At 48.0% G+C, this 55568-nt stretch carries 42 protein-coding genes (1 of these 42 only partly in view); 20 read left to right on the forward strand and 22 right to left on the reverse strand.

From position 1 onward, the window contains the following. The 4 genes in view from HMPREF1254_RS10270 to HMPREF1254_RS10285 are tightly spaced (at most 4 nt apart) and all read left to right on the forward strand, a layout consistent with a single transcriptional unit that may run on beyond the window. Positions 1-2001 carry the 3' portion of a calcium-translocating P-type ATPase, PMCA-type gene (locus HMPREF1254_RS10270; protein WP_023058552.1) on the forward strand. 642 nt of this gene lie to the left of the window's left edge, so only the last 2001 of its 2643 coding nucleotides appear in the window; its start codon lies off the left edge, out of view; the stop codon is at positions 1999-2001. Next, positions 1998-2609 carry an HAD family hydrolase gene (locus HMPREF1254_RS10275; RefSeq protein WP_023058531.1) on the forward strand — a complete coding sequence of 204 codons (612 nt, stop codon included), beginning with the start codon at positions 1998-2000 and terminating at the stop codon, positions 2607-2609. The genes HMPREF1254_RS10270 and HMPREF1254_RS10275 overlap by 4 nt, the downstream gene beginning before the upstream one ends. Before the next feature lie 4 nt (positions 2610-2613). Then, positions 2614-3564: a bifunctional riboflavin kinase/FAD synthetase gene (locus tag HMPREF1254_RS10280; RefSeq protein WP_036878622.1), complete on the forward strand. Its 951-nt coding sequence runs from the start codon at positions 2614-2616 to the stop codon at positions 3562-3564. Further along, positions 3561-4406 carry a CPBP family intramembrane glutamic endopeptidase gene (locus HMPREF1254_RS10285; protein WP_023058522.1) on the forward strand — a complete coding sequence of 282 codons (846 nt, stop codon included), beginning with the start codon at positions 3561-3563 and terminating at the stop codon, positions 4404-4406. The genes HMPREF1254_RS10280 and HMPREF1254_RS10285 overlap by 4 nt, the downstream gene beginning before the upstream one ends. A 184-nt stretch (positions 4407-4590) precedes the next feature. On the opposite strand, the gene HMPREF1254_RS10290 is transcribed toward HMPREF1254_RS10285, so the two are convergent. The 5 genes from HMPREF1254_RS10290 to topA all read right to left on the reverse strand — a co-directional run bounded on the left by HMPREF1254_RS10290 (position 4591) and on the right by topA (position 10560). Further along, complete coding sequence (locus tag HMPREF1254_RS10290) at positions 4591-5079, reverse strand: hypothetical protein (RefSeq protein ID WP_023058594.1); 489 nt, start codon at positions 5077-5079, stop codon at positions 4591-4593. Further along, on the reverse strand, positions 5069-5581 hold the full coding sequence (locus HMPREF1254_RS10295; protein WP_004347578.1) for an RNA polymerase sigma factor: 513 nt from the start codon (positions 5579-5581) through the stop codon (positions 5069-5071). Before HMPREF1254_RS10295 ends, HMPREF1254_RS10290 begins: the two co-directional genes overlap by 11 nt. A 189-nt stretch (positions 5582-5770) precedes the next feature. Further along, entirely contained in the window at positions 5771-7663 is a 1893-nt protein-coding gene (gene speA, locus HMPREF1254_RS10300; RefSeq protein WP_023058526.1) for a biosynthetic arginine decarboxylase, read from the reverse strand. 22 nt (positions 7664-7685) lie between these two features. Beyond that, positions 7686-8213: a shikimate kinase gene (locus HMPREF1254_RS10305; RefSeq protein ID WP_023058596.1), complete on the reverse strand. Its 528-nt coding sequence runs from the start codon at positions 8211-8213 to the stop codon at positions 7686-7688. A gap of 16 nt (positions 8214-8229) precedes the next feature. Further along, positions 8230-10560 (reverse strand): type I DNA topoisomerase, encoded by a 2331-nt coding sequence (gene topA / locus HMPREF1254_RS10310; protein WP_023058511.1) that lies wholly within the window; start codon positions 10558-10560, stop codon positions 8230-8232. A gap of 699 nt (positions 10561-11259) precedes the next feature. Here topA and HMPREF1254_RS10315 point away from each other — a divergent pair. Continuing rightward, positions 11260-12435, forward strand: coding sequence for a redoxin domain-containing protein (locus tag HMPREF1254_RS10315; RefSeq protein ID WP_408939363.1), 1176 nt, complete (start codon positions 11260-11262; stop codon positions 12433-12435). A gap of 105 nt (positions 12436-12540) precedes the next feature. Here the strand turns inward: HMPREF1254_RS10315 and HMPREF1254_RS10320 are convergent, their stop codons facing one another. Then, positions 12541-13365 carry an alpha/beta hydrolase gene (locus HMPREF1254_RS10320; protein ID WP_023058581.1) on the reverse strand — a complete coding sequence of 275 codons (825 nt, stop codon included), beginning with the start codon at positions 13363-13365 and terminating at the stop codon, positions 12541-12543. Between the two features lie 266 nt (positions 13366-13631). Here HMPREF1254_RS10320 and HMPREF1254_RS10325 point away from each other — a divergent pair, with 266 nt between their 5' ends. Both HMPREF1254_RS10325 and HMPREF1254_RS10330 read left to right on the forward strand, forming a co-directional pair. Next, positions 13632-14573, forward strand: coding sequence for a lysophospholipid acyltransferase family protein (locus HMPREF1254_RS10325; RefSeq protein WP_023058560.1), 942 nt, complete (start codon positions 13632-13634; stop codon positions 14571-14573). 116 nt (positions 14574-14689) lie between these two features. Beyond that, positions 14690-15493 carry a LicD family protein gene (locus HMPREF1254_RS10330; protein WP_231385849.1) on the forward strand — a complete coding sequence of 268 codons (804 nt, stop codon included), beginning with the start codon at positions 14690-14692 and terminating at the stop codon, positions 15491-15493. On the opposite strand, the gene HMPREF1254_RS10335 is transcribed toward HMPREF1254_RS10330, so the two are convergent. Beyond that, entirely contained in the window at positions 15480-16538 is a 1059-nt protein-coding gene (locus HMPREF1254_RS10335) for a CDP-glycerol glycerophosphotransferase family protein (RefSeq protein ID WP_036878630.1), read from the reverse strand. The genes HMPREF1254_RS10330 and HMPREF1254_RS10335 overlap by 14 nt on opposite strands. A gap of 136 nt (positions 16539-16674) precedes the next feature. Between HMPREF1254_RS10335 and HMPREF1254_RS10340 the strand changes: the two genes are divergently transcribed. The 3 genes from HMPREF1254_RS10340 (at position 16675) to HMPREF1254_RS10350 (ending at position 20222) form a co-directional block, all read left to right on the forward strand. Next, the gene (locus HMPREF1254_RS10340; RefSeq protein ID WP_023058536.1) at positions 16675-17748 is read left to right on the forward strand and encodes a pyridoxal-phosphate-dependent aminotransferase family protein; all 1074 of its coding nucleotides are present in this window, start codon (positions 16675-16677) and stop codon (positions 17746-17748) included. Between the two features lie 6 nt (positions 17749-17754). Further along, positions 17755-19098 (forward strand): adenylyltransferase/cytidyltransferase family protein, encoded by a 1344-nt coding sequence (locus HMPREF1254_RS12475; protein ID WP_023058574.1) that lies wholly within the window; start codon positions 17755-17757, stop codon positions 19096-19098. 110 nt (positions 19099-19208) lie between these two features. Then, on the forward strand, positions 19209-20222 hold the full coding sequence (locus HMPREF1254_RS10350; protein WP_023058557.1) for a glycosyl transferase family 90: 1014 nt from the start codon (positions 19209-19211) through the stop codon (positions 20220-20222). Here the strand turns inward: HMPREF1254_RS10350 and HMPREF1254_RS10355 are convergent, their stop codons facing one another. Both HMPREF1254_RS10355 and HMPREF1254_RS10360 read right to left on the reverse strand, forming a co-directional pair. Continuing rightward, positions 20223-22217, reverse strand: coding sequence for a ComEA family DNA-binding protein (locus tag HMPREF1254_RS10355; RefSeq protein WP_023058639.1), 1995 nt, complete (start codon positions 22215-22217; stop codon positions 20223-20225). Between the two features lie 126 nt (positions 22218-22343). Next, a complete protein-coding gene (locus HMPREF1254_RS10360) occupies positions 22344-24509 on the reverse strand; it encodes a glycoside hydrolase family 3 C-terminal domain-containing protein (protein WP_023058588.1) in 2166 nt (721 codons plus the stop codon). Positions 24510-24552: 43 nt separating this feature from the next. Here HMPREF1254_RS10360 and HMPREF1254_RS12100 point away from each other — a divergent pair, with 43 nt between their 5' ends. After that, a complete protein-coding gene (locus HMPREF1254_RS12100) occupies positions 24553-24753 on the forward strand; it encodes a hypothetical protein (RefSeq protein ID WP_036878580.1) in 201 nt (66 codons plus the stop codon). A 131-nt stretch (positions 24754-24884) separates the two neighbouring features. Here HMPREF1254_RS12100 and HMPREF1254_RS10365 read toward each other — a convergent pair whose 3' ends face one another. After that, positions 24885-25892, reverse strand: a complete 1008-nt coding sequence (locus HMPREF1254_RS10365; protein ID WP_023058544.1) for a 2-oxoacid:ferredoxin oxidoreductase subunit beta — start codon at positions 25890-25892, stop codon at positions 24885-24887. Next, positions 25889-27748 carry a 2-oxoacid:acceptor oxidoreductase subunit alpha gene (locus HMPREF1254_RS10370; RefSeq protein ID WP_023058602.1) on the reverse strand — a complete coding sequence of 620 codons (1860 nt, stop codon included), beginning with the start codon at positions 27746-27748 and terminating at the stop codon, positions 25889-25891. Before HMPREF1254_RS10370 ends, HMPREF1254_RS10365 begins: the two co-directional genes overlap by 4 nt. Positions 27749-27862: 114 nt before the next feature. Between HMPREF1254_RS10370 and HMPREF1254_RS10375 the strand changes: the two genes are divergently transcribed. Beyond that, positions 27863-28516, forward strand: coding sequence for a DUF4294 domain-containing protein (locus HMPREF1254_RS10375; RefSeq protein ID WP_408939364.1), 654 nt, complete (start codon positions 27863-27865; stop codon positions 28514-28516). Between the two features lie 165 nt (positions 28517-28681). On the opposite strand, the gene HMPREF1254_RS10380 is transcribed toward HMPREF1254_RS10375, so the two are convergent. The 6 genes from HMPREF1254_RS10380 to HMPREF1254_RS10405 all read right to left on the reverse strand — a co-directional run bounded on the left by HMPREF1254_RS10380 (position 28682) and on the right by HMPREF1254_RS10405 (position 34798). Further along, the gene (locus HMPREF1254_RS10380) at positions 28682-29707 is read right to left on the reverse strand and encodes a M28 family peptidase (RefSeq protein WP_023058529.1); all 1026 of its coding nucleotides are present in this window, start codon (positions 29705-29707) and stop codon (positions 28682-28684) included. Positions 29708-29749: 42 nt separating this feature from the next. Beyond that, positions 29750-31507: a membrane dipeptidase gene (locus HMPREF1254_RS10385; RefSeq protein ID WP_023058590.1), complete on the reverse strand. Its 1758-nt coding sequence runs from the start codon at positions 31505-31507 to the stop codon at positions 29750-29752. Then, complete coding sequence (locus HMPREF1254_RS10390) at positions 31504-31983, reverse strand: Lrp/AsnC family transcriptional regulator (RefSeq protein WP_023058524.1); 480 nt, start codon at positions 31981-31983, stop codon at positions 31504-31506. The genes HMPREF1254_RS10385 and HMPREF1254_RS10390 overlap by 4 nt, the downstream gene beginning before the upstream one ends. Before the next feature lie 289 nt (positions 31984-32272). Continuing rightward, positions 32273-33181, reverse strand: a complete 909-nt coding sequence (locus HMPREF1254_RS10395; protein WP_036878633.1) for an FKBP-type peptidyl-prolyl cis-trans isomerase — start codon at positions 33179-33181, stop codon at positions 32273-32275. A gap of 123 nt (positions 33182-33304) precedes the next feature. Continuing rightward, entirely contained in the window at positions 33305-34177 is an 873-nt protein-coding gene (locus HMPREF1254_RS10400) for an FKBP-type peptidyl-prolyl cis-trans isomerase (protein ID WP_023058508.1), read from the reverse strand. Between the two features lie 15 nt (positions 34178-34192). Then, positions 34193-34798, reverse strand: a complete 606-nt coding sequence (locus tag HMPREF1254_RS10405) for an FKBP-type peptidyl-prolyl cis-trans isomerase (RefSeq protein ID WP_023058613.1) — start codon at positions 34796-34798, stop codon at positions 34193-34195. A gap of 166 nt (positions 34799-34964) precedes the next feature. Here HMPREF1254_RS10405 and HMPREF1254_RS10410 point away from each other — a divergent pair, with 166 nt between their 5' ends. Further along, on the forward strand, positions 34965-35669 hold the full coding sequence (locus HMPREF1254_RS10410; RefSeq protein WP_023058632.1) for an SIR2 family NAD-dependent protein deacylase: 705 nt from the start codon (positions 34965-34967) through the stop codon (positions 35667-35669). An 87-nt stretch (positions 35670-35756) separates the two neighbouring features. Beyond that, entirely contained in the window at positions 35757-36110 is a 354-nt protein-coding gene (locus tag HMPREF1254_RS10415; RefSeq protein ID WP_023058635.1) for a DUF1893 domain-containing protein, read from the forward strand. Positions 36111-36288: 178 nt separating this feature from the next. Here HMPREF1254_RS10415 and HMPREF1254_RS10420 read toward each other — a convergent pair whose 3' ends face one another. Further along, positions 36289-38004: a Na/Pi cotransporter family protein gene (locus tag HMPREF1254_RS10420; protein ID WP_023058573.1), complete on the reverse strand. Its 1716-nt coding sequence runs from the start codon at positions 38002-38004 to the stop codon at positions 36289-36291. A gap of 97 nt (positions 38005-38101) precedes the next feature. On the opposite strand from HMPREF1254_RS10420, the gene HMPREF1254_RS10425 reads away from it, so the two are divergent. Together HMPREF1254_RS10425 and HMPREF1254_RS10430 are read left to right on the forward strand one after the other, a co-directional pair. Next, positions 38102-39763 carry a nucleoside kinase gene (locus HMPREF1254_RS10425; protein WP_023058609.1) on the forward strand — a complete coding sequence of 554 codons (1662 nt, stop codon included), beginning with the start codon at positions 38102-38104 and terminating at the stop codon, positions 39761-39763. A 289-nt stretch (positions 39764-40052) separates the two neighbouring features. Further along, positions 40053-41171: an MFS transporter gene (locus tag HMPREF1254_RS10430; protein ID WP_231385850.1), complete on the forward strand. Its 1119-nt coding sequence runs from the start codon at positions 40053-40055 to the stop codon at positions 41169-41171. A 69-nt stretch (positions 41172-41240) separates the two neighbouring features. On the opposite strand, the gene HMPREF1254_RS10435 is transcribed toward HMPREF1254_RS10430, so the two are convergent. Then, positions 41241-42488, reverse strand: a complete 1248-nt coding sequence (locus tag HMPREF1254_RS10435) for an amidohydrolase family protein (protein ID WP_036878587.1) — start codon at positions 42486-42488, stop codon at positions 41241-41243. Between the two features lie 307 nt (positions 42489-42795). Here HMPREF1254_RS10435 and HMPREF1254_RS10440 point away from each other — a divergent pair, with 307 nt between their 5' ends. Next, positions 42796-43737, forward strand: a complete 942-nt coding sequence (locus HMPREF1254_RS10440) for a YitT family protein (protein WP_023058589.1) — start codon at positions 42796-42798, stop codon at positions 43735-43737. Between the two features lie 197 nt (positions 43738-43934). Continuing rightward, on the forward strand, positions 43935-44588 hold the full coding sequence (rbr, locus tag HMPREF1254_RS10445) for a rubrerythrin (protein ID WP_023058523.1): 654 nt from the start codon (positions 43935-43937) through the stop codon (positions 44586-44588). Between the two features lie 257 nt (positions 44589-44845). Here the strand turns inward: rbr and eno are convergent, their stop codons facing one another. The 3 genes from eno to HMPREF1254_RS12105 all read right to left on the reverse strand — a co-directional run bounded on the left by eno (position 44846) and on the right by HMPREF1254_RS12105 (position 52747). Continuing rightward, positions 44846-46153, reverse strand: a complete 1308-nt coding sequence (eno, locus tag HMPREF1254_RS10450; RefSeq protein ID WP_023058555.1) for a phosphopyruvate hydratase — start codon at positions 46151-46153, stop codon at positions 44846-44848. 302 nt (positions 46154-46455) lie between these two features. Next, positions 46456-48870, reverse strand: a complete 2415-nt coding sequence (locus tag HMPREF1254_RS12535; protein ID WP_408939365.1) for a T9SS type A sorting domain-containing protein — start codon at positions 48868-48870, stop codon at positions 46456-46458. A 3700-nt stretch (positions 48871-52570) separates the two neighbouring features. Beyond that, positions 52571-52747, reverse strand: coding sequence for a hypothetical protein (locus HMPREF1254_RS12105; protein ID WP_023058579.1), 177 nt, complete (start codon positions 52745-52747; stop codon positions 52571-52573). Positions 52748-53248: 501 nt separating this feature from the next. Between HMPREF1254_RS12105 and HMPREF1254_RS10460 the strand changes: the two genes are divergently transcribed. After that, positions 53249-54097 carry a helix-turn-helix domain-containing protein gene (locus tag HMPREF1254_RS10460; RefSeq protein WP_036878641.1) on the forward strand — a complete coding sequence of 283 codons (849 nt, stop codon included), beginning with the start codon at positions 53249-53251 and terminating at the stop codon, positions 54095-54097. Between the two features lie 448 nt (positions 54098-54545). Further along, positions 54546-55235, forward strand: a complete 690-nt coding sequence (locus HMPREF1254_RS10465; protein ID WP_036878590.1) for a WG repeat-containing protein — start codon at positions 54546-54548, stop codon at positions 55233-55235. The last annotated feature ends 333 nt before the right edge of the window (positions 55236-55568 follow it).

A 55568-nucleotide genomic window follows, 5' to 3' on the forward strand; every position in this document is an offset into this window, starting at 1 on the left:
ACGGAGATTGGCAAGGTGGCTCGTAACTCGAGCGAGATAACGCATACCCAAACGCCTTTGGATACCCAATTAGCCAAATTGGCTAAACTCATCTCGGTAGTTGGGTCGGCAGTGGCTGTTGCTGCCTTCATCATCTTCCTCATACACGACATCCTTGTCAACGATGCGGTATGGCATGGCACTGATTATTTCAAGATGGCCGAGGTGGTGTTGCAGTATTTCATGATGGCTGTAACGCTGATTGTGATGGCCGTACCCGAAGGACTTCCCATGGCCGTAACCTTGAGTTTGGCGCTGAACATGCGCAGGATGTTGAAGAGCAACAACCTCGTTAGGAAGCTGCATGCGTGTGAAACGATGGGGGCAGTGACGGTAATCTGTACGGATAAAACGGGTACCTTGACGGAAAACAAGATGACGGTTATGGAGATGACAGGCTCTTTAGTCGTTACGGAGGTGTCTGAACACGATGCACTGGCTCAAGCTATTGCCCTCAATACAACGGCTGAGTTGGGAGAAGATGGCGCTGGAATTGGTAATCCAACGGAAATAGCTCTGCTGACATGGCTGCAAAAACATGGTGTTGACTATCAAACCATCCGTAACCAAGCCACAACGATTGCACAGTTGCCATTCTCAACAGAAAACAAATACATGGCAACCGTTGCAGAGATGGGCGGCAGGAAGTATCTCTTTGTTAAGGGAGCACCTGAGATTGTGATGAACTTCTGCACCTTGTCTGAGGCCGAGAAACAATCCTATCAGTCTACTTTGTTGGGCTATCAGCTCAAAGCCATGCGTACTTTGGCGTTTGCTTGCAAGCAACTTGAAGCGGATGCGCTATCCAATATCCAAATAAGGAATCACTTACAAAATCTCTCTTTGCAATGCGTTGCAGCGATTAGTGACCCTGTTCGCGTGGATGTTCCAAATGCTGTTAACCAATGTCAGCAAGCGGGTATCGAGGTGAAGGTAGTGACGGGAGATACGCAAGCCACCGCTATAGAGATAGCAAGGCAGATAGGTGTCTGGAATGATGATACGCCCAAGGAGGCTGCACTGACTGGTCCAGAGTGGAATGCACTGTCGGATGAAGAGGCATACGAGCGTGCTCATACCATCAAAGTGATGTCGCGTGCCCGTCCATCGGATAAACAACGACTCGTGGAAATGCTGCAAAAGCGCAAGGAAGTAGTGGCTGTGACGGGCGATGGAACCAATGATGCGCCCGCATTGCATTATGCTCATGTGGGTTTGTCATTAGGCTCGGGAACCAGTGTGGCCAAGGAAGCCAGCGACATGACGTTGCTCGACGACTCGTTTGGCTCTATCGCGCATGCCGTGATGTGGGGTCGTTCGTTGTATAAGAACATCCAACGTTTCCTGTTTTTCCAGCTCATTGTCAACATCACTGCACTACTTCTTGTTCTTGGAGGGGCTTTCATCGGTGTGGAGATGCCGCTTACGGTCACACAGATATTGTGGGTGAACCTCTTGATGGATACCTTTGCAGCCATGGCATTGGCCACTTTGCCTCCTTCGCGCGAGGTGATGAAAGACAAACCGCGTAAGGAAAACGAGTTCATTCTTAATAAAGAGATGCGACAAGATATTCTGTTTTGCGGCGTGACCTTCTTCATTCTGCTGTCTGCCATGCTTGTTTATTGCGAGCGTGATGGCTCGCAAGGCATCAGTATGCGTGAGTTGACCATCTTCTTCACAACCTTCGTGATGATTCAGTTGTGGAACTTGTTCAATGCAAAGACGCTCGGTTCTAACCATTCGGCATTCCGTTATCTATGGAAAGACAAGGGACTGCTACTCGTGTTGCTGTTGGTTATCTTGGGACAGTGGCTCATCGTGACCTTCGGAGGTAAGATGTTCCGCACCGTACCGCTGTCGCTCAGCGACTGGTTGGGCATCATTGGCTTTACTTCTGTCGTGCTTTGGGTGGGTGAACTATGGCGATGGACGAAACGATTAAGGGTAAGAAAGTCATGAAACAGAATGTCAAAAACATCATATTTGACCTGGGTTGCGTGCTTGTAGGGCTTGATAAACAGCGTTGCGTGCGTGCTTTTGAACAGATAGGGGCTGGGGACGTTGCCTCTTATGTTCGGGATCATCGCACGGCTGATTTGTTCTTTGACATTGAAACGGGCCGAATGACGACGGAAGAGTTTTGTGATGAGGTTCGCAGCATGAGCAGATGCAAGGCCGAGAATAAGGAAATTGTCTGGGCATGGAACCAACTTTTGGTGGGTATTCCTGATGAGAAGAAACAACGTTTGGTTGACTTGAAGAAGGAATATCGACTTTTCTTGTTGAGCAACACCAATGACATGCACTGGCAGAAATGTGTGAAAGATTTCTTTCCCTATCACAATTTGGGGGTAAACGATTATTTCGAAGACGTTTATCTGTCGTACAAGTTGCAGCTTGCGAAGCCCGATCGCAGGATTTTTGAGGCCGTGTTGATGCACTCACAGCTGCAAGCAGCAGAGACACTCTTTATTGATGACGTGAAAGAAAACTGTGAATCGGCCGCACAACTGGGTATCCAGGTGATGCACGAGACTACAGGTAACGATTGGTTAAATGCGTGGTAAGGATATGAAAACCATGATATTGGATGAGAAAACGGTTCTAACGAGCCCCTGTGTGGCAACCATTGGATTCTTCGATGGGGTGCATTTGGGGCATCAATTCTTGATACATCAGGTCGTGAAGACAGCTCGTGATGCGGGATTGTCGTCCATGGTCATCACGTTTGACAAGCATCCTCGCCAAGTGTTACACAGCCATTATGTCCCCGAACTGCTGACCACGATCGAGCAAAAGCTGCAACTGCTGTCAGCAACTGCTGTTGATCAGGTCGTGGTATTGCCCTTTACGCAAGAGATGGCGAGTATGACAGCCCAACAATTCATGGCCGATGTGCTCCAACGTCGGTTACAGGTACGAAAGTTGGTGATTGGTTATGATAATCGGTTTGGACACAATCGGGAAGAAGGATTTGACGATTATGTGCGCTATGGACGAGCATTAGGCATCGAGGTGATACGCAGTGAGGAGTTTTCTTTGGGCAAAGATGCCGTGCATGTGAGTTCTTCAGCCATTCGAAAATACATCCATGAGGGTTCAATGGAGCAGGTCAATCGCTGTTTGGCGCGTCCCTATGTGCTCACGGCTCATGTCGTTGATGGGTGTAAAGAGGGTCGGAAACTTGGCTTTCCTACAGCCAATCTCAATTTAAGCGAAATCACTCAGCTGCTTCCGGCCATGGGTGTTTATGCTGTGAAAGCGCAGGTAGCGGGGACAGGACCATGGTATCGGGCGATGACCAGCATCGGTATGCGACCTACCTACAATGGAACAAGCCTGACAATTGAAACTCATATCCTCGAAGGATTTCATGAAAACATCTATGATAAGCAACTTTCCGTGGCCTTTTTCAAACGGCTTCGCGGTGAAAAGCGGTTTGACAGTTTGGCGTTGTTACATGCTAAAATAACGGAAGATGCACAGGAAGTAAATCATTATTTTAACAAAATAGAGAAATGATGCGCAAATCAATCAAAGGAATATTAGACATTGCATGGTATTTAGTGGTGTTTATCATGCTTCAAGTGTTGGTCACTTATCTGGTCAGCATCGTGTCTTTGCTGCACAATGGCATGGACTTCGGAACCGCTTTGCATTATCTTCAGTCGCATCGTGTGTTCAGTTCGACGACGGTCATCGCCACTTCTGTCGTTTCCAGTGTGCTGACAATCGTCTTATTCATGTCACTTAAATGGACACCTGTGGCACGTTCGTATGTGCGCAGTAAGCCTTGGATGGCGTTGTTTTGGGTGGTTTTACTATCATTGGGCACCATCATCCCCTCTGCATGGCTACTTGAACAGATGGAAGTGGAGGCACCTTCTGGCTTAGAACGAATGCTCAATGCCCTGATGGGCAATCGGTGGGGGCATCTATCGGTCGACATTTTGGTGCCAATTGCCGAAGAAACAGTTTTCAGAGGCGCCATTCTTCGCACCTTACTCCAACTCTTCCGGGGGCGTACAGCTTGGCTGTCCATCATCCTTTCGGCGTTGTTTTTCGGTCTTGCACATTTCAATATGGCTCAATTGCCGCACGCTTTTCTCGTGGGTTTGTTGTTGGGATGGATGTATGTACGCACCAACAGTATTGTACCTGGCATTGTTTTGCATTGTGTCAACAACTCTACTGTATTCATGGTGTATAATCTCATTCCCAGCTCAGCTAATGGTAATCTTGTTGATATCTTTGGAGGTAGCCAGCAAGCCGTGTGGATGAGTTTGCTCTTATCACTGTGCATCATGCTTCCAGCCTTGTTCCAATTGTCCCGAAGACTAAAGAAAGCCGAACCAGAGGCATAGCTGTTGGGTTGTTGGTGGGTAGACATGAACATGAAATGTCTAAAATAGCGAAACGCCACCCCATTGGTGGCGTTTCTTAAGTACGTTAGTATGTTATGAAAAATTTGAGAGAAAAGTGAAGCTTCACAGCTTCGTTTTTGTTTTACTAAACATGTTTTATAATTGAGAAAGCATAGAAATTATCTTATTTGATGATGGTAGCCGGCTGCACATCTGCGGGTGTTATGTTGCTTTGTTGCATGCTGTCTATCGTCGCAGAGTCGCCAATGGCCACTGAAGTACCTTGCTGTAGTTGTTCTGTTCCATCATAGGATGCACCTATGTTATCGTTGTTCTGCATGAACGGAACCTGCAATGCGTTGCTCAACGTCAGGATAATGGCTACCACGGCGGCTGCCTTGAAGAGCGGCATCAGCCGTTGTCTCATTTTGATGGTGCGCGCCTTGACCGGTGTTGGCTCATCGATCATGGACAGAATCTTCTCATCAAAGTCGCTTCCCAGTACCTTTTGGGTTGCTTCTTGTTGAGCGTATACGAACAATGCGCGATACTTTTGCAAGTCCGCAGGAACGTCTTCCTGACTGAAGAACGTGCGGAGAATCTCTTCTTCTTGAAGCGTTGTCTCGCATGCCCAATAGCGTTCCAATAGTTGTTCGATATATTTATAATCCATAATTGTCGTATTTTTGAAATCTTTCTTTTACCGTTTGCCGGGCTCTGAAGATGTTTACCTTCACTTGTTCTTCACTGATGCCCAGTATTTTGGCAATTTCTTTGTAAGGCTTTCCCTCGAAATCTCTGAGTTGCATGCAGCTTCTTTGTTTTTCTGGAAGCGCATTAACGAGGTTTCTCACAAGTTCTATTCTGTCTTGTTGTAGGGTATCCTCGAATGGTGTCGAGGAGGTGTCTGGGCTTTCTGTCTGCCTTTCTTCGAGCGAATCATTGAGATTGTCGTGCTTCTTGATTCTGTCGAGCGCTAAGTTGCGGCAGATAGTGATGCTGAAGGCTTCTATTGATTCTATCTCATTCCAGCTTTCACGCTTGTCCCAAACCTTTATCAGTGTGTCTTGTACGATGTCTTGGGCCTCCTCATGACTGAGGGTGATGCGCAAAGCTAACCTGTAGAGCGCATCTTTGAGCGGTAAGACATCGTTACGAAAACTGATATTCTTCATCTTTGCCTCTAATTAAATGACGATTGGGATAGGGATAAGTTACATGCACCTGCAGATTTAACTATTTTTTTAGGTTAATCAGTAGGATGAATCTTGCCTTTTTTGCTATTGGTGAAGCCTTCTTTACAAGAAGTAGACGTTGGTGGAACTGTGTGCAGCAGGTATAAAAAAGCGTGCCGCCACCACGGATTATTCCAGGTAAGTGTATCCGTAAAGTCCTGAACGGTAGTTGTTCAAAAACTCTTTTCCTTCTTCCAAGGATATTTTCCCCAGCTTAACACTCTTCGTTACCCATGTTTCCAGTTGTCTAACCAGCTTCTTCGGATTGTATTGAACATAGTCGAGCACCTCGTCTACGGTCTCTCCATCAATCACTTGGTCAATGCTGTATTTGCCGTTTTTCACGGAAATGTGCACGGCGTTGGTGTCGCCAAAGAGATTGTGCAGGTCGCCTAAGATTTCCTGGTAGGCCCCAACAAGGAACACACCGAGGTAGTAAGGCTCGCCTTTCTTCAATGGGTGTAGAGGCAATACATGTGAAATATTGCGGTTGGTCACGAAGTTTGCTATCTTTCCATCGCTGTCGCAGGTGATGTCTTGCAGTGTGGCATTGCGTGTGGGACGTTCGTCCAGTCGCTGAATCGGTAGGATAGGGAAGAGCTGATCGATGGCCCAACTGTCGGGAAGTGACTGGAAGAGGGAGAAATTACAGAAGTATTTATCGGCCAATAGCTTGTCAAGATTCCTCAACTCATCAGGGACATGCTTCATTGACTTGGACAACATGTTGATTTCCCGACACACACTCCAGTACATGCTTTCTATCTCTGCGCGCGTTTGTAGGTCGACAATGCCCAGAGCGAACAAGTCGAGTGACTCTTCGCGTATTTGCTCTGCATCGTGCCAATCTTCCAACATCGAGCGCGGATTGAGGTTATCCCATATCTCATACAGATCTTTTACCAGCTGGTGTTCTTCTTCGGTTGGCTCAAATTCATCAGGCATGGACGGTAGACTGGCTGTTTCCAGCACGTCAATGACCAACACCGAGTGGTGCGCTGTCAATGACCGACCGCTCTCTGTGATGAGGTTTGGGTGTGGCACGCCATTCTTGTTGGCCGCATCAATGAAGGTGTAAATACAGTCGTTGACATACTCTTGGATGGAGTAATTCACCGAGCTTTCGCTGCTCGACGAGCGCGTTCCGTCATAATCTACGCCCAGTCCGCCCCCACAGTCCACGAAATCAACGTTGTACCCCATCTTATGTAGGTTGATGTAGTATTGCGCGGCCTCGCGGAGAGCCGTCTGTATGCGGCGAATCTTGGTGATTTGAGAACCGATGTGGAAGTGGATGAGATGCAGACAGTCTTTGAGTCCTTTCTCCTCCAGCATCTTCAAGGCCAGCAGAAGTTCAGATGAATTCAGGCCAAACTTCGAGGCATCGCCGCCGCTGTCTGCCCATTTACCCGAGCCAGATGATGCCAACTTGATTCGAATACCAATGTTCGGTCGCACACCAATCTTCTTCGCAGCCTTGGCGATGATATCCAGTTCGTTCAGTTTCTCAATGACAATAAAGATGCGCTTGCCCATCTTTTGCGCTAAAAGTGCCAGCTCTATGTAGCTCTGGTCTTTGTATCCGTTGCAAATGATGAGTGAGTCGCTCTGGCATTGCACGGCAATCACGGCATGAAGTTCAGGCTTACTGCCCGCCTCCAAACCCAGGTTGAACTTCTGTCCGTGTGAGATAATCTCTTCCACCACGGGCTGCATTTGGTTCACTTTGATAGGGTAGATGATGAAGTTCTCGGCTTTGTAATCGTATTCTTTTGCAGCTTGCGCAAAGCAGCTGGCCGTTTTCTCGATGCGGTTGTCAAGAATGTCGGGGAAACGCAGCAATACTGGCGAGCTCACGTCGCGCAAAGCCAGCTCGTCCATCACGTCTCGTAGGTCTATTTCGGTATTGTCCTTAAACGGCGTCACGTAGGCATTGCCCTTTTCGTTGATGCCAAAATAAGAAACACCCCATCCATTGATGTTGTACAACTCTTTTGAATCTTCAATCGTCCACTTCTTCATTGTTGTTTTACGAAACTGTTTTTTATAAATTTAATGATGCTTTTAATTGGTCTACGGTTGCTTGTATCTTGTCGTAGGAGTCCATCAAACTGACGTCCAGCGTATGCTTTGCCTGCGTATAAAAGGGCTCGCGCTCTTTGAGTTGTGTGCAGATGAAGGCTTTCACTTCCTCTGGCGTCTTGTCCAGCAACAGGGGTCTTACCGTCCTGCCCATCTTCAAATGGCCGTAAAGCACCTCGGGTGAGGCTTTCAGAAACACGGTTTCGCCCTGCTGGTTCATATACTTGATGTTGTCAAAGAAGCACGGTGTGCCACCTCCACAACTCAGAATAACGTGTTCAAACTCAGCCACTTCGTGCAGCATGCGGTACTCTATCTGTCTGAACCCCTCTTCCCCTCGCTCTTCAAAGAGTTGTTTGATGGTTTTTCTCATCCGGCTTTCGATGTACCAGTCAAGATCATAAAACGGCATGTCGAGGTCTTTTGACAAGGCTTTTCCAAGGGTAGTCTTGCCCGACCCCATGTATCCCATGATGATGATGCGGTCCATGCTAGCGGTGGGTTGATTATTTCCTGTTCTTAGCCGTCTTCTTTGTCGGTGCTGCATGCACGATGTCCATGCACTCCTCGTATGTCAAGTCGGCTGCCTTGCCATGCATGACCTTGGGCAAGCGATAGTTCTTGCCGTCATAAGCGATGTAAGGACCGTAACGACCATTCAGTACTTCCAGCTTTGCGTCTTGTTCAAACGATTTGATGTGTTTCTCTTTTTCCTGCTTTCGCTTCAGCTCTATCAGTTGGATGGCCGTTTCCAAAGTCACCGTTAGTGGGTTTTCTCCTTTGGGGAGTGACACATATTTCTTCTGGTGAAGCACGTAGGGTCCGAAGCGTCCAGCCCCAATCACCACGTCAGAGCCTTCGAACTGCCCCACGGTACGTGGCAGTTTGAACAATTCGAGTGCGTCTTCCAAGGTCATCTCCTCCATGCTCTTGTCCGATGGGAGTTGTGAGAATCGGGGCTTCTCGTCATCATCGGCCGTACCGATTTGTACCACTGGTCCGTATCTGCCTATCTTTACGAACACCGGTTTGCCACTCTTGGGATCGATACCCAGTTCGCGTTCGCCGGCCTTGTGCTCGCTTCGTGCGTTCATCACCTTTTCTACAGTGGGTTTGAAGGTCTTGTCAAAGTCCTTCATCATCTTGTTCCACTCGGCGTTTCCCTCTGCGATGCTGTCGAATTTCTCTTCCACATTCGCAGTGAAGTTGTAGTCCATGATGCTGGGGAAGTTCTCCATCAGGAAGTCGTTCACCACCATTCCGATATCCGTAGGCAACAGTTTTCCTTTTTCGTTGCCCACCACTTCTTTTTTAGTCTTGGAGGTTATCTTGATGCCCTTTAGCGAATCGATGGTGTATGTCCGCTCGGTACCCTTCTTATCGCCCTTCTGCACGTATTCTCTTTGCTGTATGGTGCTGATGGTGGGAGCGTAGGTAGAGGGTCGGCCGATGCCCAGTTCTTCCAGCTTTTTCACCAAACTGGCTTCCGTGTAGCGTATCGGACTTTGTGAATAGCGTTCGGTTGAGGTGATTTCACGGCGTTCCAACAGGTCGCCTTCCTTCAAGGCTGGCAGCGAGTGGGTATAGTCATCCTGGTTGTTCTCATCCTCATCGTTCGACTCATGATAAGCCTTGATGAAACCTTCAAACGTGATGATTTCAACGTTGGCCGTAAACTGTTCTTTCACACCGCTTACGTCAATGGTCACGGTTGTCTTCTCCAGCTGTGCGTCAGCCATCTGACTGGCTACCGTGCGTTTCCAAATCAGGTCGTACAACCGGCGTTCTTGCGACGTACCCTCGATCTCATGCTTGCTCATGTACGTTGGGCGAATGGCCTCGTGAGCCTCTTGTGCGCCTTTCGAGTGCGTGTGGTACTTGCGTGGTTTGCTGTATTCTGCACCGTAAGCCTTTACGATTTCATCCTTGCAGGTGTTCACTGCCAGTTGTGAAAGATTCACGCTGTCGGTACGCATGTAGGTGATTTGTCCGTTCTCATACAAGTGCTGAGCCACCATCATGGTCTGCCCTACCGTAAATCCCAACTTGCGGGCTGCTTCCTGTTGCAGGGTTGAAGTGGTGAAAGGCGGTGCTGGCGTGCGTTTCAGGGGCTTGCGCGTGATGCTGTCCACGGTGAACTTGGCATCCTTACATTGCTCCAGAAAGGCCATGGCCTCTTCGTGTTTGCTGAACCGTTTGTCCAGTTCGGCCTTCACTTCCGATGCCGATCCGTCTTCGTTGGTGATGACGAAGATGGCGTTGATGCGATAGTAAGGTTCGCTTTCGAAGGCTTGTATCTCGCGTTCGCGCTCCACGATGAGGCGTACGGCCACGCTCTGCACACGTCCGGCCGACAGGGCTGGTTTCACCTTTCGCCACAACACGGGCGACAAGCGGAAACCCACCAGGCGGTCGAGCACGCGGCGTGCCTGTTGTGCGTTGACCAAATCCATGTTCAAATGACGCGGATTCTTGATGGCTTCGAGAATGGCTGGCTTGGTAATCTCATGAAAGACAATGCGGTTGGTCTTCTCCTCGTCCAAACCAAGCACCTCGCACAGATGCCACGATATAGCCTCTCCCTCGCGGTCCTCATCGGAAGCCAGCCACACTTTCTTTGCCTCTTTGGCCTGCTTTTTCAATTCGTTGACAAGCTTTTTCTTCTCTTCCGGAATCTCGTAATTGGGTTCAAGTGTATCTGGATCAATGCTCAACTCTTTTTTCTTCAGGTCTCTGATGTGTCCGTATGATGACATGACCTTATAGTCTTCGCCAAGAAATTTCTCGATAGTCTTCGCCTTTGCGGGGCTCTCTACGATAACTAAATTTTTCTGCATTGTTACTTTGTGAATCTTATAATTTGCGGCAAAAGTAAACAAAAGTTTCTTTATACCTTTTATATATAGGCAATTTTACTTTGTTTTTTAAGTTTTTAAGATGATTTTGTGAAATTTAAGCGTGCTCAATAATCGATAGTAGGGGCGTGATTCATCATGTCCTGCGCTGTAAAATGTTGGTTATTTTTATCGAAAAAGGGCTCAAAAACGGCCCTTCAAAACTTTCATTATAGAAAAAATCAATAGGCTTGTAGGATGAAAACGCGGCGCATTTTGGTAGGATGAAAAGCCTTTTTCGCTATAAAAGCAATGAGATTCATCAAAAACAGACATCTCTTTGGTACCTAAAGTGTATGGTGTAGCACTGCAAAAGCATGTCTATTAACCCCCAAAAGCTATGCTATTGCCGAATGGGGGCTTAAAAGGTGGAGTTAGAATGGTGAGATAAAATCGCAATATCTTGTGTGACAGCGAGTTGAGGAATTGTGCCTATGCTTGGCGTATTTGCACGCAGGCAGGTGATGGTTTGCAAATACGGCAAGCATGACGAGGCCTCTTGTCAAGAAAATTCAATCACGAGGGTGGGCATGATTGATGGTCTGCCAACGCATGACTTTGTAAAAAACTGTCTGGGCAGACTGACAATCTCAATTATTTGCTATATCTTTGCAGCATTGAAAGACCATTATTTTGAAAAATATGAAAAAGACTTTTCGCCATATTCTTTTCATGACAGCCATCACCTGCGGTGCTTTGTGTGCTGTTTCGTGTACGCAGAAGAAATTCAATGTTAACGGTACCATCGCGAATGCCAAGGATTCCACCTTGTATTTCGAGAACATGGGACTGAACGGACCGGAGGTGTTAGATTCTGTTCGGTTGGGTGAAGACGGCTCGTTCGCATTCAGTGAGAAAGCAACCGATGCGCCGGAGTTCTACCGCCTGCGCGTGGCAGGGCAAATCATCAACGTGTCAATCGACTCTACCGAGACGGTCAACGTCAAGGCTCAATACCCCAATATGGCTTCGCAATATGAGGTGACGGGGTCGGAGAACTGCTCGAAAATTAAGGAACTCACGCTGATGCAGATGGCATTGCAACAGCAAATTCAGGATATTGCTCAGAATTTGAACTTGAATTCGCAGACCATCAACGACAGTTTGCAGAAGGTGGTAGAGGCCTATAAGGACAAGGTGAAGATGAACTACATCTACAAGGAGCCGATGAAGGCATCTTCTTATTTCGCTCTTTTCCAGACTATCAACGTTGGAAACGGCAGTTTGCTGATTTTCAATCCACGCACGAGTGCCGAAGACGTGAAGGTTTACGCTGCCGTGGCTACCAGTTGGGACACTTACTACCCAAAGGCTGAGCGCGGAGCTAACCTGCATAACATTGCCATCGAGGGCATGAAGGATGTGAGAATCATCCAAAATAACCAACGTAAGATGTTGGCAGCCAGTCAGGTGACTACGTCCGGACTCATTGACATCGCATTGACCGATCACCGTGGGGTGCTTCGCAAGCTGACCGACCTGAAGGGAAAGGTGGTGATGCTCGACTTTCATATCTTCGCTTCCAAGCAGTCAACCGAGCGCATCATGGCCCTTCGCGAACTGTACAACAAGTATCACGACCGCGGATTCGAGATTTATCAAGTGTCGTTGGACCCCGATGAACACTTTTGGAAGACAAAGACGGAGGCGTTGCCTTGGATTAATGTCCATGCCAACGCTGATGAGCAGAATGCCATTCTTGTCAACTATAACGTGCAGAATATTCCCACTTATTTCATCATTGACAAGAACAACACTTTGCAAAAACGAGATGTGCAAATCAAAGATTTAGACGCTGAGATACGCTCTTGGCTCTAAAAGACGAAAAGAGGGTGACGGTAATTCATGATCCGTCACCCTCTTTTCGTGAAGATGTTGATGGTGTAAACCGTCAATGCGGTGTGTACCGGAACGGTTTCTGTGTTAGAAACTGCGCAACCATGCCTGCAACTCGAGCCGCATCTCCACGTGATAGCGGAACGAACTGTTGAATCCAAAACCATGATCGCCTGAAGGATAGACGTGCAAGGAGGCTGGTACGTCGTGCCGATACAACTCCAAATAATAGTTGACACCATTGGCAGGCAGCACCACAGTGTCGTCATCAGACAAGAGGATGAAGGCTCTGGGTGACACACGGCTCACCTGCAGGTCGGTACTGTACTCGCGTTCTGTGCTCTTACTCGGATTCTTGCCCAGCAAGTTGTCGTGCGAACCCTTGTGTGTATAGCCCGGCATCATGGTAATCACGGGATAAAATAGGATTTGGAAATTGGCCTTTGCGTCGCCTTTGCTTTTGGTTGCTACGGTTGAGGCAAGGTGTCCGCCGGCTGAGAACCCCATGATACCGATGTCATTGCGGTTGAGGTGCCATGCTTGTGCGTTCTTTCGCACCAGTTTCATTGCCTGTTCGGCATCGCTCAGCGGTGCTTCTTTCACGCCATGGGGCATGCGATATTTCAGTACGATGGCAGCGATGCCCATGTCATTGAAGAACGATGCCCAGTTGGTTCCTTCGTTTTCCCAAGCCAAATGAGCATATCCGCCGCCCGGACAGATAATCACCGCCCGTCCTGTGGCGCGTTTGGCAGCGGGCAGGAACACGCGCACCTTCGCCGTGTCGGTAGTAACACCGGTGGGATGTGGGGCTCGCCCATTCCATAAATTCACGTCGAATACCTGCTGAGCGCTCGCATAAGTCGCTGCAATCAATAAACTAAGGGTTAAGAGGAGTTTTCTTGTTTTCATCTAAATGTTGTTGTTAAGGGAACGCAATGTTGTTTCCAATCGATGTATGCAAAGATACGATTTGTCGGTGTTTTGTGCAAATGTATCTTTGATTTTCAGGTTTTTTCAGGAGCTGTGACAAGAGGTGAAAGTGTCATTTGGCAGTGAATCCTTTTCAAAGTGAATGCTCAAAGTCTTGCCGTTTGGTAAAATGCCATCGGTGCAGGGATGACAATACAAAGATTTTTTATAACTTTGCGGCATTCTATGAATTGAACGCTGTTCGAATGAAGAAAGTACTGAATGAGGTAGGATATGTTTTGGTTTACGGCACCTGGTATCTGTTGTCACTGCTGCCCATGCGTTTGCTTTACGTATTGTCCGACCTATTGTATCTCATCATGGCTTACATCTTGAGATACAGGCATCGCGTAATCTGGAAAAACCTGTCCAGCAGCTTTCCTGAAAAGAGCCACGAGGAACTGGTGAAGATAGAGAAAGACTTCTATCATTGGTTCTGCGACTACCTTGTTGAAACCATCAAACAGATGACCATCAGTGCCACGCAACTGCAAAAGCGAATGCGTTTCACGGGTATGGAGCTGTTTAATGCGATGCTGGAACGGGGAGAGTCGTGCGCGGTGTACCTGGGACATTACTGCAACTGGGAGTGGATCACCTCACTTCCCTGCTGGATTCCCGAACATGCGCAGTGCTGCCAGATATACCATCCGCTGGAAAACGAGACCTTTGACCGGCTATTCAAGCGTGTGCGCGAGCGACAGAACGCGCGCTGCATCCCCATGAGGGAGTCGCTGCGCAAGATTCTCGAATACAAACGAAGGCACACGGCAATCGTAGTGGGATACATAGCCGACCAGGTACCGCTCTGGCAGAACATCCACCACTGGGTTGATTTCCTGCACCACGACACGCCAGTGTTTACTGGGTCCGAAAGAATCATCAAGCGCACCAAACAAATGTGCTTCTATGGCGACGTGCGAAGAATCAAGCGTGGCTATTATGAATGTGAGATGACGCTCATGACCGACAGATCCGAAGAGGCCAAGGACTTCGAGATCACCGACAAGTACTTCAGCCTGCTGGAGAAAACCATCCGGCGCGACCCGGCCCTGTGGCTGTGGAGTCACAACCGGTGGAAGAGAACACGCAAGGAATTCAATGAAAGATTCATGGAGGTCAACGGCAAGGTGGTAAGAATCAGTTGATAGGAATATACAGAAAGAAAGGGAAACCTGTCTGTAATCACAATATTAAATAGATAAAGGAAATGAAATTTGACCCTTCAAAAAGGCTTAGCAACCAACAAACACGACCATTACAGATGAGGTTGCTGAAAATACTTGAGGATATTGACCGCGTGTGCAGGGCACACAACATACGCTACTACCTGATAGCGGGAACTATGCTCGGCGCGGTAAGGCACAAGGGATTCATCCCCTGGGACGACGATGCCGACGTGGCGATGCCAAGAGCCGACTATGACAGATTCATCAAGCATGCAAACGAGTGGCTTGACGAGAAATATGAATTGGTGAGCGGTGCCGACACGCCCCAATATCCTTACCAGTTTGCTCGCATACAGGACAAGGGAACGACCTATGTCCTCCGCCGCGACTTCTCATTCGTGGGAGGACTACCCGTTGACGTCTTTCCATTGGACGGAATGACTGATAGTAAGCTCAGGCAAAGGATACACTATGCAAAATACCGTTTCCTGGTTAAAATGCTTTATTTCAGCCTGGTGGATCCCTACAAGCACGGCAGGGGACTGAGAAGCCTGGTGGTAAGAGTGACCAACAGGCTGATCTCGCCCAAGTGGGTACACCGAAAGCTGGACAGCGTACAAAAAGAATACAGCATGGACAGCCACCCGCTGGTGGCTGACCACGACAATGATATGTCAAGAGGCATCTTGCCCAAGGAGGTATATGGCACACCAGTGGCAGTGAGCTTTGAGGGGCATCACTTTGCTGGGGTACACGATGCCGACACCTATCTCTCGCATTGTTATGGCGATTACATGAAACCGCCCAAGACGCCTCCCTTGCAGAACTTCAGGTACCTCAACCTGGAGCTGCCTTACAAGAGATATGCAGGCCAGGCGTCAGCCTCTACCTCCTCCTGACCCTGCCGAAGGTCTTGATGCTTGTGTACTTACGCCATAGATTGAGCTTGCGCTCGGTCGGAACGCCGTGCCTGTTGATGTAGTCCTGCGCGGCATCAAGCATGCGGCGGCACACTTGCCCATCGAGCCAGGGGTCGTAATGCTCGGCCACCCACCGCATCTTGGCCATGCTTGTCTCGTCTGTCAGCACCTTGTCGTAGCAAGGCAGCAGCTCCTCGGGATCCTCGATGTTCTCCCAGTATATCTCCTTGGACAAGGTGTTGAGGGTGATTACTGGTCGAGAGAGCAACAAAAACTCGTAAACTGCAGAGGACGTGTCGCTGATGAGCACGTCGGCCATCAGCTGGTAGGGCGTGATGTTCTCGCCACTATCGATGAATACGACATGCTCCTGGCCTTGCGCCCACACACGGTACTCGCCTACCCACTCCTGACGGGTAAGCGGATGGAACTTCATCACCACCAAGGCATCGCGTTCCCGGGCCAGCCTGCCCAGCTGTTCCTTCAGGTAAGGCAGTGACGTGAGCTTCGGAGAGAACGTGGGGGCATAGAGAACTATACGGCTCTTTCCATGCGCTTTCAGCATGGCTTCGCGCTTGTCATCATAGGTGTGCAGGTTGCGCTTAATCCAGTCTTGCTTGGGCCATCCCGTCTCCACAACCTCGAAATCTCCGTACTTCCGCGCCAAAGCCTTGAAATGACTGGTGAAAAAAGGACCCTGCGTAAAGTAAGTGTCAAAGTACCTACGTATCACCCAATGGTCTTTCTTCTCGGCCGCATAGCCATGGAACACTTGTATCTTGACGCCGGGCAAATAATAAGGTATGATGTTGCCCGGCACGAAGATGGCTTCTGGCGAGAAGTCATACACCTGCTGCATGGAAGACGTCCAGTTCACGCTGTCGCCCAGCTTGAAATGGGGTATCCGCTTGCGGTGCACATACCACAGTACATCGTGCCTGCCGCCTTGCCTTCTTGCCTCCTCCTGTATGGGGGCGAGAATGTCTATGGCATACTTGTTCTCACAAAACAATACTATACGCATGTTAGTTTCCGTTTTTGATTCGCCCGACACAATGCACGTCAACGGGTGTAATCGGGCATGAATGATTTAAAAAACACAAAGTTACAAATTTATTAGAAATATTTGTGATACCTTTGTACGAAAATAAAATCGTGTTATGATTAATTTTACGGTAGGCCCCGTGATGTCTGACAAGGAAACAAGGGCAATTGGCGGTGAACAGGTGCCATATTTCAGGACGCAAGAGTTTTCACAAATCATGCTTGAGAGCGAGGAACTCGTCAAGACCTTCGCCAAGGCTGATGCCTCGGCACGGGTCGTGTTCATAACAGGCTCCGGCACCGCATCCATGGAGGCCAGTGTGGCAAACGTGCTGACGCCCGCCGACAAAGTGCTGGTTGTCAACGGCGGCAGTTTTGGACAGCGCTTTGTTGAGCTCTGCGAGATACACCAGATTCCGCATGTAGCCATCAGCCTGAGCTATGGTGAGCCGCTTACAGCCCACCATCTGAGCCCGTATGAGAATCAAGGATTCACGGCCTTTCTCGTCAACGTACATGAGACATCCACGGGTGTTCATTACGACATGCCGCTTATTCACGATTTCTGCCGTCGCAACAAGTTGTTACTGATAGCAGATGCCATCAGCTCGTTCCTGGCCGATGACTTCAATATGTCGGAATGGGACGTAGACGTGATGGTTGCAGGCTCACAGAAAGCACTGGCGTGTCCGCCGGGAGTGTCGTTGATCGTGCTGAGCCAGAGAGCCTTGGAGCGTGTCGCCAAAAACGACTGTCGCATGATGTATCTCAACCTGAAGTTGGCCCTGAAAAACGCGGAGCGCGGGCAGACACCCTTTACCCCCGCCGTAGGCATCCTTCTACAGATACACCATCGGCTTCTTCAGATAGAGAAAGCCGGAGGAGTGAGCAGTGAGGTCGACAGAACGGCAAGGCTTGCCAATGACTTCCGCGCCAAGATTGGGCACCTGCCCTTCAGCTTGGTGACAGCCTCACCATCCAACGCCGTGACCTCCCTTCACCCTACGACAGCCTCGGCGTACGACATATTCCTCCATCTGAAGGACGAATACGGCATCTGGATTTGCCCCAACGGCGGCGACTTAAAGGAAAAAGTGTTCAGGGTTGGACACATCGGCTCCCTCACCCCGGCAGACAATACCACCCTTATCAATGCGTTCGACGACCTGAAAAAACGTGGAATACTATAGAAAGACATGAAAAAGGTTATCACTTACGGCACATTCGACCTGCTGCACCATGGACACATACGGCTCTTGCAACGTGCCAAAGCCCTGGGAGACTATCTCATTGTGGGAGTCACGGCCGACAGCTTTGACCTCGCACGAGGCAAGATCAATGTTCAGCAGCCGCTGATGGAGCGCATCGAGGCCGTCCGCCATACCGGACTGGCCGATAAAATTGTCATCGAAGAGTATGAAGGACAGAAAATAGACGACATCCGCAGGTACGACATAGACATATTCACGGTAGGCTCCGACTGGGCTGGACGATTCGACTACCTCAAGGAATACTGTGACGTGGTCTATCTGGAACGGACAGAAGGCGTGTCCAGTTCGGACATCAGGGCCGAGCAAACCCCGCTGAGACTGGGACTTGTCGGCGAGTCGCCCATCCTCAACAAGATAGAAAGGGAGAGCCACTTTGTCAACGGACTCACCATCAGTGGCGTGTGCACGCACTGTGACCTCTTTCTCTCTGATACCCTCAAGGACAGTGTATGCAAGACAACCGAGCTGGACAAGCTGCTTGACACCTCTGATGCCATCTTCCTTTTGTCCAACCCAAGGAACCATTATCAGGATATCAAGCAGGCGCTTAACCGGGGAAAGCATGTACTTTGCGAGTCACCGATAGCCATCGACACAAGTCACCTCACAGAGCTCAGGCAATTGGCGGGGAAGTGGAAACTAATCCTGATGGACTCCCTGAAGACAGCCTACTCCACTGCATTCTGCCGCTTGGTGCTGCTGGCCAAGAGCGGAGCCATCGGCAACGTGGTCTCCGTAGACGCCACCTGCACTAGTCTACACAACTTCGAGCTGACATCAGACAAACATCTTGCCCATGTATGGAACAGCATCTGCGCCTGGGGACCCACCGCCATGCTGCCCATCTTCCAGTTGCTTGGCATAGACTACACGCAGAAGGCCATCGTGACCCACCTGCTGAAGCCCGGAACAGACATTGACACATTCACTAAAATCTCGTTCGTCTACCCCAATGCCGTGGCCTCGTGCAAGGTAGGCCAGGGCGTAAAGTCGGAAGGCGAGCTTATCGTGTCGGGTACCAAGGGATACATATATGTACCCGCACCCTGGTGGAAAACCGACTATTTCGAGGTGAGATACGAAGACCCGAAAGACAACAAGCGATATTTCTACCAACTAGATGGCGAGGGAATCCGCTACGGCCTGGTGTCTTTCCTACGCTCGATCAACCGGGAACGCAACCTTTCCTACGTCAGTGACGAGACGTCACGGAAAATAGTTGAGGTCATACAAAGCTTCTACGAGCAGCAAGATACCTTCTTCATCTAAGGCTTCCTGCATCTACACCTGCTGACAACAGTCGCAGAAGACGGCGCTGCCTCCGCTGACAGCCACAAGAATCTCCTGCCTACAGATATAGACAAAAACAAACCAACGACATGAGTACACGACCACAGATTCTCCGCTGGCTGTACTATACGCTCAACAGCGGAAAGAACTCCAAGCTGGCATACTACGTCAGCTCGTACATCGTCATCAACATGCCACGTCCCTTGTTGGCATGGCGCTACCAGAGGGCGATGGAAACGCTGCGGCATCGAAGCGACAAGGACTACATCACAGCGCGCGTGGACTACTACAACCAGCTTACGGCGGATGCCTGTGTCGACCGCGAGGCATTCGGGAACGCGTCGGTAGCCTTACGCAACCAGCCCATGACCGGGCAGAAGGTGTACTATCTGGACGCCTACCGATATGCACGCTACTTCCCCCAGTCGCTGCGCTGGGTACTGCTTCCCGGCGACATCGTACACGTTCCCGACGTCCCATCCATTACCAAGAGCCGCCCACTGGTGGACGACAACACCAACTCGGTGCTGATGAAACTCGACAAGGTGCGCCACTTCCTCTTTGTGAACGACAGAAAGCGCTTCGCTGACAAAAAAGACATGGCCATCTTCCGCGGGCTGATAGGACAGGACGGAGGCCATACACTGAAGAAAAACAGGTATGATTTCGTACGCAGATTCTTCGGTCATTCCCTCTTCAACATAGGTGTGACCGATGACCGATTCCCACAATGGCAAACCGGCAAGCTGACCATCAAGGAGCATCTGGACTACAAGTTCATCATGGCACTTGAGGGCAACGACGTGGCCAGCAACCTCAAGTGGGTCATGTCGTCCAACTCGGTGGCCGTCATGCCCCGCCCTACCTGCGAGACATGGTTCATGGAAGGACGGCTGGTGCCTGACTACCACTACATAGAGGTAAAGCCCGACTTCTCTGACCTGGAGGAAAGGCTGAACCACTACATCCAACATCCGGAGGAGGCTGAGGCCATCATTCGCCACGCGCACGAGTATGTTGACCAATTTAGGGACAAGAAGCGGGAGCGACTCATCTCACTGCTGGTGCTGAAAAAGTACTTCGAGCTGACCAACCGAGTGTAATCAGAATCGCCATCTTAATTGCATCTCCAGGTCGGTTTGCGAATTTTGGTTGATTTGTTGGTACGAACTGCCAATCTTGTCACGATCAAAGTAGTGCGTGGTGCCCAGCTTTGCCATGAACATAAGTTTGCTGTTGGCATCCCAACGCACGTTGATGGCGTAACGCATGCCCTCTCCAGAGAACACGGGGAAGGCAAACGTGTAAAGCAAACCACGCTCGTAACAGTAAATTCGACTGTTAAAATCGTCTGTATTGAAATACCCTATATTGGCAAACGCGCGCAAACGTCCCCGCCGATAGCCCATAGTTTCGGCAATCATGTAGCCAAAACTCTTGGTTGACAAGTCGTGATAGGATAGGTCGCCTTGCGTTTTGAACAGCCAATGTTCGTCGTCAAACGCTACAGACAGGCGTCCCAGGTGGATGCGTTCGGGCAACAAGGCCGACTTTTCCGCATTATCTTTCTCCCTAAGTCGCAGTCGGTAGCGCCCTTGCAGCTGCCACTTGCGTCGCTGGTAGTTGCCCATCAGCAGACAATCCCATGCCGAACTGGCCTTGCTCACTTGGTATCTGGCCCATGGAAAGTAGGCGTAATCGACGTAGGCCATCAACGATAGATGGCGGGAGGCATGCCAGTTGGTACCCAGATAGATGCCGCTTTCATTCTGTGCTTTCCCTCCTTCGCTGAAACTTTGGCTGAACAACGAGTGATATTTGTAGGAGTAGAAACGCTGAACGGCCATTACCGACCACGTTGACGTACACTGATAACTCAAGTAGTGTACCGTGGCCAAGGCTTGACAATCGCCTGTAGCGGTCTCGCCTTGTATGGATAATTTGCGGCTGACGTATCCATAATCCACGCTGGCATTCCAAAACGACTTGCCCGAGGCGTTGTATTGACGATACAACTGTTCCGTTTTCGGTTGCAATGGGCGGTCGAGTGACGTGTGAAAAGCCGTCATTCCCACATGAAAACCATTTTTGAAATATTGTGCATGGCCACCGACCACCAGCTCGGCTGTGTTGTGCTTGCGAGCCATTTCGTGCTCCGTGCGATGGTAACCCGTTTTTACAATCGTGGCAATGGCCGTGCTGTCGTTGTTTCTCAACGTGCCGTCTATCTTGCGGTATGATGCGAATCCCGTCAAATCCAGGCCGTGCACGACGTTCACCGTGGCTGCAACGCCCTGCATATAGTTGGCTTCCGAGCGTGACGACTGCGCCCGAATAGTGTTGGTGTTGTTGCCCAAAGCTGATAATGTAGCCAACTTTCCGAATCCAAAGTCACGGTTCATGCTAACCCCCAGACCGAACTTCAGTCGATAACGACCCATCACCATCGATTTCAGCCGTCCCCAGTTTTTCAGCTGGAGATAGTAGGAATAGTAGTCGTAACCCCACTTGTTGCGACCCGCAAACCACGGTTCGCCCGCATCTTGCGACCCCACGAGACCCGCGTTGACATACTGTCCGTACTTGAAGTTGTACCGCCACCAATGTTTGTAGGGATAACCCAGGTAGCCATTCTCGTCACCTTGGCGCTTGTAAAACGGTACTTTTCCTGTGAATAGCAGCTCATGACGACCATACTTCATGACATCGCTCGCAGAAGGGAAAGTTTTTGGCTGTTCTGTTCCAAGGGTGACGAAGAAGGATAGCAGCTTCCTGCGCGTCGCGTCGAGCGACTCAATCATCGCCAACTCTCCCCAACTGCGTATCGGTGCATAGCGATCCAGATACTCCACCAGCTCTTCTATCTGCTGCGGTGTCAAGAAAGGAAGCTGTTCCAGGTCCTCCCTTTTGGCCTCATTCAGGCTCAAAGGGTGTTCAGCCAGCTCGCTCAACACCTCGTAAGCGGCCTCCCAGGAATCCGATTCTATGCCGTCGATGTCGGTCAACTGCTCATAATAGGTTTCCCAAGACAGCTTGTTCTGCGCCAAGGTGAAGCCGCCAAACAGCAGAAGAAACATGCACAAGAAGGTCTTTTTCATGTATTGTTAAGAATAGATGTGGTGGTGTTTTCCCAGCATCAACCGCATCAGGTAGTCAACAAGTGTGGATTCACAAAAATAATGTGAAATCCTTGAAAAAGCAAATAAAAATAAATTTATTTCCTCTTACTGCAAATGATAGATGAAAGATTGTAAGTCTGCCTCGTCAGAACTGGTGCCATAATACACTCTGTATTTGCCTGGAACCACACGGATGGTGTTGGTTTGTTCGTCAAAACGCTCGAAAGCTTTGCGTGGAAGATGCAAGGTTACCGTGCGTTGCTCACCAGCTTGCAGTGCCATGCGTTTGAAACCCTTCAGCGATTTAATGGGGCCATTGGGGTCATCGAGGCAACTAATGTACAATTGCACAACCTCCTCGCCAGCACGTTTGCCCGTGTTTTTTACGCTTACCGTGATTTTTCCGTCCCTCAACTGTGCCTTTCCTATTTTGAAGGACGTATAACTCAGGCCATGCCCGAACGGGAAAAGAGGTTTCCCTTTGAAGTAACGATAGGTTCTGTCACGCATGTTGTAATCCTGATAGTCGGGTAGTTGCGAGTCATCCCGATAGAACGTAACGGGCAATTTTCCTGCCGGATTGTAATCACCGAACAGCACATCGGCCACAGCCTCACCGCCACGTTCACCCGGATACCATGCTTGTAAGATAGCATCGGTATGTGTTACCTCCGGAACCAGCCCAATAGCGCTGCCACTACAGTTGACCATGATGACCTGTTTGCCTGCGGCATGCAGGGCTGTAATCATCTCCCGCTGTACTTGGGGCAACTCAATGGTCACCCTATCGCCGCCTTTGAAGCCTTTTGCCTCGACCTCCAGCTGCTCGCCTTCCAACTGAGGAGAGATACCTCCAACGAAGATCACCGTCTTTACGTCTCCTACCTCTTCGACCAACTGCTGCGTGGTCAATGCCTGATTATCTCGCCGATGCGGTTGAACCAGGCCGCAACCCTCAATAAATTTCACACGCTGTGCACCTATCTTGCGACGTATTCCGTCGAGTATCGTTACGGTGTGGCGTGGCGTGCCATTGTAATTTCCCCACATCATGACCGAATCATTGGCGTTTGGACCCATGACTACCACTTGCTTCAGCTGCTTGGACAAGGGCAATGCATGCCTGGGATTGTGTAATAGCGTCATGGTTTCGCGTGCCATTTTCAATGCCACCTCTCGGCTTGCCGGTGTACTGACGTCCTTCATTGAGATGGCATTCCAGCGTGTAATTGAATCGGGATCAAACTCACCCAGCTGCATTCGTCCTACAATCAGGCGCTTCAAGCTTTTGTCGATGCGCTCTTCCGTCACCTTTCCCAGCCTCACCGCCTCTGGCAACGAACCGTAAGTTTGGCCACAGCTCATGTCGGTACCACCTTTGACTGCACGCGCTGAAGCATGTGCAGCATCGGGTTCTACTTCATGAAAGCCCTTACGCCAGATGTCGTCGATAGCACCACAGTCGCTTACCACAATACCTTTGAATCCCCATTCGTCTCTCAAGAGTTGTTCCAGAAGCCGCTGGTCGCTGCAACAGGGCTCGCCATCAATGCTGTTGTAGGCACACATTACTTCTTTCACACCGCCCACTTGCACCAAATGTTTAAAGGCAGGAAGGTAAGTTTCATGAAAGTCACGAGGCGAAACATCGTCAATGCTGATTGAGTGGCGGTTCCATTCAGGGCCACTATGCACGGCAAAATGCTTGGCACAGGCAAAAGCCTTGTAATATTTGTGTGGCCCCTTGCCACCTTGCAGACCTTCAACCACGGCACAGCCCATGCGTGATGTCAGGTAAGGATCTTCTCCATAAGTTTCCTGACCTCGTCCCCATCGAGGGTCACGGAAGATATTTACATTGGGTGTCCACAACGAAACGCTCCAAGAAGTGTCAAAATATCCCTTCTTAGCAGCTACATTGTATTTGGCACGTGCTTCGGTACTGGCGATGTTGAACACTTGTAAAAGCAGTTCATCGTCGAACGATGCCGCCATACCAATGGTCTGTGGAAAGACTGTTGCCAACCCTGTTCGAGCCGAACCATGCAGCGCTTCGCCCCACCATTGGAATTGCTTGATGCCCAAACGCGGCACAGGTTTCGAGTTGTTTTGCATCAATCCCGCTTTTTCCTCCAGCGTTAGGCGTTTGCAAAGGTCGTCGGCTCGCTGTTCAAACGATAGGCGAGCATCTTGAAAGGGATAGGTTACTTGTGCCTGTATGCTGCCAGCAGCGCAAGCCAGTGCCAGGATAGTGATATGAATTTTCTTCATTGTTTTTTGGGAAGTATTAAGATGAACAGATTGTTAGTTTGTAATGAGTGATGCCTCATGGGTAAGTGATAACCGCATCGTAGGCATGGCACTTGCCATGAAGACAGCATATTTCGAGTGGGCAGAGCCGCTTACTGTTGGTCCGTTGGTGGGGTTTCACCAGGCTTCCTTCTCGACATGGTGCCAATCAATCATGTCTTTGATACGCCACAACATTAAACTGCCTGCCATGATGTGTTTATAATAATATATCATAATAGGTGGCAATGTCTGGTTTGAGTGAACAATAAAGCCCAAAGTCAATCGCATTCTTTGTGGCATACAATCGGCTTCAGGCTTTTTTTTTGATATTCTGTTATATGGAAAGCAGAAAGGTTATTTCACTTCCCAGATATCATTTGTCTCCAGTAATTCGGCAAAGTTATGATAGTGTTTCTTTGCTTTTACTTCCTCAATCTGCTTGTTCACCATCTCATCATACGTTGGTGCTTCAACATCACGGATGATACCCAGAGCGACAGGGAAACCATGTTCGTTGTCCATCATGGCCAACTTGAGGTGTAAGGTGTCGTCTTGCGCATGCGCATCATGCACCAAGATATCTTTCTCTGTCACGCCATTCTCGCCCAACTTCACCACTTTCAGGCCGAAACCATCTTGCACGAGGCCATATTCATTATTCTCTCCAAACAATAATGGCTTGCCATGCTCTACATAAATGGCATGCTGTTTCCGACCGTCTCTGGTGTATATAGGCTCGTAAGCACCGTTATTGAAGATCACGCAGTTTTGCAAAATCTCGCATAGCGCTGCACCTTTGTGCTTGTAAGCAGCTTGAAGAATCTCAACAGTATGCGGCGTATCGTTGGCAACCGCACGCGCAAAGAACCTTCCGCGGGCGCCAAAGCATAGCTCTGCTGGCTGAAATGGATCTTCCACTGTACCGTAGGGGGACGATTTAGACACGAATCCTCGGGGTGAAGTGGGTGAATATTGTCCCTTTGTCAAGCCATAAATGCGGTTATTGAGCAAGATCATGTTCAGGTTGACATTGCGCCTAATGGCGTGAATAAAATGGTTTCCGCCGATGGCCAGTCCATCTCCATCACCACTAATCTGCCACACTGTGAGGTTTGGATTCACGATTTTGGCCCCAGAAGCAATGGCAGCAGCCCGTCCATGGATGGTCTGCATGGCATACGTACTCATGTAATAAGGCAGTCGACTCGAACATCCGATACCCGAAATCACCGCTATTTCATGTGGTGGAACGCCCATTTCGGCCATCGCCTTGTGCAAATTGGCCAAGAAGAAATGATCTCCACATCCTGGACACCAGCGTGCCAGACCTTTTTTATATTGATTTGCTGTGACTTGTGTCATTTTCTATCCTCCAATATTTTTGTAAATGCATCTACCAATTTAGCCTCTACGAATGGCTGGCCCTTTACTTCGTTATACTGATATGGAACAAATCCGTCGACTTTCGAGCGGAGATAGGTGGCAAACTGTCCCATATTTTGTTCGGCTACCACCACTTTAGGATAGCGTTTCAGCACCTTAATGGCGTTGGCCGGCAGCGGATTGATGAACTCAAAGTGAGCCAAAGCCACTTTCTTACCTTGTTCCAAGAGTTCTTCCATCGCCGTATACAGGTGTCCATAGGTACCACCGAAGCCCACAATCAGCAACTCGGCGCCATTTACATCGCCCGAAACATGCAAGTCGGGAACAGGAATACGAGCCACTTTCTCAGCCCTATTGCGCACCATCTGATGGTGGTTGTCGGGATCATTGGATATTTGTCCAGTGGTCGAGTCTTTCTCCAGTCCGCCTATGATGTGGGCATAACCCTCTTGACCCGGTACAGCCCAATAGCGAGCCATCGTCTTTTCATCGCGCATATATGGCGTGTATTTATCTTTCATCTCTTCCGTAACACGGTGCGGTGTGATGCTTGGCAGATCTTTTACTTCAGGTATGGGCCATGCTCCCGACCCATTGGCGATGTATGCATCGCTCAAGACCACGACAGGCGTCATGTGTTCCATGGCGATTTTGCAAGCCATGTACGCTGCATCGAAGCAGTTTACAGGACTGGTTGGTGCAATCACGGGCATGGGTGACTCTCCGTTACGGCCGTAAAGCACCTGCAACAGATCGCCCTGCTCAGTCTTGGTGGGAAGTCCAGTCGATGGACCGCCACGCTGAACATCAATCAACACCAGGGGTAATTCGTCCATCACGGCCAAATTCATGCCCTCAGACTTTAAGCAAATGCCAGGTCCCGAGGTGGATGTTACGCCCAGTGCACCAGCAAAAGCGGCACCAATGGCTGTGGCGCAACCCGATATTTCGTCTTCACACTGCATGGTAATCACACCCATTGATTTGTGTTTGGCCAGTTCATGCAGAATATCTGAAGCTGGTGTGATGGGATATGAACCAAGAAACAGTTTTACACCAGCCTTCTCAGCGGCCGCCATTAGTCCATAGGCTGTTGCCTTGTTGCCTGTGATATCCATGTATCTGCCTGGCACTTTATGACGTGTTTCGATGCGATAAGTCGATGGTACGCTGGATTGGGTGTTCTCTCCATAATTGTAACCCGCCTCAACAACTTTCTTATTGGCTTGATATATCTCGGGCTTTTTACTGAACTTCTTTTTCAAGAACTTGTCTACCAACGACAAGTCACGATTGAACAGCCAGCAAACCATGCCCAGTGCAAACATGTTGCGACACTTCAAGATAGACTTGTTGTCCATGCCCGAGTCCTTCAGACACTCCTTGACAAGTGTCGTTATGGGGCATTCCACCACACGGTCGGGATCAATACCCAACTCACCCAGGTAATCCTCGCTGGTAATTTCGGCCTTCTGCAAATCGGCTGCCTTGCAATTGTCGGTGTCGACGATGATGGTCGCCGTAGGCTTGGCAAATTTTAACTGCGTTTTCAAGGCTGCCGCATTCATGGCAACCAACACGTCACACTGGTCACCAGGTGTGTAAACGCGCGATTCACCAATGTGTACTTGATAACCACTGACGCCTGTCAGTGAACCTTGCGGAGCACGAATGTCCGCCGGATAATCAGGAAAGGTAGATATGTCATTACCTACCGTGGCTGAAATAGTAGAGAAGATGTTCCCTGCAAGTTGCATTCCGTCTCCCGAATCACCGGAAAACCGAATGACTACATGTTCGAGTTCTTTAACCCGTAACCCTTCTGATTCCATTTTATTTTGTTTAGATTAGTCAGTATGCAAAGGTGATAAATATTATCGATACAACAAAATAATTGCAAGAGTTTCTTTCCACCCTGCGAAATTATCGCTACTTTTGTCCGGTAGATGATGAGAAGATTTGTCTATATGGTTTTGCCTTTCATGCTGTTTGCGGGTTTGCAAGCGCATGCGCAGAACGACAATCGCACCCAACCAACCCCGCCGGAAGAGCGACAGGTTGACATGGACAGTCCCACTTTCGAACCGATGGTGAAAGTGGGAAAGGTACTTCATGGCAGGGATTCCATCCCTTACATGGAGTTTAACAACGTTTACGTTTACCCCGAGCCAGTATTCAAGGATGCCAAACAGCGTGCGGTTTATAACCGATTGGTGCGCAACGTGAAACTGGTGTTGCCCATTGCCAAAGAGGTGAACCGCATTATCATTGAGACTGGCGACTACTTACAGACGCTGCCAAACAAGCGAGCGCGTGACGAACACATGAAATTAGTGGAGAAAGGCATACGCGATGAGTACACGCCTCGTATGAAAAAGCTGAATTACCAGCAAGGAAAGTTGCTCATCAAACTGGTTTATCGCGAGTGCGATTCGTCCTCATATCAGCTCATACAGGCCTTCATGGGACCTATACGAGCCGGATTTTGGCAAGCTTTCGCCTGGGCCTTCGGTGCCAGTTTGATGAAAAAATATGATGCCGAGGGTGTTGACCGGCTCACTGAACGCGTGGTGTTACAGGTAGAAGCCGGACAACTCTGATCTTTGTGTGTAAACAACGGAATTCCAACACCTTACTACTTCGTTTTCAAAGTCATTGAGTTTGATCCCCAAAGTCAATGCTTTTCCTTATCAAACTCAATGCTTTTGGTAGGCAAAGTCAATGCTTTTAATCAAGCGCAAGTATGTCATTGAGTTTGTCAACCGTCAATCTTCGCTAAACAGCACCTGCACCATGGTCTGTCCAACGGCCTTGAGCGTGTTCTTGTCGATATGCTCCATCGTGTCGTGAATGGTGTGCCAGGTGGGGCCGAAGCTGCTTTGTGGGCAGTCGGGGTAGAAGGGAATGACGTCGATGGTTGGTATCTTGGCGTGCTCGTTCACGGGAATGTGGTCGTCTGTGATGTAGCCTCCATCCTGTCTGGGGAAGTAACTGCCATAGCCAGCCGCTTCGGCTGCCGCCCAAACCTTCTCCACAATGTTGGGTGCATATTGCTTGGAGGCCAACTCTTGGTAGAATTTAGCCCCTTGTCCGCCTACCATGTCCAACAATATGCCGTATTCGGGGCGATTGTGGTGTGATGCGTTTTTCGCCCAATATTGTGCGCCCAAGGCCCAAGAGTCTTCGCTGCCTGACTGATGTTCCCATTGTGGCGTGCCCCAATCTTCGGCATCAAAGCATACGAAGTCGATGCCATAGGTCAGGGTGGTGTCGTTTTGAAGCAGCCGAGCCAGCTCCAACATCACGGCAATTCCACTGGCACCATCGTTGGCAGCCATCACAGGTTTGCGCCAATTGGCACTGTCTGGGTCGTTGTCAGCCCACGGACGACTGTCCCAATGGGCGCAGAGCAAGATGCGTTTGGTGGCCTCTGGCTTGTATTTGGCCATGATGTTGGTGGCATGTAGCGTGGTGCCGTCATAGCCTTTCACATCCGTTTTTTGTGTGGTGACATCGCATCCAAACTGCTGGAATTTACGGATAATCCAATTGGCACATTGCTCGTGCGCCTCACTGTTCATGGTTCGCGGGCCAAAGTCGCATTGTGCTTGAACGTAAGCGTAAGCCGAGTCGGCGTTGAATGCCGGTCCAACAGGTTGCTGTGCCAAGGCCGTTTCACCCTCGTTGCCCGTCTCTGTCGAGGCTCCTTTTGTGGCTTGCCAGCCCAAAGCCACGGCTGCGGCGAGAACGATACCCAATATTGTCACCATGATGATTTGTTTTTTCTTCATTGGTTTGTTTGCTTGTCGATAAGAATGTGTATGTGTAGTTTGTTATTTCACCCTGGCGTCTTGTGCCTGACGCATCACCCTGAGCCAGTTGCCACCCCATATCTTGGCGATGTCTTCTTCGCTGTATCGGCGGCGGAGTAACTGGATGGTGAAGTTGATGAGCTCGGACGAATTGGCCATGCCTGGCACACCGCCATCGCCATCAAAGTCGGTTCCGATGCCAACATGGTCGATACCCATGATTTGGATGGCGTGTTCGAGGTGGTTGATGCCGTCGATGATGCTGGCTGTTGCACCGTCAGCCCGTAAAAAGCCATGGTAGAACGTGGTGTGAGCCACGCCTCCCGCCTTGGCTAAGGCGCGAAGTTGGTCATCGGTGAGGTTGCGCGGCACGTCGCAGAGTGCCTTGCAGTTACTGTGGCTGCATACAATGGGAACCCTACTGATGTCCAATGCGTCGTAAAAACTTTGTTCGCCCCCGTGTGAGAGGTCAACCATCACGCCGCAATCGTTCATCTCTTTGATGACCTTCTCGCCAAAATCGGACACGCCGTGATGGGTGTTTTGGCTTCTGCGAGCACTGTCGCAGATGGCATTGTCACCGTTGTGGCACAGCGTGATGTAGGTAACGCCGCGGTTGGCAAAATGCTGCACGTTACGAATGTCGTCCTCAATGGCCAATCCGTTCTCAATGCCAAGTACGATACTCTTTTTGCCTTGTCGCTTGTTCTGATACAGTTGTTCGGGATTGCGCGCCAAGGCAAGGTAGGAATGGTTGGCCTGCACGATGTCTTCTATCTTGTCGAAGATGAGGTCGGCGTAGGCCTTTGGTCCTTCGACGGGGAAGGGTGCGATGTCTGTAAACGCTTCGTCGGGCTTGTTTTGGGGTAGGTAGGCCACCATGATGACGGCGTCTTGCCGCCCTTCGGTCATTTTGTGCAGGTCGACGAGGATGCGACTGTCGCGCTGTTCGAAATGAATTCCTTGTGGGAAGAACATCGGTGTGTCGCAATGGGTGTCAAGGATAAGCTGGCGATGGTGTAGCGATTTGGCCATTGAAAACTCGCTGGCACGGTTGACAAGCCATTGGAATAGCTTTTGTCCCTCATCACCTAACCACTCTGGATGCCACTGCACGCCAAGGATGGACTTGTGTTCCGTGCTCTCCATGGCCTCGATGATGCCATCTGGCGAGCTGGCTGTTGCCTGGAAGTGCGGCCCGGTATCGCTGACAGCTTGATGGTGGAACGAGTTGACGAATATTTGTTCGGTGTCGTAAATGTCGCGAATCATGCTTTCGGATGAGAGGATGACGCTGTGTGTGGGTTCACTTTTGTCGGCTTCTTGCGAATGCTTGAGAGTAGCGTTGATGTCTTGTGCAACCCTTCCGCCTAAGGCGAAGGCAAGTGTCTGCATGCCCCTGCAAATGCCAAATATGGGCATTTGCCGGTTAAAAGCCAGACGTGTGATGAGCAGTTCGGGCAAGTCGCGTGTGGCATTGATGCCATGCAGCTCTTTTTGGGGTTCCTCTCCAGCCCACAAAGGGTTGTGGTCGCCACCGCCGGTGAGCAGCAGTCCGTCAATGTTTTCCAGGGTGTTGATGATTACCTCTGGGTCGCTGACGGGTGGTATGAGCACGGGTACGCCTCCGGCATCGACCACTTGTGTGTAGTAACAATCGCGCAATGTGGCGTCGCCATCTACATAATTGGTGGTAATGCCTATCAACGGACGGTGATGGGCGGCAGGGTAGGAGGAGTGAATTTGGTTGAGGTGGGAGTTGAGGTCAAACTGTTTCATTCCTCGTCTACATTTGCAGGTATTTCACGTTTGATGCTCTGCTCGAGCGAAATCAAGGTTTCGGTGCTGACAACGCCTGGAATGGTTTGCATGTGATTGTTGAGCAAGTCCATGAGTTGTTCGTTGTCGCGAGCGTAAAGTTTGACCAACATGGTGTAAGGACCAGTGGTGAAATGACACTCAATGATTTCGGGAATCTCCTGAAGTTCAGCAACAACCTTCTTGTACATGCTGCCGCGTTCAAGGTTTAGACCTACGTATGTGCAGGTAGAATAGCCCAAGCTTTTAGGATTGACATAGAATCCGCTGCCCGTGATGATGCCTTTTTCCATCAGATGTTGTACGCGTTGATGAATGGCTGCACGCGAAACGCCGCATTGTGTGGCTACATCCTTGAAGGGAATACGTGCGTTAGTTGATAAAATACTTAAGATTTTCTTGTCCAACTTGTCAATCTTGTCTGTGTCTTTTGCCATAGATTTCTGTGTTATGTTGTTATTTTGATAGCAAAATTAGCTAATATTAATGATATAAGCAACAAGATGTGAATAAAAGTGTGATAAATTGTACCTATTTGATAGATATTTTGCAGGTTGGTATTGTGGCCATGTTTGCCCCAATATAAGACAGACCTGACAGAAGAGAAGGTGTGTTCTCGTCCCGCCAGGTCTATACTGTGATGATTGATGTGTGTAAGGATGGCACTGTATCGATGGGCAAATGGCCAAGGTTTAAGGTCGATGACAGTGTGCCTTCCCTTTGCGTTTACTTCTTCGAGGCAGCTGGTGCCTTCTCGATACTGATTAGTTCAACGGTGAAAATCAGGGTAGAGTAGGGTTGTATCTGTCCGGCCTGACGCTCTCCGTAGGCCAGTTCTTGCGGGATGTAGATTTCCCATTTGCTACCTACCGGCATCATGGTGAGGGCCTCTGTCCATCCCTTGATGACCTGATTGCAACGGAATGAGGTGGTTTGTGGATTGCGCTTGTACGAACTGTCGAACACGTTTCCGTCGATGGTCTTGCCCTCATATTTCACAGTTACCTTGTCTTCCTTCTGTGGAATCTCGCCCTTTCCTTCGGTAATCACCTTGTATTGCAGACCGCTGGCAGTTGTTTTCACGCCTGGCTGTGTGGCATTTTGCTTCAACCAGGCAGTGTTGGCTGCGATGTATGTCGATTCTTTCTCTTTCTTCACTTGGGTTCTGCGCTCTTGAAACAGTTCACTCGCCTTTTCAACGGAATAAACAGTCGTGTCATTCTGTACGCCGGCGAGGAAACCCTGGTTGAAGATTTCGGCATCAATAGCGTTGGGCGTTCCCTTGAAGTCATTGGTGGTCTGCGGCAAAATCCGGTTTTTCACCATCCTGGCGATGGCAGCACCCGCATGACGAGCCTTGAATTGAGGCGAATCAATCTGCTTTAATGCCTCCTGAAAGCCTGCGACAAATTCGGCAATCTGCGCCGGATCCATCTCGTATTCTTGCTGCAAGAAGGGCATCAAGCCATTGGTTGCGGCCAATCCTGCCGCGTAACTCAACGAATCTTGCGGTGTAAGCAGTGGCTTAATGGTTGTCTGGGGGTTCTGTTTCTTGTCCTTCTCTTTGCCTAAAGCGGCCATGCTGACCGATGCAACCGATAAGAACAACACTGAAAGTAATAAAATCTTTTTCATCATCAACATCTTATTCAAAAGAAAAACTCACCTTGTATGGTTGATTCTTGCGGTGTAATGCCACAAAAACAATCAAATACAAGGCAAGTCTTCGTATGTTTATTATATATGGTAGTCAGCAGTTTACTTCTCGATGCTGATTAATTCAATCTTGAAAATCAAGGCGGAGAAAGGCTTAATCTGACCTTGTTCACGCTCGCCGTAGGCCAACTCTTGTGGAATATACACTTCCCATACAGAGCCTACAGGCATGTGAACGAGAGCGTCTGTCCATCCTTTGATGACCTGATTGGCACGCAAGGAAACTGGCTGTCCATTCTTATAAGAGCTGTCAAACACCTTACCATCGAGGGTCTTGCCTTCATAATGAACTTTCACCATGGATGTATCTGCAGGCATGGCACCCTTGCCAACCTTGATAACCTTGTATTGTACACCGCTCGGCAATGTCTTCACGCCTTCTTTCTTCTTGTTCTCAGCGAGGAATTTCTCACCAGCTGCCTTGTTGGGACCATATTCCTTTTCCATGACTTTGGCTCTGATTTTGCTCATCTTGGTCTGTGCTACCTGTCCAGCCTCTTCGATGGTCATCAGTCCTTTCTTGCCCGTTGTACCGGTGATGAAGCCTGCCATGAAGTTCTTCAGTGAGATGGTCTTGGTTGAATCGCTGCCAAATACCTCTTGGTTGATGCCGGTAATCATCTGATTGCTGATCTGCTGACCAATCTGGATACCTGCATAGTAAGCGGCACGGCCTTTGTCATCTCCGGCATTAGCGCCTTCGTTCAATCCCTTGATGAACTGATCCATGTAGGTTGTGTCAATGTTCATGCGGCCAATGAGATACTCTTTGAGTCCTTGAGTCTGTGCTAATCCGATGGCATAGCTCAGTGTATCCACGTCAGTCTTGAGGTTTGCCTTGGGTGTTGAGTTGCCGCAACCAGTAAATGTTGCAGCAGCGATAGCCATTGCGGCTACGAATGTAAGTTTTTTCATTGCTATTTGTTGTTATTAAATTACTTTTATAAGCTCTACATCGAATACCAATGCCGAGTATGGGGGTATGGTATTGCCTGCTCCACGCTCACCATATCCGAGGTGATAAGGGATGAAAAAGCGATACTTGGCACCTTCTTGCATCAGTTGAAGGCCTTCGGTCCAACCGGCGATGACTTGGTTCAAGGCGAATGTTGCAGGTTCGCCACGTTGAATACTGCTGTCAAATAGCGTGCCATCATACAGCATTCCTTCGTAATGGCATGTCACCTGATCGGTCGCTTTCGGCTTCTTGCCGTTGCCTTCTTTCAGCACTATGTATTGCAAACCGCTGGGAAGCGTCACCACACCTTCCTTCTTTGCATTCTCAGCCAGGTAGGTTTCGCCAGCCTCCTTGGCCACTTTGCCTTTCTCTTCGGCAGCTGCGCGTTGCTTCTTCTCTTGTTCTTGGAAGAAATTCTGCACCAATGTCTGTGCTTCTTGATTGTCTATTTTTGGCTTTGCACCAGCGATTACGTCTTTGATTGCTTGTGAAAAATCATCGATATTCAAACTCTGGGCGCCCATATCAGACAATTGTTGACCAATGCCAAGCCCCAAAGCGTAGCTTACTTTGTCCATCTTTAATAATCTATATTGATAAGTTTTGCTTTTTAACAAGGGCAAAGATAGCAAAAAACTATCATAGCTTCGAGTTATTTCTCAAAAAAATACTATTTTTGTAGAATATTAGTGTAAAAGCGACGTCTATCCATTGATAGGCATGTGATTAAGAAATGGTAAGATCATGAAAAAGATTGTATTTCTGACTGGTGCCGGTATGTCGGTAGAAAGTGGATTCAAAACCTTTAGAGGAAGTGACGGATTGTGGGAAAACTATCCAGTAGAGCAGGTGGCGACGCATGAGGGTTGGGAGGCCGATCCTACGCTTGTGACCAACTTTTACAACATGCTTCGAAAGAAACTCTATATGGCGAAGCCCAACGAAGGGCATCGATTGATACAGCAACTCGAAGAGGCATACGACGTAACCGTTATCACTCAGAATGTTGACAATCTGCATGAGCGGGCTGGATCGTCGAGAGTAATCCATCTACATGGCGAACTGGCCAAGGTATGTTCTAGTCGTGAGCCTTACAATGAGGCCTACATCCGCGAATTACCCCAAGAGAATTGTACCGTAGAACCAGGAACCAAGGCTGATGATGGGTCGCTCTTGCGCCCATTCATTGTATTCTTCGGCGAGAGTGTGCCCATGATTTCCGTTGCAGCCGAATACGCTCGTGAAGCTGATATCTTTGTCATCATCGGAACGTCGCTCAATGTTTATCCCGCTGCGGGATTGGTTCAATATACCAAACCCAATTGCCCCATCTATCTTATCGACCCCGAAGCGGTGCATACCAGTGGCATTCGTCATCTCAAGCACATACAGAAAGGTGCCAGTGAGGGGATGAAAGAACTCATGAAGGTCTTGGACACCAACCAATAAAGAGGGCCGTTGCCCTTTCAACCCATGATGATTTTTGCACATAGCTGTAAGCTTATACATCAATAAAACCAATCAATCCAGGGAGGAATGCTTATGATGAACGAACTAATTGATAAGCTGCATATAGAGCACTGCTCATTGGTGCTGCTGCACGAAGGAAACATTCGCACGTTTGAAGGTAGGGGAGTGCGAATGCTCTACAATCTGCTAAACGATGAACCCGAATCGCTTTTTAAGTCGAAAGTAGCCATCAAGGCAGTAGGAAAGACCGCCGCCAAGGCCATGGTAGATGGTGGTGTAACCGAAGTCTACGCTGATGTGATAAGCGAAGAGGCGCATCATAGGCTCAAAGACGCTGGCATAAAGGTGAATTACGAAAAGAAAGTAAACCACCAACGCTTCTTGGAAATATGGAAGCAGATGGGCGAAATCAAAGATTGATGCCACCCCTATGCAACAATCCCGTAGCTAACCTGATGGCCAAGTTCACCGTTTGTCGTGAACGGTATGGCCCTCAGGGCGTGCCGTTTGTGTGTTGTGAGCGCCAAACTGTTAATGGGAGACCTGCATGTTAGCTAAAGCCTTATTGGGTGAAACATGCAAAATCTCCGTAAGCTTATCACCCATTGTGCTGCCGAACACCCATACGAGCCTCAACAACATTCACCACATAGTCGCCCAGTTTTTCACATTCTTGAATGATATCCATGTAGATGGTACCAATGGCATAGGTATATAGATGCGCATTGATATCGGTGATGTTGGTTGTCTTGAGTTGGTTTCGATAGCTGTTGATTTCGTTCTCGATGTTAAAAGACAGACTGGTATCCAGATTAGCCTTTCGTCCAGAGAGGATGACGTTCATCTGTGTGAGGGCATCGTCGGTGAGTTCAAACATCTGGTGCAACTGTTCGTACAGTTTTTCGGGGAACTCTTCCTTGCCACTGCGCTTGCGTTTCAAGGCACGGGCAATGTTGTAGCAACTGTCTCCGATACTCTCTATCTCGGTAATCTCTCGCAACATCGATCGTATCTTCATCTTGGTATCGTCGCTAAGGTGTGCTGTTCCCACCTGATCCAGATAGTTGGCAATCTCAATTTCCATGCTGTCGCTGATGCCTTCGTATTTCTCTATCCGGTCAAATATCCTGGTAAACGCATTTTCATCCTTTTCAACAAGCAAGTCTCTCACCATCCCAAACATGCGCTGCATGCGTCCGGCGAACGACCGTATCTCTTTGTGTGCCTCCAAAACCGAAAGCTCTGGCGTCTTCATGATGCCCGCTTGGATGAATTGCAGACGGAAATCTTCCTCGTCATCACTGTGCCTTGGCTTAATCAGCATGCATACCAACCGCTCTATTTGAGGGATGAACCATATCAAGACAGCTGTATTCATGATGTTGAAAGACGAGTGGAAGGCCGCCAAGACGATAGGCAGTTTTACGGCCAGTTGCTCCTGTGTCAGATTGTGTCCCATGGGGTCGTAGTGCACTAAGCCGCACACAGCATTGACAAACGGATAGAACACGCACAATACCCAAATCACTCCGATGAGGTTAAACACCAAATGAGCCAATGCGGTTCGTCGCGCTTGGGTGTTGGCTCCTAAGGCCGCAAGGTTGGCTGTGGCCGTGGTTCCGATGTTCTCACCCATGACAAGCGCGATACCCAGATAGATGGGAAGCACGCCGGAAGAGCATAACAGGATGGTGATGGCCATCACTGCAGCCGATGACTGAACGAGACAAGTGATGATGGTGCCTATGAGTAGGAAGGAGAGGATGGTGAGATAGCTGTCAACGTCAAACGATTTGAAAAAGTCAATGATCTGCGGATTGCTCTCCAGTTGCAGCTCTTTGCCTGACGTGTTGAGCAGAACCAAACTGAGGAACATGAAAGAGATACCAAAGAGAAAATCGCCTATGTATCGCATCTTGCGGCTGTAGATGAGTATGATACCCACCAGGAATGCCGGAAAGACAAAGCTGGTCAGATCGACCGAATAGCCTAAGGACATAATCCACGCCGTGAGCGTGGTTCCAATGTTCGCACCCATAATTACCGATATGGCCTGAGCGAGGGTTAACAGTCCCGCGTTGACAAACGACACGGTCATCACCGTGGTGGCCGAAGATGACTGTACGGCACAGGTGATGAACGTACCGGTGAGCATGCCGGTGAACCGATTGGTGGTCATGGCACTCAAAATGTGGCGCAACTGTGAGCCTGCCATCTTTTGAAGAGCTTCGCTCATTACTTTCATACCATAAATCAGCAGAGCCAATGAGCCGATGATCTTGAAAAAAATCGCTAAATAATCACTCGTTGTCATAATAATTGAATTGTTATGCGATATAATTTTTGCGCTTCAGTAAAAATCGTTATCTTTACGCTCCGTAACATTTTAATCACCAAAACGAACGAGGCTGATGAAACAAGTATTGAAAATATGTTGCAAAAATAATAAAAAAACTCAAGATGTAGCTATCGGAAGCACACTTTCTAATGTATTCATGCAATTTAATTTGAAAATGCCATACGGGCCCATCTGTGCGAGAGTGAATAACAAGGTTGTGGGAATGAATTATCAACTGTACCACAACAAAGATGTAGAGTTCTTGGACATGCACGACGCTTCAGCATCAAGAAACTACACCCGAACGCTGTTCTTCATTCTGTGCAAGGCAGTTCACGACCTCTATCCAGGGTCGAGAGTGGTGATTGACATTCCCGTTTCTAACGGCTATTACATCAACTTGCACATCGGACGCGAGGTAACCGATGAGGATGCAACGCGCATTCGCGAACGCATGCAGCAAATCATTGACGAGAAAATTCCTATCGAACGTTTCGAGGTGCGTACCGAAGAGGCCATCCGCATGTTTGAGCAGAAGGGTGATGAGGCCAAGGTGAAGCTGCTCAAGAGCATTGGCTCGCTCTACACGGTGTACCATCGCATCGACGATTATGTGGATTATTACTACGGTGCGTTGCTCACCAATACGTCGGACATTTACCTGTTTGGACTGGAAAGGTATTTCGAAGGCCTACTGCTTCGCATTCCTTCTAAGCACGACCCCTCACAACTTGGCGCACTCGTCAAGCAAGACAAGATGTTCGAAGTATTCCTTGAGCAGCATCGTTGGCAGCACATTCTGGGCGTGAGCACAGTTGGTGATTTCAATGAAGCTGTGAAAGCAGGCCATGCTACCAATCTGATTAATGTGAGCGAAGCCCTGCAAGAGAAGAAAATATCGCAGATTGCCGACCAAGTAACCACGCACCCGGAGGTGAGAGTGGTGCTTATAGCCGGGCCGTCCTCATCGGGTAAGACCACTTTCTGCAAGCGACTGAGCATCCAATTGCTGGCCAACGGCATTCGTCCCGTACAGATATCGTTGGACGACTACTTTGTAGATCGCGAAAAAACGCCGAGGGACGCTGCGGGCGATTGGGACTATGAAAACATCCGCGCCTTGGACATCAACCTGATTAACTTGCAGCTCAACGCGCTCTTCAGGGGTGAGGAGGTTGAGCTGCCCAAGTATGATTTCCTGTCAGGCCGGAGCGTCATGAGTGGCAAGCGGCTGCGCCTGGCCGACCGGCAGGTGCTGCTGGTGGAGGGCATTCATGCCCTGAACCCCGAACTGACGGCGCAAATCCCCAAGAGACAGAAGTTTCATGTGTATATATCGGCACTCACCAGCATCCTGCTGGATGACCATAACTACATTCCAACCACCGACAACCGGCTGCTGAGGCGCATCATCCGCGACCATAAATACCGCGGGGTGAGCGCGCAGGAAACCATCAGACGCTGGCCGAGCGTGCGGGCCGGGGAGACGAAATGGGTGTTCCCCTACCAGGAAAACGCCGACGTGATGTTCAATACCGCCATGCTTTACGAACTGGCCGTCATACAGGAGCAGGCCGCTCCCTTGCTCGAACAGGTGCCGGAAAACTGCGTAGAGTATTCGGAAGCTTATCGCTTGCGTAAGTTCTTGAGTTACATCACCCCCATACCCAACCGCGCCTTGCCGCCAACCAGCCTCATCCGTGAGTTCCTGGGCGGCAGTTCGTTCAGGTATTAGCTACGCCTGTGCCGTTGCAACAAACGGCAGACGAAGGTTTTTAATAGAAAATAATGTGAAGTGAGCGTAGGGTTGTACAGACTTGCGCTCACTTCTTTATAGTACACGTTGTCCTGCCTTCCACACCATAGATATAAAAGTTGTTACCAAACCTTGTGAAAATGTGTCAAAAATATTTATTTTAAAGATTTTAAATATCTAACTTTGAAAACACATCATTTATAAACAATTAGAATATGGTTCAAGAAAAAAAACTACAGATTTATTCCCTTGGGTATTGATGATTTTGATGTCATCAGTAACATTTGTGGGAATTTTATCAGAGTTGGTGCCTTCGGGCGTGTTACCGCAAATCATGTCAGACCTTGGCGTTAACGAAGTTCAAGGCGGCAGGCTGGTGGGTTTGTATGCTCTTGCATCGGCCATATTCGGTATTCCGCTCATCTCGGCGACGATGCAGTACAACCGAAAGAAAGTGCTGCTGTGGCTATTGGTGGGATTTTCGCTTTGTAGCGTGTTGTCAGGTGTTGTACACAACTACTACGTTGTATTGGTATTGCGATTCCTCGGCGGTATCAGTGCGGGTGTTATGTGGCCTATGATTGCAGCTTTTGGCATGCGTTTGGTACATCCCAGTCATCAAGGTAGGGCTGTAGCAGTAATCATGGCGGGTAATACTTTGGGTATCAGTCTGGGTATGCCGCTGATGACATCAATCGGAGATAAGTTTGGTTGGCGTATTGAATTTATCGCATTAGGACTTCTTGTTGCGCTGATTGCGCTGCTTTCGCTATTCATGCTGCCGTCTACGCCTGGCGAAAAGCTCACCAAGAGCACATCGCCTTTTGCCATGTTGAAAAACAAATCCATTTTATTGATTATCCTTCTCACCTTGTTAGGTGTTTGTGGACATTACGGAGTATATACCTACATCACCCAATTGGTTGCCGAAATTAACGTAGTAGGAGGCATTGAGATGGCTCTGATGGTATTTGGTATCGGTTCGCTGATATCCATCATCATCGCAACGAAGTACATTGATTTGTATCTTCGTGAGCTTACTATTGCCATGTTTGCCTTCTTAGCCATAGCCATGCTCTTGTTCCACTTCTTCAAGGGCACTATGGGAATTTCGCAATTTGGCTTCTTCTTGTGGGGATTGTCGTTCGGTCTGTTGGTTACATTGTTCCAGGCTGCGGTGGGAAATCAGGTGGAAAGTGGAAAAGACGTGGCCATGTCGGTACAATCGTGCATGTTTAATCTCTCCATCATGATTACGACATGGATTGCAGGCGTGCTGCTAATTAGCTGCAGTCCGACGAGCTTAATATGGTATGCCGTACTGTTAGCCGTGCCCGGAATGATTATTTCTATATTCGCCAAGCATACATTGCGAAGGATAGGGTAGAGAACAAGTTCATATACACACATAAAAAAGCTGCACATTACAACGTGCAGCTTTTTAAATTGAATGACCTTACATCTTGAACGGAATTTCATATTCTGTAGGTTTCTTCTTAAACAAGAACTCACCCTTTCTCACAGAAGCCAATACACCAACACGTCTGCGGATGCAATCCCATGAGCTGTCGCCATCCAGAACGATAAAGTTGGCATCCTTGCCTTCTTCCAGTCCGTATGCGTTATGGATGTTCAAACACTTAGCACCATTGTAAGTAATCATGTCGAAAGCGTTTTCTACCTCCTCTGGGCTTGCATAATGTGACAGGTGGATAGCATTATCCAGGATGTTCATCATGTTACCGCTTCCCAATGGATACCATGGGTCGTTGATAGAGTCTTGAGCCAGTGCAACATTGATACCCATGTGCATGAATTCCTTGATACGTGTCAAGCCGCGACGCTTTGGATAAGTGTCCTGACGACCCTGCAGGTACGCGTTCTCTGTGGGGCAGGAGATGAAGTTCATCTTGCTTCTCTTGAACATGTCGAACATGCGGTAAGCATACGAGTTGTCTGCCGAACCGAACGAACAAGTGTGGCTGGCGGTGGTCTTTGTACCATAATCCTCCAGGTATACCAAGGCGTTCAATATCTCAACGAATCTTGCCATGGTGTCATCGGTCTCGTCACAGTGAACGTCAATCAGCACATTGTATTTCATAGCCAGCTCAACAATGTCGTGGATAGACTTCTCACCAAACTCTCTTGCCGGCTCGTAGTGAGGAATACCACCGATCACGTCAGCACCCATCTTCAGCGCTTCTTCCACCAATTCTTTTCCACCCTTGTAGGTGTACATACCGTTTTGCGGGAAAGCTACTACCTGGATGTCCACAATGTCCTTCATTTCTTCTTTCAGTTCCATGAGTGCCTTGAAGCCGATAAATTTAGGATCGGTTACGTCGGTCTGTGCACGGATAAACTGTACACCCTGTGAAACTTCGTCCTCAATACCCTTGCGTGCCAACTTCTTCACACCCTCTATGGTCATTGTTGCCTTATATTTGGGCCAGTTCTCAATAGCCTCGTAAAGTGTACCCGATGCAGCGCCAATACCTTCCATCTCGGCCAGCGTGTAAACATAGTCTAAGTGCAAGTGTGGGTCTATGTAAGGAGGAAGCACAAACTTACCCTTCAAGTTAATCTCCTCGTCACATTTAGGCAGATTATTGCCAATTTGAGCAATCTTGCCATTCTCCACTATCATTTCCGTTGCTGAACAGTTGCGATAAAATTTCGCATTAAAGAATTTCTTTTTCATAAAAAATAAGTTTAAGTATAACATTCTAAATATAAGCATTTTAATTGGAATATGCAACTTTTATTTGATGGCTTTTGGCATAATCTTACAATATTTATAGAAATTTCTTGTTTTTTGATAATCACCTCGTTGTGTTCATCAATTTCGTTATTTTTATTCATCGAATGCTTTGCCAATCTATTTTCTTCATCTATCTTTGCAGAAACAATTGCATACCAGTGGTTTTTCCGGGGACAGGTCATGGATGATTGGGTGCCCCATCGGGCATGACAGCTGCCGACAATAAACTTTAGATGAACACATTGACATGAAAATCAAAGGCTTAGAGAACGCTTTCAGTGCTAAAGAGCTGAAAGATTATTTTTTTATCACCATCGCCATGCTTTTTTATTGCATTGGGTGGACGGTCTTTTTGTTGCCCAACAACATCACCACGGGCGGTGTTCCGGGCATTTCGTCTGTGTTGTATTGGGGACTTGGCATCCCTGTTCAGTACTCTTACTTCTTCATCAACGCTGTGTTGATTGCATTTGCGTTGCGCTTGTTGGGGCTTCGTTTCTGCATCAAAACCATTTTTGGCATCATCATTCTAACCACGTTGACGTCGCTGGCACAAACCTATATGCGGGATGTCAGCTTGTTGAGCGACCAGCCTTTCATGGCGAGTGTCATCGGTGCGGCCTTCTGTGGAACGGGTGTCGGACTGGGCTTGTCGGCCAATGGCAGTACGGGTGGTACGGATATCGTGGCCGCCATCGTCAACAAGTATCGTGACATTTCGCTGGGAAGGGTCATTTTAATCTGTGATTTGGTGATTATTTCGTCCAGCTACCTGGCCCTGCACGATTGGGAGAAGGTGATTTATGGCTATGTGGTGCTATTCATCACTTCGTTTTGTGTCGATCAGGTGGTCAATTCCATGCGTCGCTCGGTGCAGTTTTTTATTATTTCTGACCGATACGAGGAGATTGGTCGCCAGATTAACGAGAATCCCCATCGAGGCTGTACAGTAATCAATGCATCTGGATTTTATTCGGGTCGCGAGATGAAGATGTTGTTCGTGCTGGCTAAAAAGAATGAGTCGGGAAAGATTTTTGATTTGATCAACGAGATCGATCCTGCTGCCTTTGTTTCTCAAAGTGCCGTGATAGGTGTTTATGGTGAAGGCTTCGACCGGTTTAAGGTGAGACAAAAAAAAGGCGCTCCCAGCAAGCTCTCTCGCATGAAAGCGGTGAACGGTAAACAATAACACCCGTGAACCTCCGCATCATTTACGACAGCTGTTCACCATGATAGCATGGAGTTGCGTGTCGCAGGGGCGTAATTCATCACGTCCCGCGCTATGTACAAAAGAATGAAAAAAATACAAATTAATTTGACTTCAACAAATAAAATCGTATCTTTGTATGTATAAAAGCTCATACAAACATTATTATTAAAAACATTATGAAGAAGAAGTTTATTTGTACCGTATGTGGATACGCATACGCAGGAGAAGCTGCACCAAAAGAGTGCCCAGTATGCCATGCCAAAGCTGAGAAGTTCAAGGCTTTCGATCCAGAAGCTATTAAGGGAACAAAGACTGAAGAGAATCTCAAGGCTGCATTTGCAGGCGAGAGCCAGGCTCACACCAAGTACCTCTACTTTGCATCTAAGGCAAAGAAAGAAGGCTATGAGCAATTGGCTGCTATCTTTGAAGAAACAGCACGCAACGAGAAAGAGCATGCAAAGGTTTGGTATAAGTTCTTGCACGGTGGTGACATCCCTACCACAACAGACAACATCAAAGAGGCTGCTGATGGCGAAAACTATGAGTGGACAGACATGTATGTGAACATGGCGAAAGTAGCAGAGGAAGAGGGCTTCCCAGAGATTGCAGTGAAGTTCCGTGCTGTTGGTGCCGTTGAGAAGCACCACGAAGAGCGTTATCGCAAGATGTTGAAGAACATCGAAGACGAGATTGTCTTCTCACGCGATGGAAGCTGCGTATGGCAGTGCCGCAACTGTGGACACATCGTTATCGGTAAGAAGGCTCCTGCTGTATGTCCTGTTTGCGACCATCCACAGAGCTACTTCCAGATTGAACCAGACAATCTGTAAGTCAACAGACATAAGATAAACATGAACGAGAGGTACTCAAAACGAGTATCTCTCGTTTTTTTTATGCTTCGTGTGCATATAGTGAACGGAACAAATGATCAAAACTAACCAAAAGAAAGATATCTGCGAGAGAATATTACAGAGGACAATTCATGAGAGAAGTTATCAAGCAGATAATGCAGACATCATCGTAAAAGGGTGCATCATAATTCATTTTACGATGCACCCTTTTTATATAAATAAGTAATCTATGAGATTTACTTCAATTTGCAGTAGCCATATTTAGCCGAGCAGCAAAGTTCTTCCTCGATGCGGATGAGCTGGTTGTACTTCGCAATACGGTCGGTACGGCTCATAGAACCTGTCTTAATCTGACCTGAGTTAGTTGCAACGGCAATATCAGCAATCGTTGTGTCCTCAGTCTCTCCTGAACGGTGAGAAGTAACTGTGGTGTAACCAGCACGGTGAGCCATTTCAATAGCCTCCAATGTTTCGGTCAACGAACCAATCTGGTTTACCTTAATCAAGATAGAGTTAGCAGCACCCATCTTGATACCCTTCTCCAAGAACTTCGTGTTGGTTACAAACAAGTCGTCACCAACCAACTGACAACGGTCACCAATCTTCTCGGTCAGCTTCACCCAGTTGTCCCAGTCGTTCTCATCCAAACCGTCCTCGATAGAGTCGATAGGATATTTTGTAATCAGTTCTTCCAAATATGCAATCTGCTCTTCTGCGGTCAGCTTCTTACCATTAGGATCCTTTGGCATGCCACTCTTCAACTGACGATAGTCATAGAACCACTCACCGTTCTCCTGAACAGCGAACTCAGAAGCAGCACAGTCCATAGCAATCTTCACATCCTTGCCTGGCTCATAACCTGCATCCTTGATAGCCTGAATGATAGAATCCAAGGCATCTTCAATACCATCGAACTTAGGAGCGAAACCACCCTCGTCACCTACGGCAGTAGACAAGCCGCGCTTCTTCAACAGCTTTGCCAAAGCGTGGAATACTTCTGCACCCATACGAATGCCTTCTTTGATAGAAGGAGCACCCACAGGACGAATCATAAACTCTTGGAAAGCGATAGGAGCATCAGAGTGTGCACCACCGTTGATGATGTTCATCATTGGAACGGGCAACGTATAAGTGTTTACACCACCGATATAGCGATATAGTGGCAAGTGAAGAGCTTTGGCTGCCGTGTGTGCAACTGCCAAGCTAACACCCAAGATAGCGTTAGCACCCAACTTACTCTTGGTAGGAGTACCATCCAAGGCAAGCATCTTGTAATCTATCTTGCGTTGTTCTAACACGCAAAAACCTTTCAATGCTGGAGCAATGATGTTGTTTACATTCTCTACGGCTTTTAATACACCCTTGCCACCATAGCGAACTTTGTCGCCATCGCGCAACTCCAAGGCTTCGTTTTCACCCGTAGATGCACCAGATGGTACGCTGGCACGACCCATCACACCATTTTCCAATGTTACTTCAACCTCTACTGTAGGATTACCACGAGAGTCAATAATCTCTCTTGCGTGAACTTTTTCAATTACCATAATTAATTATTTATTTTGAATGAATAATATCTCTGAATTCATTGCAAAGATAACGATAATTAAGGAATTCACCAATATAGAGATATGAAATAATGTGAAATGAACAACATTGAGCTTTGAACTTTGAACATTGAGCTTTGACTGTCAACTTAAAAGCTCACCAACTCATCAACTCAAAAACTTATGCTATCAACTCGTAAACTTGTCTACTCGTCAACTCGTGAACTAAACAAAAACTTGCTCCCGCAGAACTTCACATGAAGTCTGCGGGAGCAAAGTAATATATGTTTGTTCAATTGAGCTTACTCAATAACAATCTTTGAGGTCTGCACATTCGTGCCGTCGGTAGCCTTGATGAGGTACACACCTGAAGGAACTTGTCCTTTCAGCTTCTTCGCATCGAGAGGCAAGCTGAAGGTACCAATCTTCGCACCAGAGAGGTTGAAGAGTTCTGCTTCACCCTTGGTCAGGGTAATTGAAACGTTATCAATGCCTGTCACAGCACCCATCACCTTCTCAAAGTCAGTCTCTGGTGTGTCGGCGAACATAAAGCGGTTATGCTCAATGCCGTTAACCGTTGCTGTGAAGAAGTAACGTGCCTTACCGTTGTTGAACGGAATCACGGTTTTCGTCTTCAAGTCAACCAACTTCAAGTTTTGATAGTTCAGGCTCCATGTGTTCAGCTCCATGTTATAGGTTTCATCCTTAGCGGTTTCAACGCTAAACGTGCTTCCTATCAACGAAGGCAAACTGGATATCTGTACATTCTTACCGTCAGTGGTTGTGGCAAATACAGAAGGTTCGCCCATGTTCAGCTTCTCACCCTCCAATTGAGAATCGTAAGCTGGTGTTGCGTCCTCTTCCTGGTATGTCCAGAACTTATCAACCACCTTACCATTATCCATTGTTACCATGACACTACCGCGGTTAAAGTCACCATCCATAACAAATGACTTGGCGCGCAACGGCTCGGACTTAGACTGCAATCCTGTGTAAGGAATGGTGAGTGTACCTGTCTTCGTACTGTACACAGGGTTGTTGTATTTCACCATGAAGCCTTGCATAGGTGACAGTGTTCTGGTAACACCATTCTCACCTGCCTTGTCAATTGGCACGGCTTCATAGCCACCCTTTTCTTTTACAGACTGTCCATTCTGGTTCTTCCAGTCATCCCAGCTACCGGTGGTGTAGATGTAAACGGTTTTGTCCATTTCCACACGATCCTCGCCGGATTCCAGCGTGATGTTCTTAATGTCCACACCAGCCATGAACGAGTTACCAACGATGTTGTAACCCAGTCCGTAACGCTTGGCATTTTCGCCTTCTGCCTTTGAAGCATCAACGACAGCTGCCTGACGTGTCAGCTTAATAGTTTGCTCGCAGAGGTTCAGTTTACCTTGAATCTTGTGAACACCCTTGCTACCCTTCAATACTGGAGCTACCTCGTAGCCTTTGAAGGCAGTCATCTTGTCGACGTTCTTCACTGCTGTCCACTTCTGATAGTAGTGATTAGGATCGTTCTTCGTTTCATCGTATGCACGAACTCTCATTCCTTCGAATGCAGGATTCTTGATAGCCTCTGCCACTGGCAAGCCAATATACTGCCAGTCAAACTCATTCAATACGGGCTTTTTGTAGTCGGGAGAGGTAGCGTCCTTGTCATCCGTAGCCATGCGCTTAGGCACATAAGCACCCAACGGCTTAAACTCAACAGTAGCAAACACGGTAGATGCGCATGGGTTATCATTGTTCAAGATGAATGTACCCACGGTCTTGCCGTTATCGGATGTCTTCATCACGAGCTTGTCCTTGTCACCGTCTGTGGTGAAGCCATCTACGCTCTTCACGGTCAAACCACCATCAGCGGGAACAACCACAGCTGGGTGACCAGGTGTCTTTTCAGTAGCACCTTCCTCAAACTTCTTGTTCGGTGCGTTGTTCACCAACTTGTTTGCTGAGATAAACTTACCGGCAGGCAAGTGCATGTCACGCTCTGCCACCTTCTTCTCACCCTTGATGTCGGGCTGGTTGTTAGCAAAGATGATGTTCTGACCGTCCTTAGGAACATCGTTGGTCCAGTTCTCTTTCTTGTTGAAGTCGTTGTCCACGCCACCAATCCAATAGTTGTTGCCGCAGGCATTCTCTTCTTCATCGTAAGCTGAACCTGCACTTTGTCCTTGCTTACCGTCTTTATCGGCTTTGCCACCAGCATTCACAGCTACTGGTACACCGTCTTTATCTTCGTCACCCTTGATGCGCCCTTGGTCGTCAACCATGTCCTCAGTTACATTGTCACCGCCTTCAATGGCATCCACACAACCATCGTTGTCACTATCGGCATCCAAGAAGTCTGGTGTACCGTCCATGTCAGTATCGCATGGCAGCATCAGCGTTACCAACGTGTTCACCTGTCCAGACTTATCCGGTGTCTGCGAGAACTCAAAATATTTCTTGCCTGGCTCAGTATTGAGATAGGATAGTCCCACCTGATTGACAAGTTTCGCATCCTCGTTATTGAAGATCACCTTGTGTGTACCTTCTTTTTCATATACAGTGTATCTGTCATCAGTCAGACTTGTGTATAATTCGGTTTGCGAGAGTGCGTTTTCGTTAGTCAATATGTTGATGCCGAACTGATTGTCTTTGTGGAACGTGGAGGCTGGTGTACTTTGCATCAGCACGTATGGTTGCATGGTTCCACCCACTTCCCAGTGCATTATTGTTTTTTCGTTGGCATTGCCAGTCATGAAACGATCATTATCAATCGAATAGTTGCGAACCGTTACCACCACAGCTCCTGTGCCTGCGGGGTAGCCAAACTTATCGGAAAGGTCTATCGTGAACGGATCGTTTGTATTTGAGCTGGCTCCAATGACTGATGGTAGCAGGGTAAGTACGCGCCCCACCTTTGGTGTCTTATTCAAATAGTTCTCATTGTTTACTATGTCAGCAAACAGCTGCTGGGTATTGATATTTTCTCGATAGCGCACCCATTTCCCATCAGTAGGCTTCAGTGTGATACCACTCTTCCTTATTATATTGGGTTCTGCCAGATCAGGACACTCCACATAATTCAATATACCATCGTTATCCCAGTCGAGGTCGCCAGGTGCTACGAGGCACGGTTTGAAGAAAATCTGTGCGCCAGTTCCTTGTGAGAAATCACGCTGCAAACTGTAGTCTACACAATCATAAGTGAATGTTTCTCCAACATAATCGCTCATTTGCTTCACGATGATAGTATAGACGTAGCCTTCCTCAACAAACTTCTTGGGGAAGAGATCCTCTCCTTTGACTATCACGCTGTCGGGATATTCCATTGTCCCCTTAATGTGCCTCTTACCTTTCGACTCGTATCCAGTAATGTTGCCCTCTGAATCTTTAATGGGTTTATCGTAGTCATAGATATCGATGTCATAGTCAGGCGTCTGGTATTTCGTCTTTGAGGTTTCCACGGTACGCCCATCAACGATTTTCTCAATGTCGCGTCCCTTTTGCTTCCATACATCGTAGGTAAACTTGAACGGACCTTCACCACCAATACTTTGGAACATTGCCCAGTAGTTTTCTTCGTCTGCACAATATGAGACAAAGGTTTTTGGTGCCTTTTTACTGGTGGTGACGTCAGCGTGTGGCTTTGTCACGTCAATCTCTTGTCGCTCCGTGATTTCCTCACAGTCCACCTTCATGCCTTCACCCTTCTTACCCATTTCGGCAGATGTCGGCTTGGTGTAGCCTTGCCCATCAATAGGAGCAGCCTCTGCAGGGGTGTTTGGGTTTTCTTTGTTGGAGAAAGTGTTGCCCACTTTGTCTTCAATATTAAGCTTATCCTTGTAATCACTGAGTGCAAGCTGAAGCCTACTATAGGAAGCCCTGAACCAAGAATATGCCTGTCTATTGCTGGCTAAATCGGCACCAAAAGTGGTGCTACTCATCTTGTGGTCAGGTGTCATTCCTTGATTACCGTAGAACACACAGTGATCCAGTTCATCTATGAAGAATTTACTGTTATATGCGAGTTCCCCTGTACGTGTCATATAATAGATGGCACCACCGCTACCCCTATTTTTATCATAGCCCTCAGCCACATTGTTTATAAATTGACTTCCGGCAATATTGTTATCTCTTGTCTGCATGCCATAGAGAAAGAGTGCGCCACCCCATCCGCTATTTCCTTTTTCCGTAAGCGTTGCTCTATTACCATAGTAGATATCGTTCTTGGACGAGAATGCAATGTCGCTGAGTACACTTGCATCATCTTGTGTACGCATCACGCCACCCTCGTATGCTGTGTTGTTGTAATAGCGGTTGTTGGCGGATATGATGTAAGCTGAATTATACGCATATACCACGCCACCTTTGCCCAAAGCTTTATTGCCTACGAAAGTGCTGCCTTCTATCTTAACACCCTTGCAAGCCGTGAGCATGGCGATGGCACCACCACCATCACAAGAGACTGTCCATCCCTTGGCTGTATTATTCTTAAATACACAGTCTTTTACTTGCACCTCGTGCGAGTTGCTGTTCTGTCCGATAGCACCACCGTTGTTAGACATATTACCTTCAAACTCGCACTTTGTAAACCTTATAGGTTCGTCCTTCATTGAATTATTATTGCGGATTGACACGGCTCCACCGAGCGAGTTACTTTTGTTATTAACAAACTTGCAGTTTGTAAAATCGCCATATCCACTTGCTACAGACACTGCACCTCCCGAAGGATAAATGACACCACCTGATTCTGCACCATCTGTACAAGTGTTCTCTACAAATACACAGTTGCTCACCTCAAAACGTTTGTTGGCAATATCAATTTCGAATGCGCCACCACCTTTTTGAGTTTTATTGCCACTGAAATAACAGCCATCAATAATGAGCGGATTAGCTCCTGCAAAGCGGATGGCACCACCAGAACCTGTACCGCTACTACCTTGTGCATTTGCTGTATTGTTACAGAAAATGGAGTTCTTGATTTCTACCTTGCCCGCAACATTAATCCACAACGCACCTCCCTCAAGAGCTTGGGTGGTGTTGCCGTTGAAGTTACAGTTTTCTATCTGCACGGACAGAGGGTTCCCCTCATTTGGGGAGTCGATGTTTAATCCACCACCGTCGCCTTTACCCAATGACACGCCTGACCTGTTTCCATAGAACTGGTCATTGCGGAAGATGGCAGTGCGCTTGCGATTGATGTCGATACCACACTTGGGTTGTTGTCCCGTAACCACGTAGACTGCACCACCATGGTCTCCACCGAGGTTGTTGTAGTATTGGTTGTTCTCGGAAAGCAGATTGACAAACGAAGCTATCTTAATGGCACCACCGTCGCCAGCTTGGGTATTATGAATCACCGAGTTGGTGATGGAAACATTCTCAAATCCTTCCAACGAGATGGTTGGCATCTGTCCGGAAGCCGTACCACCAAGATTGCGGTTCACCTGTATGTGGTCTAACCTTGCATAAGACTTTTTGTTTTCTTTTGGTGTACCCGCATTGGTCACACCAATAAGACACTGCCCCTGAAAAGTACCCTGATGCTGAATGTCGTGGAAAGTAACGTAGCTTAGGTCAAGCTGGGTGTTAGTTTGTTTTTCTAAATCAGAGAAAGCCAAGAAACCACCACCAACGCCTCCAAAGAAATCACCTCTCAGCACTTCTACGCGCGATATCTTCACTCTGGGATTCTTCATGTTTCCATAAAAATAGATAGCTCCCGAACCTGCCGACTTATAGTAGCTGATAAAGCAGTCGTCCATCTCAAAATACGGATTGTCACAATTGTTGCAATCCATTGTTATCAATGCTCCTTGACCTACACCGCCCTGAAAGTTGGCAGAGTTGAACTTCAGCCCTCGTAGGATGATAGCTTGGTTGGTGTTATTGGCACGAAAGATAGATTGTGTCATCTTCTTCGATGCCACTAACTCGGTGTGATAACGCTTTGGGTTATTGTTACATGTGTCAGTTGGGAGCGTTCGAGACCCTGGTTTGGGAAATCCTCCCATGATATTCAACCGTTGTCCCTCCCTGGTGAGCACATAGAAAGCACGTGCATGATTCACAGGATCTGATACCTCATACTTGCCTTCCGCCATATAGATGTTCACCTCTAAGTTCGTGTTCGCTTCTGCCGCCTTAAGAGCAGCTTTCAGCGTTTTGAACGCAGCGTTCCAAGATGTACCGTTGCGTGAGTCGTTACCTGTTTGCGCCGACACATAAAACTTCAACGCTTCGGCTTGTACACCGAGTGCCATGAAGCATGCGAGCAGCATTGTCAGCACATACCTTGCTGGTAATAAATGTTTCATGTTGTTGTTTTGATTTTTAATTCTTTTCTTAGTTTCTAATTTCTATGCTGCGCATCTGTGATTGTGCCTTACGGGCAACTGTGCGATGCGCCAACAGGCTTTGTCTGTGTTACCACAGTGTACGATACGCCTCATCGTCGTCCTCAAAGTCATCAAAGTAGCCAGGCTTGGCCAACTCGTCATCATGTGGGGTGCTGGCATACGGAAGGTCTCCTCCTGTTCCTGGATCACCACCACCAGTTTGCAGTAGCATCATGCTTGGACTTAAATACGTTTTCTTTGCCATGTTTAACTTTTTGTTTTTATAAATATATTGAGTATTCTATGTTTTGTTACCAGCTATATCTGGCACATTCTTCTCTTTTTACAAAGGTCTGTAGACAAACATTCACCCAAGTATCTGTCGTACATCGGGTTGTTAATTCAGCATTACCGTTATCCTATTTTGCATACAGCGCTCAGGCTGTTCCCATTTTGATGGTTTGCGAGCCATATATATATAATAAGGTGGAATGGCAACTGCGCCTCATCACCTGATAGTTATAAAAATGTTCGCATTATGAACAATGCAAAATTAGTCATAACAAATCGCGTAAATGCATGATAAAATATCAAAACAGTCAATATATCTATCTTGCCCCCCCCCCGAAATGTTAATATAGATTAACAATGTGACTAAAATGTTAAGACTTATGGATATCTACTTTATATACATTTTAATTTCTTTATTTTTGCCAAGAGTTAAAATCCTACTTTTTTGTACTACAAGGTTGTACACATTAAGCGTATGAAATTTTATTATTTGAACAAGCATCGCCAATGTCCCAATTACATTGGTTCAAAGCCCACTGGTTTTGCGCTGGTTACTGGGAAAAAAGGCGAACGCATTGACAATATTCTGCCCGTACCGCTTGGTGTTTTTGTGATTAGCGGTAAGATTAAACTCTGCTTAGGAAAGGATTCAGAAGTCATGGTAGAGGGCGGACAGATGATGTCAGCAGTATTCAGGAACAACTCTTATGCCACGGTGATAGAAGATTGTCTGTGTGTTCGTTTGTATGTACAAGGCAACAGCTTGGACTTCTGCCACCGTATTGTGAACTCGGAGAAGCTGTTGCAACTCTGTGAAAAGAACAAGGGAGTGGGCAAGGTGCTGCCCATGATACCGGAGGTGCAAGCCATTATGCGACAGATGATGGGCTACATCACCGACGGACTGATGTGTTGCGAGGTGCATGCCATGAAGCAACACGAGTTAGCGGCAGTGCTGCAAGCCTACTACCGGCCGGCAGATTTGATACCGTTCATCGCCCCCATCTATGATCCCAACGCGCGGTTTTACAACGAGGTGATGGAGTTGGCTGACGATTATCTGTCGGTGAATGAGATGGCCTCGCAGCTGAATATGAGTTATCCCACGTTTATCAGAACTTTCCGCAAGGTATTTAAAGACACGCCACAAGAGTGGTTGTCGAAGAACCGCATGAAACGACTGCGAGATTTGCTGCATAACACGGCGCGCACCGACCAGGAGATAGCTGACGAACTACACTTCACTACGGTGCAGAATATGCGGGCTTTCTGTAAAGCACGAAGTGGATTGACAACCAGGCAGTTGCGGGAACAAGAGCAATAGTTTTTCCCTTGCTTTTTAATTGCATTGACTTTGGACGCCAAAGTCAATGGGTTTGGAGGTTAAAGTCAATGGGTTTGGTCGGCAAAGTCAATGAGTTTGGCTGGACGGCCAATGATGCGGGTCGCGGGATGTGTTTTCAACAACGAATGTAACGAAAGAAACGAATCCGACTGTTTGGAATCAATGAACGCAAGCGTTCACCGAATGAAAACGAATTTTGCAAAGACGCACAACATGTTTATCTCGGCAGATTGGTTTCATTCGCAGAACGCTTGCGTTCATTGTCTTGTTTAGTTTATTCGTAACATTTGTTACATTTGTTGTTCTACAACATTGCCTTTAAATGAAAGAGCTGTGGTCTAAAGTTGTAAGTATGGAAAAATGTCTTACTGTTCTTCCGCTGATTTAAAAAAAATGCTTACCTTTGGCCAAAAAGGAGGACACTACCATGGAGAAAATCACGCAAGACAATTTCGAGGAAAAATATGTAGACCCCATTGAACAGCGGCAGATAGACAAGTTTGTGTGTGACGAGATGTCGCGCCAGATACACCGCTACATCAAGGGAATGTCGGGCACAAAAGCCATGATGGAGAAGTTTGAGGCGCAGTTGTCCACCCTGAGCGTACCGCAGAAGGAGGAGGCCATCGCACGGTATATCGACCTGAACCGCAAGGTGCTGAGCGGGTTGGATTTGAAAATTGTGCTGACACGAGCCATCGCCAACTATTGCGACACGTTCAGTTACATGCTCGAGCTGGTGAACGACAAGCGCAAGTGGGTGTTCTATCTCAACCGCATCAAATCGAAGTACATTCAATATCATTCCGTGATTGAGCAAGATGGCAAGTTTGGGCTGTGTGATCATCGTGGCAACATCTTGGTTCACCCCGTGTATGATTTCGTTCGAACGTGTTATATTTATGTAGATGACCTGGTGACCATGCCCGTTATCGTGCAGAAGGAGGGTAAGATGGGGCTGATTCTTCCCGATGGGAAAGACACCATCGTGGCACCTTTTGAGTATGATGACATCTCGTTGCGCGAGGAATATCCCTACTTTGAGGCTACGCGAGGGGGCGAACAAGGGTATATCCACAGCGACGGGCAATTCGTAGTTGCCCCGCATTCACGGTAAATTTCCCGTTTGCCAGTTGGCTGTCGCATCCTTTCGGCAACGCTGGCTTTTTGTTGTCTACTGATCATGTTGTTGAACAACGAATGAAACAAATAAAACAAATGAACCAAACAAGACAATGAACGCAAGCGTTCTGCGAATGAAACAAAACAGCCGACATAAACATATTGTGTGTCTTTGCCAAATTTGTTTCATTCGGTGAACGCTTGCGTTCATTGAACCAAGCCATCGAATTCGTTCCATTTGTTCAATTTGTTGTTAAAGCAAATCAAATGACTGTTTTGTCAACAAGCAATCTTTTTACATGTAAGAGGCGTAGGTTGCAAGGCTGGT

It is taken from the genome of Prevotella sp. BV3P1 (assembly GCF_000479005.1).
Taxonomy (GTDB): domain Bacteria; phylum Bacteroidota; class Bacteroidia; order Bacteroidales; family Bacteroidaceae; genus Prevotella.

What these genes read in the sequence shown, in the direction of transcription:
- eno (WP_023058555.1), bottom strand. Translation starts at nt 46,153, where the DNA reads ATGGTAATTGAAAAAGTTCACGCAAGAGAGATTATTGACTCTCGTGGT.
- rbr (WP_023058523.1), top strand. Translation starts at nt 43,935, where the DNA reads ATGAAGAAGAAGTTTATTTGTACCGTATGTGGATACGCATACGCAGGA.
- HMPREF1254_RS10335 (WP_036878630.1), bottom strand. Translation starts at nt 16,538, where the DNA reads ATGCGTATAGTATTGTTTTGTGAGAACAAGTATGCCATAGACATTCTC.
- HMPREF1254_RS10395 (WP_036878633.1), bottom strand. Translation starts at nt 33,181, where the DNA reads ATGAAAAAGATTTTATTACTTTCAGTGTTGTTCTTATCGGTTGCATCG.
- HMPREF1254_RS10355 (WP_023058639.1), bottom strand. Translation starts at nt 22,217, where the DNA reads ATGAAAAAGACCTTCTTGTGCATGTTTCTTCTGCTGTTTGGCGGCTTC.
- HMPREF1254_RS10315 (WP_408939363.1), top strand. Translation starts at nt 11,260, where the DNA reads ATGAAAAAGACTTTTCGCCATATTCTTTTCATGACAGCCATCACCTGC.
- HMPREF1254_RS10460 (WP_036878641.1), top strand. Translation starts at nt 53,249, where the DNA reads ATGAAATTTTATTATTTGAACAAGCATCGCCAATGTCCCAATTACATT.
- HMPREF1254_RS10285 (WP_023058522.1), top strand. Translation starts at nt 3,561, where the DNA reads ATGATGCGCAAATCAATCAAAGGAATATTAGACATTGCATGGTATTTA.
- HMPREF1254_RS10280 (WP_036878622.1), top strand. Translation starts at nt 2,614, where the DNA reads ATGAAAACCATGATATTGGATGAGAAAACGGTTCTAACGAGCCCCTGT.
- HMPREF1254_RS10295 (WP_004347578.1), bottom strand. Translation starts at nt 5,581, where the DNA reads ATGAAGAATATCAGTTTTCGTAACGATGTCTTACCGCTCAAAGATGCG.
- HMPREF1254_RS10435 (WP_036878587.1), bottom strand. Translation starts at nt 42,488, where the DNA reads ATGAAAAAGAAATTCTTTAATGCGAAATTTTATCGCAACTGTTCAGCA.
- HMPREF1254_RS10305 (WP_023058596.1), bottom strand. Translation starts at nt 8,213, where the DNA reads ATGGACCGCATCATCATCATGGGATACATGGGGTCGGGCAAGACTACC.
- HMPREF1254_RS10275 (WP_023058531.1), top strand. Translation starts at nt 1,998, where the DNA reads ATGAAACAGAATGTCAAAAACATCATATTTGACCTGGGTTGCGTGCTT.
- HMPREF1254_RS10420 (WP_023058573.1), bottom strand. Translation starts at nt 38,004, where the DNA reads ATGACAACGAGTGATTATTTAGCGATTTTTTTCAAGATCATCGGCTCA.
- HMPREF1254_RS10390 (WP_023058524.1), bottom strand. Translation starts at nt 31,983, where the DNA reads ATGGCAAAAGACACAGACAAGATTGACAAGTTGGACAAGAAAATCTTA.
- HMPREF1254_RS10370 (WP_023058602.1), bottom strand. Translation starts at nt 27,748, where the DNA reads ATGGAATCAGAAGGGTTACGGGTTAAAGAACTCGAACATGTAGTCATT.
- HMPREF1254_RS10360 (WP_023058588.1), bottom strand. Translation starts at nt 24,509, where the DNA reads ATGAAGAAAATTCATATCACTATCCTGGCACTGGCTTGCGCTGCTGGC.
- HMPREF1254_RS10365 (WP_023058544.1), bottom strand. Translation starts at nt 25,892, where the DNA reads ATGACACAAGTCACAGCAAATCAATATAAAAAAGGTCTGGCACGCTGG.
- HMPREF1254_RS10405 (WP_023058613.1), bottom strand. Translation starts at nt 34,798, where the DNA reads ATGGACAAAGTAAGCTACGCTTTGGGGCTTGGCATTGGTCAACAATTG.
- HMPREF1254_RS10400 (WP_023058508.1), bottom strand. Translation starts at nt 34,177, where the DNA reads ATGAAAAAACTTACATTCGTAGCCGCAATGGCTATCGCTGCTGCAACA.
- HMPREF1254_RS10410 (WP_023058632.1), top strand. Translation starts at nt 34,965, where the DNA reads ATGAAAAAGATTGTATTTCTGACTGGTGCCGGTATGTCGGTAGAAAGT.
- HMPREF1254_RS10330 (WP_231385849.1), top strand. Translation starts at nt 14,690, where the DNA reads ATGAGGTTGCTGAAAATACTTGAGGATATTGACCGCGTGTGCAGGGCA.
- HMPREF1254_RS10440 (WP_023058589.1), top strand. Translation starts at nt 42,796, where the DNA reads ATGAAAATCAAAGGCTTAGAGAACGCTTTCAGTGCTAAAGAGCTGAAA.
- HMPREF1254_RS10430 (WP_231385850.1), top strand. Translation starts at nt 40,053, where the DNA reads ATGTCATCAGTAACATTTGTGGGAATTTTATCAGAGTTGGTGCCTTCG.
- HMPREF1254_RS10425 (WP_023058609.1), top strand. Translation starts at nt 38,102, where the DNA reads ATGAAACAAGTATTGAAAATATGTTGCAAAAATAATAAAAAAACTCAA.
- HMPREF1254_RS10320 (WP_023058581.1), bottom strand. Translation starts at nt 13,365, where the DNA reads ATGAAAACAAGAAAACTCCTCTTAACCCTTAGTTTATTGATTGCAGCG.
- HMPREF1254_RS10375 (WP_408939364.1), top strand. Translation starts at nt 27,863, where the DNA reads ATGATGAGAAGATTTGTCTATATGGTTTTGCCTTTCATGCTGTTTGCG.
- topA (WP_023058511.1), bottom strand. Translation starts at nt 10,560, where the DNA reads ATGCAGAAAAATTTAGTTATCGTAGAGAGCCCCGCAAAGGCGAAGACT.
- HMPREF1254_RS10415 (WP_023058635.1), top strand. Translation starts at nt 35,757, where the DNA reads ATGCTTATGATGAACGAACTAATTGATAAGCTGCATATAGAGCACTGC.
- HMPREF1254_RS10350 (WP_023058557.1), top strand. Translation starts at nt 19,209, where the DNA reads ATGAGTACACGACCACAGATTCTCCGCTGGCTGTACTATACGCTCAAC.
- HMPREF1254_RS10325 (WP_023058560.1), top strand. Translation starts at nt 13,632, where the DNA reads ATGAAGAAAGTACTGAATGAGGTAGGATATGTTTTGGTTTACGGCACC.
- HMPREF1254_RS10385 (WP_023058590.1), bottom strand. Translation starts at nt 31,507, where the DNA reads ATGAAACAGTTTGACCTCAACTCCCACCTCAACCAAATTCACTCCTCC.
- HMPREF1254_RS12100 (WP_036878580.1), top strand. Translation starts at nt 24,553, where the DNA reads ATGAGTGATGCCTCATGGGTAAGTGATAACCGCATCGTAGGCATGGCA.
- HMPREF1254_RS10340 (WP_023058536.1), top strand. Translation starts at nt 16,675, where the DNA reads ATGATTAATTTTACGGTAGGCCCCGTGATGTCTGACAAGGAAACAAGG.
- speA (WP_023058526.1), bottom strand. Translation starts at nt 7,663, where the DNA reads ATGAAGAAGTGGACGATTGAAGATTCAAAAGAGTTGTACAACATCAAT.
- HMPREF1254_RS10380 (WP_023058529.1), bottom strand. Translation starts at nt 29,707, where the DNA reads ATGAAGAAAAAACAAATCATCATGGTGACAATATTGGGTATCGTTCTC.
- HMPREF1254_RS12475 (WP_023058574.1), top strand. Translation starts at nt 17,755, where the DNA reads ATGAAAAAGGTTATCACTTACGGCACATTCGACCTGCTGCACCATGGA.
- HMPREF1254_RS10465 (WP_036878590.1), top strand. Translation starts at nt 54,546, where the DNA reads ATGGAGAAAATCACGCAAGACAATTTCGAGGAAAAATATGTAGACCCC.
- HMPREF1254_RS10290 (WP_023058594.1), bottom strand. Translation starts at nt 5,079, where the DNA reads ATGGATTATAAATATATCGAACAACTATTGGAACGCTATTGGGCATGC.
- HMPREF1254_RS12105 (WP_023058579.1), bottom strand. Translation starts at nt 52,747, where the DNA reads ATGGCAAAGAAAACGTATTTAAGTCCAAGCATGATGCTACTGCAAACT.
- HMPREF1254_RS12535 (WP_408939365.1), bottom strand. Translation starts at nt 48,870, where the DNA reads ATGCACTGGGAAGTGGGTGGAACCATGCAACCATACGTGCTGATGCAA.